Here is a 57,671-nt window from a genome sequence, read left to right as displayed (position 1 = left end):
AATTGTTGGTAGCATTGAGCAAGTATGGGCTGGCACGATCACTCCGCCTCGTGGAAACACTGTCTACAAATGGAATTACCCAGCAGAGGGTGACAAGGCCGTGATCTTGAAAAAAGGCGAAGAGATGGGCCGCTTCAAACTGGGTTCTACTGTTATTAACCTGTTTGCCAAAGACGCGATTGAGTTTGACGCAAGCATGGAAAACGGTAAGCCAACCGTTATGGGCACACCTTACGCCTTGAAAAAATAAGTAAAACACCGTTAAAGAGCCCTTTATTAAGGGCTCTTTTTATTGATAAAAAGCAAAACTCCGTTCGAAATTTAGCCTCTATTTCTCAAACTCATACCTGCCTCTAAGACCCTCATTCCACAATCAATTATCCTGCGCTTAGAATGAATATTTAGAGGGGCAGCCAATGCCAAAGATGAGTGTAAACACGTTGGCGAAATTGCTGGTGTGCTTTTTAATTCCGCTCGGTGTTTTGATGATGCCGATCGATGCTATTCCTATTGACGATCTCACTTTAATTCAGCATCGCCTGTTGGCTATTTTTCTTCTTGCTGCTCTACTTTGGGTTCTCGAGCCGGTTCCCGTTTTTGCTACGTCCATTCTTATTATCGCTCTTGAACTGATCATGATATCGGATAAAGGTTTGCATCTATTTCGCAATCCACCAGCGGGGCATGATTTAGGAGAGTTAATTGCTTACACCGATATTTTCTCGGCCTTCTCTTCACCGATCATTATTCTTTTTATGGGTGGTTTTGCTCTTGCGATTGCGGCTTCCAAATACGAGCTCGACAACAACCTCGCCCGAGTTCTATTAAAACCATTCGGCACCCAACCTAAGTTCATCATGCTGGGCTTGATGTTAATTACCGCCGTTTTTTCAATGTTTATGTCCAATACTGCCACGACCGTGATGATGCTAGCCCTGCTTGGCCCCATCGTCGCTTCAGCACCTAAAGGGGATTTAGGCATTAAAGCACTGGTGTTGTGTATTCCAATTGCAGCGAATACAGGCGGCATTGCGACTCCGATAGGCACGCCACCTAATGCGATAGCGCTTCAATATCTCACTGGAGAAAACGCGATAGACTTCCTATCGTGGATGACAATGGGTCTACCCTTTGTGTTGGTACAACTCACTGTAGCTTGGTTCTTGTTGCAAAAGCTGTTTCCGTCTAGCGAACCAGAAATGAAACTAAAGCTAGATGGTACATTCAAAAAGAGCTGGCGTGCGATCGTCGTCTACATCACTTTTGCACTAACCATTTTGCTTTGGATGACAACGAAAGTGCATGGCATGAATACATATGTTGTCGCGATTATCCCACTAGCAGTGTTCACGTTAACGGGCATTATGGGAAAAGAAGAGCTCAAGCTGATTAACTGGGATGTTTTATGGCTGGTTGCCGGTGGTATAGCAATTGGTATTGCCTTAGACAAAACAGGCTTAGCCGAAGCATTAGCGCACGCCATTGATTACAGCCTGCTATCACCATTTGCCGTTGTTTTAGCCCTATCAGTAGTGTGTTGGTTAATGGCGAACTTTATGTCTAATACCGCAACGGCAAACTTATTGATGCCTATTGCTGCCGCTATTGGTACATCCATGCCAAGCCTTATTGCGGTTGGTGGCCTACAAGGTTTACTGGTTGTCGTCGCCTTCTCCGCATCACTTGGCATGATCTTACCGGTTTCCACACCACCAAACTCTTTGGCTTATTCAACAGGCCTCATCGAGAGCAAAGACATGGCGAAAGTAGGCCTGATTCTCGGTTTGATTGGTCTACTTATCGTGTATGGCGCAGTTTTGGTACTGTTTTAATCGAAGAGCTCCATGAAAAAGCGTATTGTCATGGAGTGCTCTCTAGCTACTGCCCTTACAGAGCGGCTTTTACATCCCATAAATTTCGTGCATATTAAGACTCCTCTACTCTACAAGGACGTCGACACATCATGGGTTACGAATGGCTTGCTTTATGCGCCGCTTTTCTGTGGGCAGTTTCTAGCCTAATTTCGGTCATTCCTGCACAACACCTAGGCGCATTTTCTTACAGCCGCTGGCGTATGGGCTGCACAGCCGTGATCTTATCAACAATGGCCTGGATAACTGGCGGCTGGTTAACGGTTTCTTGGGAACATGTAACGCCAATGATGGCCTCAGGACTGATTGGTATTTTTATTGGCGATACCGCTCTATTCGCGTGTTTGAATCGTATGGGGCCAAGACAAGCCGGGTTACTCTTCTCTTGCCACGCCGTGTTCTCTGCCATCTTGGGCTACTTCTTATTTAGCGAAGTCATGACCACAATAGAACTACTGGGCGCATCATTGGTATTTAGCGGCGTGGTGATGGCGATATTCTTTGGCCGAAGAGGTCAAGTGAATAACGTCTTGGAAGACATTAAAGGTAACATCTGGGTGGGTATTGGACTTGGCTTAACCGCAGCAATGTGCCAAGCATTGGGCGGCATCATCGCCAAGCCAGTAATGCAAACCAGTATTGACCCAGTTGCGGCTTCTGCTATTCGAATGATCAGTGCCTTTTTCGCCCACAGCATGTTGTTAATTCTAGGAGTCAAAGTCGCTCGCTCGACGCAACACATTACTTGGCGCATATTTGGTATTACTGCGCTTAATGGTTTCTTGGCGATGGCCGTCGGCATGACGCTAATCTTATACGCACTGCAAGAAGGAAATGTAGGTATGGTTGCACTTCTATCTTCAACCACGCCAATTATGTTGCTACCACTGCTCTGGATTTACACTAAACGCCAACCAAACCGATTTGCATGGTTGGGCGCTGTCCTAGCTGTGATTGGTGCGGGCATTTTGGTTCAGTAACCTTACAGACCAGCCCTTACTGCCAGATACAAAAAAGCCCGAGTTTAAACTCGGGCTTTTGTCATTCGGAGCTGTTAGTTAATTATTTAACTAATACTTCACCCGTCATTTCTGCTGGGATTTCTAGACCAGCTAGAGAAAGCATGGTTGGTGCAAGGTCAGACAGTTTACCGCCTTCTTTGAATTCAACCGCTTTGTCACCTACATAGATTAGAGGTACGGGTAGGTTAGTATGAGCAGTGTGGATGCCGCCAGTTTCAGGGTCGATCATCATTTCTGCGTTACCGTGGTCCGCAGTGATCAATAGTTGACCGCCAACTTCTTTGATTGCTTCAACCACTTTACCCACACTTTCATCTAGAGCTTCGATTGCTTTCTCAGCCGCTTCATAAACGCCAGTGTGACCAACCATATCTGCGTTCGGGTAGTTACAGATGATGGTATCGAACTTACCAGACTTGATAGCCGCAACCATCTTCTCTGTTAGTTCTGGAGAGCTCATTTCAGGCTGCATGTCGTACGTTGCAACTTTTGGTGAAGCAACCAATTGACGCTCTTCGCCTTCGAATTCGTTCTCAACACCACCGTTGAAGAAGAAAGTCACGTGTGCGTATTTCTCTGTTTCAGAGATACGTAGCTGAGTTTGACCTTGTTTAGATAGCCACTCACCGTAAGTGTTTTCTAGAGACGCAGGTGGGAATGCGATAGCTAGAGGGATATCAGCCGCGTATTGAGTCAGCATCACAAAGTTAATTGCTGGGAATGCTGCACGCTCAAAACCGTCAAATGCAGGAACGAATGCACGAGTGATTTGACGTGCACGGTCAGCACGGTAGTTCATGAAGATAACCGCATCGCCATCTTGCATGATTGCGTCTTCTTGACCTTCTGCTTTGATAGCTGTTGCTTTAACGAATTCGTCGTTTTCTTCACGAGCGTAAGCCGCTTCTAGACCTGCAACTGCCGTTTCTGCTGTGAACTCAGCTTTAGCTTGAGTTAGAAGATCGTAAGCAACTTGGACGCGATCCCAGTTGTTGTCACGGTCCATTGCGTAGTAACGACCTACTAGAGAAGCAACGCGGCCTTTACCTAGTTTCGCAAATAGGTCTTGGAAACGTTGTAGTGAGTTTTCAGCACTACGTGGTGGTGTGTCACGGCCGTCTAGGAAGCAGTGTAGGTAGATTTTCTCTGCGCCACGCGCCGCTGCCATTTCAACTGCTGCGTAAATGTGGTCTTCGTGAGAGTGAACACCGCCTGGAGACATCAGGCCCATGATGTGTACTGCTTTTTCAGCTTTCACAGCAGAGTCGATTGCTTCAACTAGCGCAGGCGTTTCTTCGAACTCACCATCAGCAATTGATTTAGTGATACGAGTCAGGTCTTGGTATACAACGCGGCCTGCACCAATGTTAGTGTGACCAACTTCAGAGTTACCCATTTGACCATCAGGAAGGCCAACATCCATGCCTGAAGCAGAGATTAATGTGTGTGGGTTATTCGCAATCAGAGCATCCATTACTGGTGTTTTCGCATTCGCAATTGCGTTACTTGCTGTGTCTTCACGGTAACCGTAACCGTCAAGGATAACTAGAGCCAATGGCTTCTTAGCTGACATAGTGATGACCTCATCAAATTTAAGTAACTTTTGGCGTAGGGCCTCGCTGCCCTATCTAACCTTGAAACAAAACTAGCGTAATTTTACTACACTTTTTAACCAAAACTGTAGGTTAAGATCAAATAATGTTTGCGATTTATTGTTGCTATCTTACAAGTTAAGCGAACAACGAGTCAGTGCCGACAAACGTGTTCCACAAGCATAGTCATTTCTAATACGCTTTGTACACCCCAGTCTAAGTTCGGTTTTCTTACGCTTCTCATTCTTATTTTTGCACTTGAAACAGTGCTAATTTAAAGCAACATCAAACAAGATGGGTTAATACCTATTGTTCTCTTTTCTCAGTAAAACAGAAGTCACTTAAACCGATAAGTCCAATAGGCCAAAGCAATCAAGCTACCAGAGCGAAATGTACGGATAGTAAGGGCATAACGGGTTTATAGAGATCTCAATTATTCGTTAGAAAATTTTAACCCTCTCGCCTAAGAGCCGTAACCTCGCTATACTCCTGCTTTATTTTTCCGCCAACAGCGTAAGAGCTCAAGACATGCAAGAGTACATTGAATTTTTCCAACAGAACATGATTCTATCTTTGGTTTGGGTAGGTCTTCTTGTCGCCTTTATCATGAACATCGTGAAATCAGCGACAGCCGCATACAAAGAAATCAACGTAAACCAACTGACTCATCTTATGAACCGTGAAAACGGCGTTGTAGTGGATATCCGTACCAAAGACGAGTTCAAAAAAGGTCATATCACCGACTCACTTCACATTTTACCGTCAGACATCAAAGCGTGTAACTTGGGTAGCCTTGAAAACCACAAATCAGACCCAATCATTGTGGTATGTAAGACAGGACAGACCGCTCAAGAAAGCGCAAACCTACTAGTAAAAGCTGGCTTCGAAAACGTGAGCCTACTAAAAAATGGTTTGATTGCGTGGAACGAAGCGAACCTGCCGTTAGTTCGCGGTAAGAAGTAGGAACGTGGCAAGAACGAAAGTTCGCGTTTAAACGCGCTTTTACCAAGCCTCGCGGACAAAAAACTGAGCAAATTGAAAGCAGTTGGAGCACTAAGTTGTGACGCTTTGCACGTAATACACGCTTCATCTAGTCAAGGTAGATTGGCTCAGTTAGTCTCAGGACATACCAGTTTTCTGAGCTTAGACGTTTCTAGGCTCAACAAATATTGATTTAAGGATTAAAAAATGGCTGAAGCAGCACCTCAAGACGCACAACAAAACTTCGCAATTCAACGCATCTTCCTAAAAGACGTTTCTTTTGAAGCGCCGAACTCTCCAGTAATTTTCCAGAAAGAGTGGAACCCAGACGTTAAACTAGACCTAGACACTCAAAGCCGTGAGCTTGGTGAAGGCGTTTACGAAGTTGTTCTACGCCTAACCGTTACTGTGAAGAACGAAGAAGAGACTGCGTTCCTATGTGAAGTTCAACAAGGTGGTATCTTCACTGCTGAACAAATGGAAGCTGGTCAACTTGCACATTGCCTAGGCGCATTCTGCCCGAACATCCTATTCCCATACGCTCGTGAAACTATCTCAAGCCTAGTCGTTAAAGGTACGTTCCCTCAACTGAACCTAGCGCCAGTAAACTTTGACGCGCTATTCATGAACTACCTACAACAGCAAGCTCAACAAGGCGAAGCTGAAGCGTAATTCACGTTTTATAAGTGACGAATAGCCACAGTGCTGACGTCACCGACTCAAATAAAATGCACAGAGCGTCTACCATTCGATGCAATGTGCATTTTTTATTTCTGACAAAAGTTCCTAGTTCCTAATCGCCAGAAGGCGTAAAATTTGACGATTAGGAACTAGATTCTACTAGTAGCAAGACAATTAGGCGGTAGCATGACACAAGCAAATACAAACAATGCTTACGGTAAAGACATCGCAATGACTGTGATTGGCGCAGGCTCATACGGCACCTCTTTGGCAATCTCACTCGCTCGTAACGGCGCGAACGTTGTCCTTTGGGGACACGAGCCAGAGCACATGGCTCGCCTAGAAGCAGACCGAGCTAACCATGCCTTCTTACCAGGTGTTGATTTCCCTGAAAGCTTGATCATTGAATCGGATTTAGAAAAAGCCGTTCAAGCAAGCCGAGATTTGTTGGTTGTGGTTCCAAGCCATGTCTTTGGCATCGTGCTAAACAGCTGTAAACCATTCTTGCGCGAAGACTCTCGCATCTGTTGGGCAACCAAAGGGCTTGAACCTGAAACGGGGCGCCTACTGAAAGACGTTGCTTATGACATTATCGGTGAAAACTACTCACTAGCAGTATTGTCTGGCCCAACGTTTGCGAAAGAGCTCGCAATGGGTATGCCGACTGCAATTTCAGTTGCGTCTCCAGATTCTGAATTTGTTGCGGATCTACAAGAAAAAATCCACTGTAGCAAAACCTTCCGCGTATATGCCAATAGTGACTTTATTGGTATGCAATTGGGCGGCGCTGTGAAAAACGTTATTGCGATTGGTGCGGGTATGTCTGATGGTATTGGTTTTGGCGCCAACGCCCGTACTGCATTAATTACTCGTGGCTTGGCTGAAATGAGTCGCCTTGGTGCTGCGCTGGGTGCACAGCCAGAAACCTTTATGGGCATGGCAGGTTTAGGCGATCTTGTCCTGACATGTACCGATAACCAATCACGTAACCGACGCTTTGGCTTGGCATTAGGCCAAGGTAAAGACGTTGATACGGCTCAAGAAGAAATTGGCCAAGTGGTTGAGGGTTACCGCAATACAAAAGAAGTATGGCTACTCTCTCAACGTATGGGTGTTGAGATGCCGATAGTTGATCAAATTTATCAAGTATTGTATCAAGGAAAAGATGCGCGCTTAGCAGCGCAAGATTTACTTGCTCGTGACAAAAAAGCCGAAGGAAAGTAGCACTCTACCGCCCTTTGCAGCTCATCTGAGAAAAATTGAAGTTGTCGGGTCACGGAAGAACCACTCTGGATATTGAGAATGAAACACTGCGAAAAACAAAAAGTCTGGAACAAAATTGTCTCAGAAGCCCGTGAAATGTCAGAACAAGAGCCTATGCTGGCGAGCTTCTATCATGCCACCATTATCAAGCATGAAAGTTTGTGTGCCGCTCTGAGTTATATTCTGGCTAACAAATTGAACACCGCTTCCATGCCAGCGATGGCTGTGCGTGAAGTGGTTGAAGAAGCCTTTGCGGCTGATCCAACCATCACTGACGGCGCGGCTTGTGATATTTGTGCCACGGTCAATCGCGACCCTGCTGTTTCAATGTACTCAATGCCATTGCTGTACCTAAAAGGCTATCACGCACTGCAAGGCTACCGAGTAGCAAACTGGCTGTGGAAGCAAGGTCGTCACGCTCTTGCGACTTACCTACAAAATCAGATTTCGGTAGCATGTCAGGTCGATATTCACCCTGCAGCACGCATTGGTAGTGGTATCATGCTCGACCATGCAACAGGCATCGTGATTGGTGAAACTGCCGTGGTCGAAAACGACGTGTCTATACTGCAAGATGTCACCCTTGGTGGTACTGGTAAAGAGTGCGGCGATCGTCACCCGAAAATCCGTGAAGGCGTGATGATTGGTGCAGGTGCCAAAATTCTTGGTAATATCGAAGTGGGCGAAGGGGCGAAAATCGGCTCTTGCTCCGTAGTATTGCAAGCGGTGCCACCGCACACGACCGTGGCAGGCGTACCCGCGAAAATCGTTGGTCGACCAAAAACAGACAAACCCTCTCTCGATATGGATCAAGGCTTTAACGGCAAGTCGCAAAGCTTTATCCATGGAGATGGTATTTAATCGTCAACAAACCTTTTTGACAACAACGTGGTAGGTAACTCTCAAGTGCGAAAACAAAATCACCCTGTTCTACGCTCGGCTATTTTATTAACTTGTGCTTTATCTGCCACTTATCCCATTACCTCCTCTGCTGTGAGTCAGCAAGAGCTCAAAGGCGTATCCAGTGAGATAAGCCGTCAGCGCAAATCGCTCTCTTCCCAAGAAAAGCAGCTCAATGAGTTACAGAAATCACTAAAAGATCAAGAGCTTGGTATTTCTAAGCTTGAGCGTGAAATACGACAAACCAAGTCTAACCTCGCACAAGCAGACAAAAACATAGAAAACCTGGAAGAGAAAATTGCCTTGCAAGAAGCACAGCGTCAAGAGCAAGAAGAAGAACTCAAACAGCTGCTGCAAACGTATTACGTAACCGAGCGAGCGAAGGCCAATGGTCACTTGTTAAATCAAGGTGTGGAAGAAGACCGCATGAGCCAATACTTCCAGCATTTAGCTAAAGCACGTGCTGAAGTGATTGATGCGATCACCAAAATAACCCAAGAATTAGCGCACAACAAAAACCAGCTCGAGCTAGAAAAAGAGCAAATCGAGACTCTGCTCAAGCAGCAATCCGAAAAACGTACAGCGCTAGCGAGTACACAATCCAAGCGTAAGCAAACCCTGAATAAAATTCAGAGCAGTATCAAGAATGACAAACGCTACTTAGCCGAGCTGCAACGCAACGAAACCCGTTTAAAAGCAGAGATCGCCAAAGCAGCGAAGCGTAATGCGGTGCCAATGGACGGACTCGGCAAACAGCGCGGTAAGTTGCCTTGGCCACTCAAAGGCAGTGTGTTACACAACTTTGGTACGCGACAAACCGGGCAGGTAAACTGGAAGGGCATGGTGTTGTCTGCCAACTATGGTCAACAAGTGAAAGCCGTTTATCCTGGTACTGTCGTATTTGCTGAGTATCTGCGCGGATACGGTTTAGTGGTACTGCTCGACCACGGAAAAGGTGACATGACCCTCTATGGTTACAACCAAGCGTTAACTAAAAAAGAAGGCGACCGAGTCACCGCCGGCGAAGTGATTGCTCTCGCGGGTGATACAGGTGGTCAAGACAGACCATCGCTGTACTTTGAAATTCGTCGTAATAGTGAAGCGCAGAATCCGAAATCTTGGTTAAAACGCTGATTATCTGACTCATAGACTTATAATAAAAAAGGAGCCACTCGGCTCCTTTTTTGTATTCATATTTTGGAAAATGCTATGCGTAGTAGGTTTCTACCGCATCAATAAAAGCATTCACATCATCTTTGCTTAACGCGTTGATTCCTGCCGCCGCCTCTCGCCCCCCACCTGTCGGGAACTGACCACACACGGCAACGGCACCTTGTTTATTGTTTAATGGGGCGCGGAGTGAAACCGTATAAGTACCATCTGCATTTTCAGTAAGTACCGCATGCGCAGAGTCAGGGGTTTGGTTTGCTAGCCAGTTGCCATAAACACCACTGATTCGGCGTGATGCCGCCGTGTTTGGTAACTCAAACAACTTCAGCTTACCACTCTCATGCATGGCAGGCACTGCGAGAGCCGCCTCCATGTCTTGTTGGTAAGCCGATTGCAATTGGTAGTATGGCGAGGCCGTATCTTCAATAGCTTCAAATGGTGACGTGTACTTCAGCAAAGCTCGGTACAGCTCCGCAGGGTGAAAGTGTAAATCTTCGACCTTCGATCCGTAGCCGTTGTAGTTAATTAAAGTACCCAGCTCTTTTAGCTGCTCTTTCTGTTGCTGCAACAAGCCCGCGTTATTCGCTAACTCATCGGCTTTAGCAATCATGTTATCGCCATAAGCCGCCGTAATCGCCCAGTTATGAAAACGCCCATCAAGCAACTTATCGACAATCAACGCCGTGCACATGTTGGCATCGAGGTCGATGTGCGCATCCAAATTACCATGCTGAGGAATGTCGCCCGCTTTGTGATGATCGGCGTAAAAGACGTGCGCGCCTTGAGCCAAAGCTTGCTCTAGACCTGCCATGTTCTTTTCCATCGAAATGTCTAACACAGTCAGCTCATCACCCGCTTGCACGTCTACTTTTTCCACCAGCTTGATGTCGCGCTTTACACCGGTTATTAACTGGGCATCGACAGGATCAGCCAAACGCAATTGTAGAAGAGCAATGATGCCATCAGCATCACCATTAAAAATGTCGTAATTCATGGGGCGATAGTTCCTTTATCGAGAATCTTATCCCTGCAAGGGTTTTTAGCGTATGGGACTATTGTGCGTGGCATATTTGACAAGTCAACTCGAGCCACGACTCGAAAATGAGAGTGACTCTCGAAATATTAAGCAGTTTGACGTTTAACTGTGTAGATTGCTAACCGCATCGTCTAATAACAGTAGCTGCTCTAAGCCCTGCTCTGTTGCTAATGGCTTAACGACATTAAGCATCTGCAACATCCCTTGCTTCACCATTTGCTCAGTAATGTTGGTTTTTGAAGCCATCGCGGATTGATATGCCAACCAACTACACGCAATCAAGTGCAATGTACATACCAATGACTTCAACTGTTGTTGATCGACATTCAACAGCTTCATCGTTACGAACTCTTGCATAATAGCAATGAGGTTCGCTTGCAGCTTCTCTTGCACATCGATGTACTGTTCGTGTAGCTGTTCATCTCGTGACAAGATTTCTGGTAAGTTTGCGTAGAAAAAGCGGTATTTCCACATCAAGGTAAAAATAGAGTCTAGGTAGCTCTTCAGCATAGTCAGGCTCTCTTGCGAACCTTGAATAGGGGTAAATCTTTCTAAAAGTTCTGCTGAATAAAGCGCAAAGATCTCACGAACGATTTCTTGCTTATTGCGGAAGTGGTAATACAGATTACCAGGGCTAATTTCGATGTGATCGGCAATGTGATTGGTGGTGATGTTTCGCTCACCATGTTGGTTGAACAACTCCAGTGCCGCGTAGACGATTTTGTCGCGCGTTTTCATTGTTATCGTGTTCCCTCTTCATTAACGAATCGAGTATAGCGACTTCACCAACCTAGGTCGATAGAGGCTCCAAATACGGTAACATAACAGACCAGTTAAGATGCCAGTTGAGTTGGCGACAAGGTCTAACCAAGAAGTTTGTCGCCCTACATACCCTTGCAACCACTCAATAACGGCGCTGAATAGCAAAATACCAATCGCCACCGCCCAACGTTGACGCCAACGCCACACGCAAAAGCAACCTAAAAACGCAAAGCCGCTATACGCCATAGCGTGCTGCATTTTGTCGAGATACGCAATATTGCCCCAGTCTTGCAGTTCACCTGAACTCAGAGATAAAAAAGCGATCAATATGGCGTAGCTAAAGATGACGAAACGTGCAGCCGTCAGGTTCATTGGACGTCCTTATGCAATTGGAAATGGAAAGGCCGTCACTTGATCAATGTGGTCACAGCCTAGCGCCAGCATGATCAAACGATCGATACCCAACGCGACCCCTGCACAATCTGGCAACCCTGCTTCCAGTGCAGAGATCAGATGATAATCGATCGGCTGTGGTTTTAAACCCATTTCGATACGCTTTGCGTTATCTTGTTCAAAGCGCGCTAATTGCTCTTTCGGGTTATCCAGTTCATGAAATCCGTTCGCCAGCTCTATCCCCTTAAAGTACACTTCAAAACGATCCGCGACGCGATGATCTTGAGGATTGATTTTCGCAAGCGCCGCCTGTGATGCAGGGAAGTCGTACACAAAAGCCGGCACGTCCTGACCAATTTTGTTTTCTACTCCCACGCTAAATAGTAGTTGCAGCAGCGTATCGCGATCTTCTTCTGGCTCAGCAATGTCACTCAAACCCAGCTTGCTTGCCGCCGCTTTCAGCTCAGTCATCGAGCCTTCCAGTGGACACACACCCAACACATCAATGAAGGCTTGCTTATACGTCATGCGCTGCGCTGCGCCACACTTCAATACCAGCTGCAACAGGTCATCCATTTCATCCATCAATTTATGATGGTCAAAGCCAACGCGATACCACTCCAACATCGTGAATTCAGGGTTGTGGTAGCGACCATTCTCTTCATTACGAAATGCTTTGTTGATTTGATAAATACAACCGCTACCCGCAGCCAAAAGGCGCTTCATATGGAATTCTGGGCTGGTCATAAAAAACAGCTTACTGCCATCGGCATAGCCTGGGCCAACAAACTCGGTTTGGAAAGTATGCAAATGGATGTCAGTCACGGTTGCGTGACTCATGGCTGGCGTATCGACTTCCATCACCTGTCGGTCAGCGAAGAATTGTCGAATCGACGCGACTAACGTCGCACGTTGACGAAGTTGGTCAATGGAAGCAGTAGGTTGCCAGTTGGTTTGCATAACAAATCTCTCAAACTTTAATTCAGCGAGGAAAGTCTCATTCTACATGCTTTTTACTCTTCAAGAAGAGAGGAATATCCCTTCTTCTTTTTACTAATGAGCTCGCCAATTTGAGGCAAGCATTACTCGTGCCGCAGAACAAAAAACACTCAGTTAAAATCCTATTATCCATGCGGTTAATGTCACGCAACACAGGCTTAACATCCCTAATGTTAATGCTTGAGGGCCAAAACCTCGATGCCGTGATAGCAGTCACATAACCTATAAATTCTATGCCCTTAAGTGCATTACCGAAGCAAAAACCCAATTACATCAATTTTTCTGCCATGTGGCTCATCTACACTAACCCTACTACTTTTGGGGAGTTCTTTTTAAAGAGCGCCTCGTAATGACAATAACAAGCGGATTTCCGCAATCACACACTGGAGGATAACTGTGCAAATTATCACCACAGATATCGCAGTCATCGGCGCAGGCGGCGCTGGTCTTCGTACTGCTATTGCAGCGGCTGAAGCAAACCCAGACTTAGAAGTCGCTCTGATTTCTAAAGTTTATCCAATGCGCTCCCACACGGTCGCTGCAGAGGGTGGCTCAGCAGCAGTTATCAAGGATGAAGATAGCTTAGACAACCACTTCAACGACACTGTTGGCGGTGGTGACTGGCTATGTGAACAGGATGTTGTTGAATACTTTGTAGAGAACGCGACTCGCGAAATGATCCAAATGGAGCAATGGGGTTGCCCATGGAGTCGTAAAGAGAACGGTGAAGTCAACGTACGCCGCTTTGGTGGTATGAAGGTTGAACGTACTTGGTTCGCTGCAGACAAAACTGGCTTCCACATGCTTCATACGCTATTCCAGACATCAATGAAGTACAGCAACATCAAACGTTTTGATGAGTACTTTGTGGTGGATCTGCTTGTTGATGAAGGCGAAGTTCAAGGTCTGATTGCTATTCACATGTCTGAAGGCGAGCTTGTTACTATCAAAGCAAAATCTGTTGTTCTAGCAACAGGTGGCGCGGGCCGTGTTTACCACTGTAACACCAACGGCGGTATCGTAACGGGCGATGGTATGGCAATGGCTTACCGTCACGGCGTTCCTCTACGTGATATGGAATTCGTTCAATACCACCCAACCGGTCTTCCAGGCACAGGTATCCTGATGACGGAAGGTTGTCGTGGTGAAGGCGGTATCATCGTTAACAAGAATGGCTACCGTTACCTACAAGATTACGGCATGGGCCCTGAAACTCCAGTTGGCCAACCGAAGAACAAATACATGGAACTGGGTCCTCGTGACAAAGTTTCTCAAGCTTTCTGGCACGAACAACAGAAAGGCAACACCATCAAACACCCACTGGGTGACGTGGTGCACCTAGACCTTCGCCACCTTGGTGAAGAGTACCTACAAGAACGTCTACCGTTCATCTGTGAGCTAGCAAAAGCTTATGTAAACGTGGACCCTGCAAAAGAGCCAATTCCAATTCGTCCAACCGTTCACTACACCATGGGTGGTATTGAAACGGACGGCGGTTGTGAAACTCGCATTAAAGGCCTATTCGCGGTGGGTGAATGTGCGTCTGTTGGTCTTCACGGTGCAAACCGTCTAGGGTCTAACTCACTGGCTGAGTTCGTGGTATTTGGCCGCGTAGCGGGTGAAAATGCAGTGAAACGCGCAGCAGAATTCAAAGGTTGGAACGACGCGGCAATTGACACGCAAGTCAAAGCCGTTGAAGAGCGCATCGCGAAACTGATGAACCAAGAAGGCGACGAAAACTGGGCAGAAATACGCACAGAAATGGGCCACACCATGGAAGCGGGCTGTGGTATCTACCGCCAAGAAGATTTGATGCAAGCGACTATCGACAAAATCACTGAGTTGAAAGAACGCTACAAACGCATCAGCATCAAAGACAAAGGTAAAGTGTTCAACACAGACCTTCTGTACGCAATCGAAGTGGGTTACGGCCTAGAAGTCGCAGAAGCGATGGTTCACTCTGCGATTCTACGTAAAGAATCGCGCGGCGCGCACCAGCGTCTAGACGACGGTTGTACAGAACGTGATGACGTAAACTTCCTAAAACACTCACTTGCTTTCTACAAGCCAGAGTCAGCACCAAGTATCGATTACAGCAATGTGACCATCACTAAGTCACAGCCAAAAGCTCGTCTATACGGTGAAGCAGCAGAAAAAGCAGCGGCTGAAGAGAAGAACGCAGAGGAGCAAGCATAATGTCAGCAAATCGCATTCAAAAAGTAGACATCCTGCGTTACGACCCAGAAAAAGATGCAGAACCATACAAGCAAACATTCGAAGTCCCATTCGATGAAACCATGTCTGTACTTGACGCACTTGGTTACATCAAAGATCACCTAGACAAAGATCTGTCTTACCGTTGGTCTTGCCGTATGGCGATCTGTGGTTCTTGCGGCATCATGGTGAACAACGTACCGAAACTTGCTTGTAAGAGCTTCCTACGTGACTACCCAGACGGCGTGACTATCGAGCCTCTAGCGAACTTCCCAATCGAGAAAGACTTGATTGTTGATATGACGCCATTCATCGAGCGCCTAGAAGCAATCAAACCATACATCATTGGTAACGATCGTAAACCAGAAGACGGTACGAACTTGCAAACGCCAGAACAGATGGCGAAATACAAGCAGTTCGCTGGCTGTATCAACTGTGGTCTGTGCTATGCCGCATGTCCTCAGTTTGGTCTTAACCCAGAGTTCATCGGTCCTGCTGCACTAACGCTAGCCCACCGCTACAACCTAGACAGCCGTGACAACGGTAAAGATGAGCGCATGAAGCTTATCAACGGTGAAAACGGTGCTTGGGGTTGTACGTTTGTTGGTTACTGTTCTGAAGTTTGTCCGAAGAACGTTGACCCAGCAGCGGCTGTAAACCAAGGCAAAGTGGAGTCTTCTATGGACTTCGTGATTGCTATGTTGAAACCTGATGGTTCACCAAAGAAAGTGGAGGCATAAGGATGAGCAATCGTAAACCTTACGTTCGTGAAGTAAAACGCACTTGGTGGAAGAACCATCCTTTCTACCGCTTCTACATGCTACGTGAAGCGACGGTGCTTCCGTTAATCCTATTCACTCTGTTCCTAACTTTCGGTTTAGGTTGCTTGGTGAAAGGTCCTGAAGCATGGCAAGGTTGGTTAGCGTTCATGGCGAACCCAATCGTAGTCGCAATCAACATCGTTGCACTACTCGGTAGCCTATTCCACGCTCAAACTTTCTTCAGCATGATGCCACAAGTAATGCCAATTCGTTTGAAAGGCAAACCAGTGGACAAGAAGATCATCGTATTGACTCAGTGGGCCGCGGTTGCGTTCATCTCACTGATCGTTCTCATCGTGGTGTAAGGAGCTGAGCAATGAAACCGAATTATAGTGTAAACACATCACCAAAACGTTCTGATGAGCCAATCTGGTGGGGTCTGTTTGGCGCAGGTGGTACTTGGTTCGCGATGATCACGCCAATCACCGTTCTTGTGCTAGGTATCTTGGTCCCACTAGGCGTGATTGACGCAGAAGCGATGAGCTACGAGCGTATCTCTGCCTTCGCAACCAGCATCATCGGTGCGCTATTCATCATTGGCACGCTAGCATTGCCAATGTGGCATGCAATGCACCGTGTACACCACGGCATGCACGACCTTAAATTCCACACTGGTGTGATTGGTAAAATTGCATGCTATGCATTTGCAGGCCTCATCACTGCACTAGCAGTTATCTTTATCTTCATGATTTAAGAGACTGACCAAAAAAGAAAAAGCTGGCTAAATGCCAGCTTTTTTATTGCTTTGGGTTACCCATGATCTTTTTGCTTTTTAAGCTTTTGACCACCCATGATCTTATTGCTGTGCGACCTTCTTTGTCTGGTCCATAAGACCCAGAGCACCAAAGCCAGTAATCACATCTAGGTTTGTTTTCAAGCCCGTTTCGTCACTTCCACCAATGTAATTTTGTGGCATCTGAACTTGGAAGTTTTGCAAATTGTTGTACAGCGAGTTCGCTACGTCTCGATTCAATTCTGCCAAGTAAACTTCACGGTTTGCTCCTAACGCCGCATACTTACCTTTTAGGACTTCAGATTCTGCGCGACCTTTCGCTAATATCGCTTTCGCTTCAAACTCAGCAGAAAGTGCGTTCGCTTTTTGAATCGCTAAGTTAGCCTCTGCGATAGCTAGCTCTTTCTCCTTCTCGACTTCAGCAAGTCGTTTGGTTTTTTCCACTTCAACGATTTCACGCTCTGCAATCTGACGTGCAACTTCCACTTCTTTTTGCTGAGCAATAATTGCGAGTTCTTTACCACGCTGAGCGTCTTGCACCTCACGTGTTCGTTGAATCTCTTTGCGTAACTGCTCGGTCTCTGCCTGTGCTTTCGACGTTTCTTGTTCCTGAATCGCGCGAATACGATCCGCCACTAAACGCTTTTTATCTGCCAATAGCTGATCTAATTGCTTTTCTGGCTGCGGGTCACCAATGGTCACCTGCGTCACTTGAATACCGTATTGTTGTAACGGATTGTCTTGACGAATCGGTTGCCCGGTTTTGTCTACGACAGGTACGGTTTTCCAAACCAGTTGATTGGTGCGCTGTAATTGGTTCGGATTAGCTTGATTCGCCCCAACAGGCGCAAGATCCAACTCTTCCACTTCAACCTGACGTCGCTCTGTTAGATAAATCCCCTCTCGTAACTGATCGCCAAGTTTCGATTTAAACTGGTTCAAACCACCTTGGAAAAACTCTTCACCCGTGTATTGGGTTGCGGTAATCACCGTTACGTTACGTGCGTTCTTTACAAGCAGCGCATCGATCAAGTTACTGTTGTTGCGGAACTCTTTATGCATCTTCTTCACCGCTTCAGGGTCATTACTGAGCTTAAAGCGGAATGTTACGGGGATCTGACCAATATAGGTGTCGGCAAATCGAACCTGAATCGCATCAAGACGTTGATAAAAATCTTCGCCCTTGCTGTTACCGAATGACACGGTGATCACTTGGTCATACTTGGTGATTTTGGACAGAAATGGCATACGAAAATGAATGCCAGGTTCAGTAAACACATCCAACTCACCAGTAATATTATTCTGATGCACGTAGCTGTAACCCGCATCGGTCATCAGCACCGAGCTATTAATCGTTAAGCCTATTGCCAACAGCGGTACGCCAAATACGGCTGCTTTTAATCCTTTATGTAGTAACTGACGTCTTTCTTCCACCTTTAAACCCCTTCCTAAACCTCTGCTTTCCATTTTGTTCTCCTTTTTTGGATTGTTACTGAGTTAAATCGATAAAAATCAGATTGCTATGCAACTCAGCAACAAGTACTAATGTATCAAAATGTTACATTAAGGAATAATCGACAGATTCATGGAATAAATAAGATTTTTACGAATAATACAAAATCATCAAAAATTTGCGGAGGATATCGATGTTTTACGCAGAGGGATTAAAAGAGAAGAATCACAGGCAATAAAAAAGGCCGCCGAAGCGACCTTTCTAACAATCATATAAAGTGCTTACTTCACACGACCTACGTATTCAGCAGTACGAGTATCTACGCGAATCACTTCACCAATTGAGATGAACAGAGGAACACGAACAACAGCGCCAGTTGATAGCGTCGCTGGTTTACCGCCAGTACCTTGAGTATCACCTTTCAGGCCTGGGTCTGTGTCTACAACTTCTAGCTCAACGAAGTTTGGTGGAGTAACAGTAATTGGGTTACCGTTCCAAAGAGTGATCATACAAGTGTTGTTTTCTACCAACCACTTAGCGTTTTCACCTACCGCTTTTGCATCCGCTGCGATCTGTTCAAACGTTTCACTGTTCATAAAGTGGTAGAATTCGCCGTCTGAATATAGATAATCTAGGTCGATATCCATTACGTCTGCCACTTCACAAGTGTCACCAGACTTGAATGTTTTCTCTAGCACTTTACCAGAAAGAAGTTTACGAATTTTAACACGGTTGAACGCTTGGCCTTTACCTGGTTTAACGTATTCGTTTTCCAGAATTACACAAGGCTCGTTATCAAGCATTAACTTAAGACCGCCTTTAAATTCATTGGTGCTAACTGTAGCCATTTTTTCCTCTTACATTCTTAGAGCTAAATTCAATGCCGCACATAATAACCCGAAAAGTCGAATCTGTTGAGCAAAACTGGCTCAAACAGTTGGCGAATGGGATCTCTGATCCTGCAAAATTGCTCGAAATACTGGAAATTGATCCTTCACCGTGGCAAGACGGGTTTGCCGCGCGCAAGCTGTTTGCACAGCGTGTACCGCAAAGTTTTGTCGATAGGATGGAGAAAGGCAACCCTAAAGACCCTCTTTTACGTCAGGTTTTACCACTGAGCGACGAATTTGAGGTGCATCCGGGTTACTCCAATGATCCATTGGAAGAGCAGGACAATGAAGTCCCTGGCCTGCTACACAAGTATCGCAACCGCGCCCTGATGATTGTCAAAGGTGGCTGCGCGGTAAATTGCCGTTACTGTTTTCGTCGTCACTTCCCTTATCAAGAGAACAAAAGCGGGAAACAAGCCTGGACCAAGTGCTTAGAGTACATGGCACAACAACCAGAGTTGAACGAAGTCATCTTCTCAGGTGGTGATCCATTAATGGCAAAAGACGATGAGATTCATTGGCTTTTAGAGCACATTGCTCATATTCCTCACATCAAACGTCTGCGTATTCATAGCCGTTTACCTGTGGTGATTCCTGCTCGAGTCACTGATGAACTATGCCAACTGCTGCAAGCATCAAGGTTACAAATCATCCTCGTCACTCACATCAACCATGCTAACGAAATCAATGACGAATTTGCTGAACAGATGTTCAAGCTCAAAAGAGTGGGCGTTACGCTTCTAAACCAAGGCGTTCTGCTGAAAGGCGTGAATGATTCGGTAGAAGCTCAAGTGGCATTAAGTGAGGCCTTATTTGACGCGGGTATCTTGCCTTATTACCTCCACGTTCTTGATAAGGTGCAAGGCGCAGCGCACTACTTTATTTCGGACGAAGAAGCGAAAGCTATTATGCGCGGACTCATCACGCGTGTATCGGGTTATCTGGTGCCAAAACTCACACGAGAAATTGGTGGCAGGCCAAGTAAAACGCCGTTGGATTTGCATTTAGAATAAGCTCCAACGCTCAATTAAATTTGTCGTCTAGATTGATTATTTTTGTTCGCTTTGCACGGTAAGTCTATGCATACTCCGCACTTTTGGAGGTCAAGATGCATACAGCATTCGAACAAATTTTCGATCTTGGCCCATTCAGTTGGCCTGCCCTACTATGCTGCGCCATTAATGGGCTCATGATCGGTATAGAGCGCCAAACTCGTGGTAAACCGGTTGGCATTCGCACAGCAATACTAATTATTTCAGGCACCTACCTGTTTATGTCGATGGCCGTGTCGTTATCGCCAAATACACTTGATCAAGCACGAGTGCTTGGTCAGATTATTACTGGCGTCGGCTTCTTAGGCGCTGGCGTTATGATGACACTTGATGGAAAAATCCATGGCGTAACATCCGCGGCTGTAATATGGGTGCTAGCAGGTTTAGGTTTGATGATAGGTTTAGGTTATTTAACGCAGTCGGTGGTTATTACTCTCCTGACATTAACCGTGTTGTTAGGTGTGGATAAAGCAGAAAACCACATCAAAGCATTACGCCGCGGTGTTCATCAAAGAATTCAACAACGCAAAACTTCATCACGATTAATTAAATAGTTAACGCTCCGAGAAACTCGCTTCATCCCATCTGTAATTAAAAGCCCTCGACGAACATCGAGGGCTTTCTGTATATAAAGATTCTGACTTTCTCAGGGATTACTTAGCAAAGTTGATGAGTGGGAAACACTTGAAGAAACCGTTATCCGCACAGTTCAAAAGACCAATTTGCACGCCATCGATTTGATCGGTCATGTTGAAGAAACCAAACTGGAAATTAGACTTCTTAGAGATACTCGCTAAGCCCACATCCGCCATGGTGTAGCCTTCAGAATAGTTCACCGCGCTCCAGTTCAAGCCTTTTACGTTGTTCGTAATGTTAACAGCACCCAAGTTAACACCCGTCGTCTGACCTTGGTTCCAGTTCACTAAGCCTAAAGACGCGCCTTTCATTTCTTGATTTACTTTTGCTGCGCCAAAAAACAGACCGAAGTTCACACCTGTCGTACGATCCGTTTCTGACATACCAAGCAGTGAAAAGTCGACACCTTTAACCTCATTTACCTGCCCATGCAGCACAGCTAAACGAACGCCACCAACTGAAGAATTAGAAGGTGCGTTTGTGTTATCGATAGTAGAGAACATCACAGGTGTACTGTCGGCAAAAGCAACAGGTGATGCGATAGCGGCTGCAACCGCCAATGACGTCATAAGCTTTTTCATTTTCATCTCCATGATGGGAAGCAACAATTTACAACATAGTGTAATGTTCAGATTTTGCTCTGTCCCCGTTCAAAAAGTGTTAGCAATAGGTCAGATTTAACCATCTGACTCAAAAGAAAAAATATTTCTCTTCGATTTTTTGCTTCTGAAATGGCGCTTTTTACGCTCAAAAATTTCATGATAAGCCACACCAGAACGTCATGTTTCTCAGGTGATACGCATAAAAAAGTCGAGGCATCTGCCTCGACTTTTAAAGGTTTGGTCGGTTATCTTTCCGCTATAAGGTTTCCCTAGAGCGATGAGATAAGCTGGCTTACATCATGCCGCCCATACCGCCCATGCCACCCATGCCGCCCATGTCAGGCATCGCTGGCGCGTCTTTTTGCGGTAGGTCAGTAACCATCGCTTCAGTTGTGATCATCAAACCTGCAACCGATGCTGCGAATTGTAGTGCAGAACGAGTAACTTTAGTTGGATCTAGGATACCCATTTCTAGCATGTCGCCGTATTCGCCTGTTGCCGCGTTGTAGCCGTAGCTACCTTCACCCGCTTTCACGTTGTTCGCAACCACTGAGTCTTCCTCACCTGCGTTCTTCGTGATTTGACGGATTGGCGCTTCCATTGCACGTAGTGCAACGCGGATACCAACGTTTTGTTCTTCGTTGTCACCCGTTAGGTGAGCAATCTTAGATGCCGCACGGATCAGTGCAACACCACCACCAGCAACAACACCTTCTTCAACCGCTGCACGAGTTGCGGCTAGCGCATCTTCTACACGGTCTTTCTTCTCTTTCATTTCAACTTCAGTCGCTGCACCGACTTTGATTACTGCAACACCGCCAGCCAGTTTAGCAACACGCTCTTGTAGTTTCTCTTTGTCGTAGTCTGAAGTTGCGTCTTCGATTTGTTGACGAATCTGAGCAACACGGCCAGAGATCATCTCTTCTTCACCGATACCATCGATGATAGTCGTGTTTTCTTTCGTGATAGAAACACGCTTCGCTTGACCTAGATCTTCTAGTGCAACTTTTTCTAGCTCTAGACCGATCTCTTCAGAAATCACAGTACCGCCAGTTAGGATAGCGATGTCTTGTAGCATTGCTTTACGACGGTCACCGAAGCCAGGTGCTTTCACAGCTGCAACTTTTACGATGCCACGCATGTTGTTCACAACCAATGTTGCTAGCGCTTCGCCTTCTACATCTTCTGCAATGATAAGCAGTGGACGAGATGCTTTCGCGACAGCTTCTAGCGTTGGAAGAAGCTCACGAATGTTTGAGATCTTCTTGTCTACTAGAAGGATGAATGGGTTTTCTAGATCAACACTGCCTGATTCTTGGTTGTTGATGAAGTAAGGAGACAGGTAACCGCGGTCGAACTGCATACCTTCTACTACGTCTAACTCGTCTTGTAGCGCCTGACCTTCTTCAACCGTGATAACGCCATCACGACCCACACGCTCCATTGCTTCTGCAATGATATTACCTACGCTTGCGTCTGAGTTTGCAGAGATAGTACCAACCTGCGCGATCGCTTTTGTGTCGTTACATTCAACAGAAAGCTCTTTTAGTTGCTCAACTGCCGCGGCAACAGCTTTGTCGATACCACGCTTAAGATCCATTGGGTTCATGCCCGCTGCGACTGCTTTTAGACCTTCGTTAACGATAGATTGTGCTAGTACCGTTGCTGTTGTTGTACCGTCACCCGCTGCGTCGTTTGCTTTAGACGCAACTTCTTTAACCATTTGTGCGCCCATGTTCTGGAATTTATCTTCCAGCTCGATTTCACGCGCTACTGATACACCATCTTTAGTGATAGTCGGTGCACCAAAAGATTTGTCTAGAACGACATTGCGTCCTTTAGGACCCAGTGTTACTTTTACTGCGTCAGCCAGAACGTTTACACCTTCCAGCATTTTAACTCGTGCGTCATTACCAAATTTAACGTCTTTAGCAGCCATCTTTGATTTCCTTTCTAAAATTCTTTGTGTGTAATTTCGTAATTGAATCTGAGCAAAAAATTACTCAATGATTGCTATTATTCAACGATCGCCATGATGTCGTTTTCAGACATGACAAGCACTTCTTTACCGTCGATTTTTTCAGTTTTTGTACCGTAACCTTCAGCGAAGATAACGGTATCACCGACTTTAACGTCTAGTGGCAGTACGGTGCCGTTTTCTAGGATGCGGCCTTTACCCACAGCTAGAACAACACCGCGAGTCGATTTTTCTGCAGCAGAACCAGTCAGAACGATGCCACCAGCAGACTTAGATTCAACTTCTTTACGTTCAACGATAACTCGGTCATGTAATGGACGAATGTTCATCGGTCGTCTCTCCTGAAAATTTCCATGTTTATTTGATAATTGTCCTTAGGGACTGTAGCCCCAGACACGTGATCCCTATATAAGGGGTCGAAGCAGCGATCCCAAGGGGGTGGCACAAAATTTTTGTGACTTAGTTAAAATAACGAACAACTAGGCAACGGTTTGCGTTAGAAATGCTCACTCGCTCGGCATCTCGCTTTCTTGTATCCTTGCATTTTGCTCACCAGATAGTTGTCACACATGCAGGAAAATAACAAGCTGGAACCCCAAGCGACCGATAAGCATGGTTTGTTGACCGCACCCATTCCTGAAACGCTGCGGAAAATGACCGTACCCATGACCATGGGCATGATCGCAATTTTGATGTTTAACTTGGTGGACACGTTTTTTATCTCGTTGCTTGGCACTCAAGCGCTAGCAGCTATCAGCTATACCTTCCCTGTCACCTTTGCGGTTAACTGCATTACGATGGGGATTGGGATGGGACTATCGACCAATATTGGTCGCTTGCTTGGGCAAGGTCATGCACCACAAGCTGCACGGTTCACCACCCACGGTTTGTTATTAGCCGTGTTACTTGTGGCTATCGCGTCTTCTATTGGCTTTACCACCATTGCGCCATTGTTTCGTTTTCTTGGTGCGTCTGATGATCTCATCCCTCTTATTGAGCAGTATATGCAGGTCTGGTATCTCACCATTCCTCTGCTAGTGATCCCAATGGCGGGCAACAGTGCTATCCGAGCTACTGGCGACACAAAGACACCAGCAAAAGTCATGATGTTGGCTGGTTTGATTAATGGCATGCTCGATCCATTGTTGATTTTCGGTTATGGCCCTTTTCCGGAACTTGGCATTCAAGGCGCAGCCATAGCAAGTGCCTTTAGCTGGTTAGGTGCTTTGTGTGGCTCATTCTATGTGCTAATTAAACGGGAAAAATTGCTTGCTCAACCCCAATGGGCTTTGCTGAAACAAGACTGGCAACAGACACTAAAAATTGGTACCCCTGCAGCGCTATCAAACGCGATGAATCCGTTGTCCGGTGCCATTCTGATGATGCTGTTATCCAACCACGGTACAGCGGCGGTTGCTGCTTACGGCGCAGCGCAGCGTATTGAGTCCATATTGATTTTAGTATTGATGTCGCTGACCTCTGCCCTCACACCGTTTATGGCACAAAATTTAGGAGCCAAACAACCGCAACGAGCCTTTTCCGGTTTATTTATTAGCATGCGTTTTGCAGTGGTATTCCAAGGGTTTATCTTCTTGATGATGGTACCGCTGAGCATTCCTCTGGCTGCGCTGTTTTCTCAGGAAGATGCGGTGAAAAACCTGCTTTGGCATTATTTACTGGTGGTGCCATTTAGTTATGGCTTCCAAGGCATCGTAATGATGTTAGTCAGTGGTTTGAATGCGATGCACAAGCCATTGCGTGCATTCCAGTGGAGCTTTATGCGGCTGTTCATTTTTACCTTGCCATCGGCGTGGGTCGGGAGCCAAATCTACAGCATTGAAGGCTTGTTTATCGGTATCGCGGTTGGGAATACGTTGGGTGGGCTACTGGGCTACTTGTTTGCGCTGCGCGAGCGCAAATTAACGCTCATAGAGCAGAGCAGCGTGTCTTAGCACTCGTCTATCGCTAGTTTCTTTTTTGTTGATTCTCAAATACAAAAAAACCGCGGAAAGCCGCGGTTTTGTTTATCTATTTCAAGCTTGCTTAGAATAACTCTTCAGCAACTTTGTATAGATCGTTGCGTACTGGACGCTTCATGTTTTCGATTGCGTCGATGATATCGTGGTGAACAAGTTGCTCTTTCACGATACCTACACAACGACCACCATGACCTTCGATCAATAGGTGAACAGCGTAGTTACCCATACGAGATGCTAGTACGCGGTCAAATGCAGTTGGACGACCACCACGTTGGATGTGACCAAGTACTGTTGCACGAGTTTCACGACCTGTCGCGGCTTCGATGTCACGTGCTAGTTCATTAGCATCCATCATTAGCTCAGTAAGCGCGATGATCGCGTGTTTCTTACCTTTAGCGATACCATCTTGGATGTTGCTGATCAGCTTGTCTTTGTCTAGACCAGTTTCCGGAGTGATGATGTATTCACAACCGCCCGCAATTGCAGACATCAGAGTCAAATCACCACAGTGACGGCCCATGATTTCTACAATTGAAATGCGTTGGTGAGATGAAGAAGTATCACGTAAACGGTCGATTGCATCGATAACGGTGTTTAGTGCACTTAGGTAGCCCACAGTGTAATCCGTACCTGCGATATCGTTGTCGATTGTGCCCGGAAGACCGATACATGGGTAACCCATTTCAGTCAGTTTCTTCGCACCCATGTACGAACCATCACCACCGATTACCACTAGTGCATCGATACCATGTTTTTTCAGGTTCTCAATCGCTTTTTCACGAACTTCCACTTGTTTAAATTCAGGGAAACGTGCAGAACCTAGGAACGTACCACCTTTGTTGATCACATCTGAAACGCTAGAACGATCTAGCTTCTCGATGCGGCCTTCGTATAGGCCTAGGTAGCCGTCGTACACACCGAATACTTCCAATCCTTCGGATAGTGCTGTACGTACTACGCCGCGTATCGCAGCGTTCATACCAGGTGCGTCACCGCCACTTGTTAAAACACCGATCTTCTTAATCATGCTCACCCTCGATCTTTGGCAATCAATTATTTAATTTTCTTTTAGGCCCCTTGTTACCAAGCAACCTGCATAATCCAGAACTGTGCGTTATGTTACATTTCCTCTACAGGATTACCAATGAAAACGCACTTTTTTATGTAACTTTTCTACTTATGTAAGAGTATTACAGTTTCTCTATGAAACTTTGTTGATTCATATCAGGATCACGAATCTTAATAAGTATTGATGGAAAGATAGTCAATAAGTACCTGTTTGTCGTCGGGCACTGATGGATTTTTCAAGCCTACCAATCTTGTGCTTTCTGCTCTTTCTCTGGTCCGAAAACGACAGACAATGGATCTTGATGGATCAATACATCCGCATCAGGAAACAGAGCCAATAAATTATCTTCCACTTTATCAGCAATGTAATGCGCCTCAATTAATCGTAAGTTATCGTCTAGCTCTAAATGCAACTGTATAAAGCGCGTCGGTCCTGACATTCGCGTGCGTAACTGATGCACGCCCAATACCCCTTTTACGCTCAAACAAGCTTGGTTAATTTGCTCAAGCTCTTCATCGGGCAACTTTCTATCAAGTAAGGTTTGAATCGCTTCGCTGACCATTTTGAAAGCGCTATAAAGAATGAAGACACCAATACCAATCGCAAACACAGCATCCGCTTGAGTCACTCCAAAATAACTGAGCCCCAGAGCAACCATGATCGCAGCATTCATATACAAATCAGTCTGATAATGCAGAGAATCCGCCGCTATTGCTTGGCTCCCCGTCACGCGAACCACATGTTTTTGGAACATCACCAAGCCAAGTGTGACCACAATCGCAAACAGCGATACATACACACCAAACTCCGGTGCGTGTAAAGCATGTGGGCGGAAAAATCGGTCAATCCCGTTAAGAATCAAAAATACTGCCGAGCCCGAAATAAACATTGCTTGGGCTAGGGCCGCTAAGGACTCAGCTTTACCATGTCCAAACGTATGTTCGCGGTCTGCCGGTTGTAAGGCGTAACGAACCACCACAAGATTCACAACCGAAGCCGCGATATCTAACATGGAGTCAATCAATGACGCCAATAAGCTCACTGAGCCGGTTACCCACCACGTGATGACTTTTACTATCAGAAGAAGCGTCGCCACAATGGTTGCAGTCCAAGCGGCGGTCGTAACTAAACGTGCGTATTGCTGTTTCATAATCAAAGAGTTAACTAAAACCATACGTTGAGTATATTGAATGACCATGAAATAACCAGATCAAAAAGAGGCAACCAATGGCTGCCTCTTTATATAACATCAATTCATGACTTAATTATTGCGCGACTTTTCCATACGCTTGTGCATTCTGTCGCCACACTCTTGCATACGTTCATTTTGTAGCTCAACAAATTTCGCTTTCTGCTCAGGTGTTAATACGCTAAGCATTTGGTGCTTTCTTTCTAGCATTTGCACGCGACGTTCCGTTTGGCGCTCAACCATCTCTTTTGCTAATTCGCTAGCTTGAGCTTCATCAAAGTTATCCGCCAGCAAAAGCGATTGTACTTTTGCGTGATGCGCTTGACGCTCAGCCATACGTGCTTCTTTGCCATCAGCGAATTTTGCTTTCATTTCTGCTTTGTTTGCTTCACGCATTTCTTTTAGCTGATCTTTTTGTGCATCAGTCAGGTCTAGTTGACGCATGACACCTCGGTCCATACCCATGCCGCATTCGTCACGAGGGCCTTTATGATGGTTTTTACCACCGTAAGCGAATGCGCTTGCGGCGCCAAGAGTAAGAGGTAGAACAACAGCAGCTAACACAAGTTTTTTTGCAGACTTCATAATACGATTCCTTACACAGGTGAGTGGTTCTTCTGAGCTGTTCCCACAGCGCTTGAGTATAGAATACGACCCGCTAGGTAAAGCGACGTATAGGGAGCGTAAAGAATCGTAAAGAGTGATTTTTCTCCTCTTCGTTGCGCATCATTCCAATGTAATATTAGGCTATCGGTAACTTACTATAGGTGCCCCCATGGCAAACATTCTTTTAATCGATGACGATATCGAGCTAACTAGCTTATTAAAAGAAGTACTCAGTTTCGAAGGGTTTGACGTCAGCGACGCAAATGACGGTGAAGCCGGCTTAGCCGCGATCAATGATAAGATTGATTTGATTTTGTTGGATGTCATGATGCCAAAACTCAATGGCATGGAAACGCTGAAACGCTTACGTGAAAATTGGGAAACTCCCGTCTTGATGCTGACCGCTAAAGGGGAAGAAATTGATCGCGTGATCGGCTTGGAACTGGGCGCGGATGATTATTTACCAAAACCTTTTAGTGACCGAGAGCTGTTAGCGCGAATCCGCGCGATTTTACGCCGCACTAGCAGCACACAAAAAAATACCAAAAACAGCGATTGCATTGAGTATCAAGAAATCCGCCTCTATCCCGGTAAGCAAGAAGCGTATTGTGAGCAACAGCTACTCGATCTCACGGCAACCGAGTTTGCGCTACTCACCCACTTCGTACAAAACCCAGGACAAGTGCTGACCAAAGAGACACTGAGCTTAGATGTGCTTGGTAAACGACTCGCTGCTTTTGATCGCGCTATCGATATGCATGTCTCGAACTTACGTAAAAAATTACCAGATCAAAGCAATGGCAAGCCGCGAATCAAAACCCTGCGTGGTCGTGGCTACATGCTGCTTGAGGAGGATTAATGCGCCTATCACGCATCAAACTGCCAAACATCAATAGCCTGTATGGACGCATCTTTGCCATTTTTTGGTTCACCATGTTATTAGTATTGATAGCCGTGCTATCACTGCCACATTTGGACCCACGCAAAGCTCGCGATATTCCAGAAGAACACTACAAACGTATGGTAGAAACGCGTGACTCAATCCAACAAAAATACAGCCAGCAAACTGATTTAGGCCGCATACTTTTTCGTATCGAGGGCAACCGCCACGGCAAGCACGACCCTCGCCCGAGGGTGTTTTTTTCTGACTACAGCGGTAATGTTCTTACGACAGAAAAACGCAGCAATTTTCAATTGCGTGCAATGCAAAACTTTGTCACCAGTATCGAAGATTACAATAATCCAAAGCAGAAGCTGTATGGTCGATACATGATTGCGGGCCCAATTCCTATCACTTTGGCAGGTTCCGATATCTTGATGTACGTGGGCTTCAAATGGAATGAGCCACCACCTCTACTCCTGCGTCTGTTTGATCACCCATTCCAGCTCTTGCTTGCGGTCATGCTAGTTAGTACACCATTGCTGTTATGGCTTGCTTGGGCTTTGAGTCAGCCTGCACGTCGTCTTGAAGCCGCTGCTCAACGTGTGGCGAAAGGTGAATTTGTCACAGACCCAAATTTAGAAAAAGGCACGGCGGAGTTTCGTCAAGCAGGTAGCAGCTTCAACCAGATGGTCGAAGCGGTTAATCAAATGATTTCAGGACAACAACGTTTGCTATCCGATATCTCTCACGAGCTGCGCTCACCTTTAACTCGTCTGCGCATGGCAAGCGCATTAGCGACGCGTAAACAAGGCGAAAGCCCAGAACTGACTCGTATCGATACCGAAGCGCAGCGCTTGGAACAGATGATCAGCGAACTATTAGAGCTTTCTCGCATGCAGGCGAACAGTCATATGACTCGCGAAACACAGCCACTAGAAAGTTTATGGGAAGAAATCATTAAAGATGCGCAGTTTGAAGCAGAGCAAATGGGCAAACAGCTACACTATTCAGAATTACCTAAGCGCAATATTTCCGGTAACCCTAAACTGCTGATGAGTGCGGTGGAAAATATCGTTCGTAACGCCATTTACTACGGAAAAGATGAGGTACAAATCGACATCAAAGCCGATGACGATACGCTTCGTATCACGGTTGACGATAATGGAGAAGGTGTACCAGAAGAGGAACTGGCCGCGATTTTTCGCCCGTTCTATCGCGTTTCCACGGCACGCGATCGCCACTCTGGCGGCACAGGTCTCGGCCTAACCATTACCGAAAGTGCCATTCGCCAGCACAGTGGCACGATCGCAGCCAGCCGAAGTCCTTTAGGCGGATTGCGTATGAGTATCACCTTACCGATCAATTGTTAGTCTCAATTTGATGAACTAACAATAATTCGCACCATATTTCTAGAGTGAGTGATTCACAGCCCCACCCTCACTTTAGAAATTGGCGAGGCTTCTTAGAATACCCTTACAAAGATCAAAGTTGATAATAATTATCGTTAGCATTAAAGTAAATTTTCCAATTAAGGAGGATTTACTATGTCACATACATTTCCCGCTCTGCCTTACCCGTACGATTCACTAGAGCCGTACATCGACGCGAAAACCATGGAAGTGCATTACAGCAAACACCACAAGACGTACTTTGATAAGTTTGTAAATGCCGTTGAAGGGAGCGAGCTCGAAACTCAGTCATTAGACGAGATCTTTGACAATATCTCTAAGCTCAGTCCAGCAGTACGTAATAATGGTGGCGGCTATTACAACCACATCATTTATTGGAATTGCATGTCACCAAACGGTGGCGGAGAGCCTCAAGGCGCGCTTGCTCAAGCAATTAACGATAAATTTGGTAGCTTTGCGCAATTTAAAGAGGCGTTTGCCCAAGCAGCCATCAATACCTTTGGGTCTGGCTTTGCATGGCTGATCGTAAAAGATGGTGAGATTCACATTACGTCCACCAGTAATCAAGACAACCCTCTGATGGACGTAGTGGATGTGCGCGGTGAACCAATCCTCGCATTAGACGTGTGGGAGCACGCGTATTACATCAGCTACCAAAACCGTCGCCCAGAATATATTGATGCGTGGTGGAACGTCGTCAACTGGCGAGCAGTTGAAGAAAACTATGCTCACGCTCTCTTATAAAGAGCATCGCTACTTACGGTATTAACATCCGCGCTAATGCCTGCTTTCATACCCAGGTCAATCTTGCTGAATCTCGCATATTTCGGTGACTTGGGTATATACTGCCCCTCTCTTTGACCAACTCTATTTCAATACCATGTTTGATATCGCTTTATACGAACCAGAAATCGCGCCGAACACCGGCAACATCATTCGACTATGCGCCAACTGCGGTGCAAACCTTCACTTAATTGAACCTCTAGGTTTCGATCTTGAAGAGAAAAAAGTCCGCCGCGCTGGTTTGGATTACCATGATTTAGCTCGCGTAACGCGTCATAAAAACTATCAAGCGTTCTTAGAATATTTAGAGAAAGAGAAGCAAGGTAACTACCGATTGTTTGCCTGCACCACCAAAACCACAGGTCACCACGTTGATGCACAATACCAAACAGGTGATGTTTTGATGTTTGGTCCAGAAACTCGTGGTTTGCCTGCTGAAATCATCGATAGCTTGCCAATGGAGCAGCGTATTCGCATTCCAATGATGCCAGATGCGCGCAGCCTAAACCTTTCGAATGCCGTTGCGATCATTGCTTTTGAAGCATGGCGTCAAATGGGCTTTGAAGGCGCATTGTAAGCAGCACGAATTCCAAATACAGAAAAGGGCGCTTGGTGCGCCCTTTTGTTTTCTTTACTGTCTAACTCAATCAGTTGAGCTTGTTGCGATCATCATCGTCTTTACGCTCGTATTCCCCTTCGAAGGTATTGCCATTATCTGACTGGGAATCAAATGGGTCACGACGGAACGGGTCTTGCTCATATGGCCCCTGGTTAGAGAAACCACCTTGGAAGCCACCGCCATGCATGGTTTTCACCACCATTTTGCTCATCAAGTATTTAGCTATCGCGGCGCGTGGCGCAGGAAGCAACACCAACATACCAAGGGCATCGGTCATAAAGCCCGGGGTTAACAGTAGCACGCCAGCCACCGCGAGCATTACGCCTTCAAAAATTTGCTGGGCTGGAATTTCACCTTGTTCAAGACGCCCCTGTACTGACATCAGTGTTTGTATACCTTGGCTACGAACCAACGATGCACCAACAAATGCCGTGATTAAGACTAGTGCAATGGTCGGCCATAAACCTAAAAAGCCGCCCACCTGAATAAATAAGCCGATTTCAATGATCGGAACAAAAATAAACGCTAATAATAAGATAGGAAACACACGCCCTCCTTTGTTTAATTCAGTGTAATGGTAAAAGCAGACTAAGCTCAAACGAATCGTTGTAAAAAAGCGTGTTCATACTGGTCTCCTTCTCTTTTAGACAAAGTAGCGGGAGCGCGTTTCATTCAATTGCGTACCGATTTTTTCGTGCTTTTAAAGTGCTAATTTCGAACTCTAAAAACTCATGTTTGTCGAGGAAAATCGAGTACCCATAAAGGGTTATTAATAACCCGTTCATACTTTGCAAATTATTGACTCATTAAAAACGAAAAAGGTGATCTAGTTACTATTTTTATGCGCTAGGTGCAGTATCATGTGCCACATAAGTCAGGACGGATTTTCCAGCCAAAAATTCTGATGAATGGATTCTAGATTGCAGAAATGGCTAATAAATAACTTTATTATCAGAATTATCATCTAAGGATCCTGCTATGGCTACCCTATCTGATGCTCCAAAAACAGCAAACCCAGCCACTCGTATTGAAGAAGATCTATTAGGTCAACGTCATGTCCCTGCAGATGCGTACTACGGTATTCATACGCTACGTGCGATCGAGAACTTCAACATCTCTAATATGACCATCTCTGACGTACCAGAATTTGTACGCGGCATGGTAATGACCAAAAAAGCAGCAGCGTTAGCAAACAAAGAACTTGGCGCTATTCCAAAAGACGTTGCAAACTACATCATCGAAGCGTGTGATTTGATCCTAGAAACTGGCAAGTGTATGGATCAGTTCCCATCAGACGTATTCCAAGGCGGTGCAGGCACTTCAGTTAACATGAACACGAACGAAGTGATCGCAAACGTTGCGCTTGAGTTGATGGGTAAAGAGAAAGGCCAATACGAATTTGTTAACCCAAATGACCATGTAAACAAGAGCCAATCAACCAACTGTGCGTACCCAACAGGTTTCCGTATTGCGGTATACAACAGCGTACACAAGCTAATGGAAGCAATTGAGTACCTAAAAGGCGCATTCGAACTTAAAGCCGTTGAGTTTAAAGATGTACTGAAAATGGGCCGTACTCAGCTTCAAGACGCAGTACCAATGACAGTAGGTCAAGAGTTCCATGCGTGGGCGGTAACACTAAACGAAGAGATTCGTGCTCTAGATTACACATCTAAACTCCTCCTAGAAATCAACCTAGGCGCAACCGCAATCGGTACTGGTCTAAATACACCAACTGGCTACCAAGCGCTTGCAGTAAAACACCTAGCGGAAGTAACAGGCCTTGACGTTGTTGCAGCAGAAGACCTTATCGAAGCAACGTCTGACTGTGGTGCATACGTAATGACTCACGGCGCGCTAAAACGCCTAGCAGTGAAACTATCGAAGATCTGTAACGACCTTCGTCTACTTTCTTCTGGTCCTCGTGCGGGTCTAAATGAATTGAACCTACCTGAAATGCAAGCAGGCTCTTCAATCATGCCAGCTAAAGTAAACCCAGTTATCCCAGAAGTAGTAAACCAAGTTTGCTTCAAAGTTCTCGGTAACGACAACACGGTTTCTTTCGCAGCAGAAGGCGGTCAGCTACAGCTAAACGTAATGGAACCTGTGATCGCACAAAGTGTGTTTGAGTCTATCTCTCTACTACACAACGCGTGTGTGAACCTACGCGATAAATGTATCGACGGCATCACTGTGAACAAAGAAGTTTGCGAAAACTACGTTTACAACTCTATCGGTATCGTCACTTACCTAAACCCATACATCGGCCACCACGAAGGTGACATCGTAGGTAAGATTTGTGCAGAAACTGGTAAGAGCGTTCGTGAAGTCGTGCTAGAGCGCGGTCTGCTTACAGCAGAGGAGCTTGATGAAATCTTGTCAGTAGAAAACTTCATGCATCCTACTTACAAAGCAAAACGTTACGAGTAATAACGAATCCGAAGGGGGCCACTCAGGCCCCTTTTTTAGGCTCTCATACGGTTAACCACATTTTTTATATGCTTTTATTGCCGCTAAGCCACTAGGTTCTCATTCTCTGAGCATTTACTCCTGTTCCTGAGTGTTCAAAAAATCAGAATCAAATAAAAAACTAAAGAGGTATCAATATGGTCATGGTCGAACTCTTCGTGGTTCTGCTCTTCATCTATTTGGGGGCAAGAATCGGTGGTATCGGCATTGGTTTTGCCGGTGGTGCTGGGGTCATTGCGTTGTCTTTGATCTTGGGCGTACCAACAAGCCAAGCTTACATTCCCGTTGACGTAATTTTGATCATCATGTCTGTAATCACCGCTATCGCAGCAATGCAAGTAGCTGGTGGTTTAGACTGGATGGTGCAAGTTGCTGAAAACTTTTTGCGCAAGCATCCTGAGCGCATCACCTTTTATGCGCCTATCGTAACTTACCTAATGACATTAATGGCGGGTACTGGCCACACGGCATTCTCTACTTTGCCAGTGATTGCAGAAGTAGCGAAAGGCCAAGGCGTGCGCCCTTCTCGTCCACTGTCTATCGCGGTCGTAGCATCGCAAATCGCTATCACCGCATCACCAATCTCAGCGGCTGTTGTAGCGTTCGCGGCAATGCTGCACCCATTTGGCGTTGACTACCTAACACTACTAGCAATCTGTATCCCAACGACGTTCATCGCGTGCATGATCGGTGCGTTCGTGGCGAACTTCATGGGCTGTGAGCTAAAAGACGATGCTGAATACCAAGAGCGTCTAGAAAAAGGCTTAATCAAGCTAAATACAGAAGCAAAACGCGAAATCCTACCAACAGCGAAGAAAGCAACCTTCATCTTCCTAGGCGCAATCGCATTTGTCGTGTGTTACGCAGCAGCAATTTCTGGCTCTGTGGGTCTTATCGAGAACCCTGCTCTAGGCCGTAACGAAGCTATCATGACGGTAATGCTAGCAGCTGCGGCAGCTATCGTAATGAGCTGTAAAATCGATGCTGGCAAAATCCCAGCCGCAGCAACATTCCGCTCTGGTATGACAGCGTGTGTGTGTGTTCTTGGTGTGGCATGGCTAGGTTCTACGTTCGTTAACGCGCACGTTGACGGCATCAAAGAAGTTGCGGGTGCGCTACTAGCAGACTACCCATGGATGCTAGCACTCGTTCTATTCTTCGCTTCAATGCTGCTTTACTCACAAGGTGCAACCACTGTTGCGCTGATGCCAGCAGCACTAGCAATCGGTGTCGCACCACTTACCGCAGTTGCATCTTTCGCAGCAGTAAGTGCGCTATTCGTGCTGCCAACTTACCCAACGCTTCTAGCAGCGGTTGAGATGGACGACACGGGTTCAACTCGTATCGGTAAGTACGTATTCAACCACCCATTCTTTGTACCTGGTGTGGTAACCATCGCTTCTGCGGTAGCACTTGGCTTCGCATTCGGTGGTCTACTGATCTAGTAGAAACAGAGTCTTACTCGGGGAGCTTCGGCTCCCTTTTTTATTGCCTGTTGTCTTGATTTATGCTCAATAAATCTTCATTTTCATGAAACTTATTGACTCGCCTCCGGGTCTGATTGAGTTACACTAACGGCAATTATCTAAGATGAATTGACTCTTTTATGCGCGCATTACTTTCCGTTTTACTCTTAGGGCTCATTACCTTTTCCACTCCGTCTTTAGCTTTATTTGGCAAAGACCAGTTTAACAATAGCCAGAACAACAGTTTTGGTAGCAGCAGCGACAGCTTTGTTCCGGTTGATCAGGCGTTTCCATTTAACTTCTACCAGCAAGATGACAAATTGATGCTCGATTGGCAGGTACGTGACGGGTACTACCTATATCAAGAGCGCTTGTCTGTAGCTGGTGAGAAAGTATCGCTAGGCGAACTGCAAATGGAAGACGGCACACCGCATAAAGATGAATTCTTTGGTGACGTGCATATCTATACTCAACCTCTCTTCGTTAATGTACCAATGCATGATTGGCAAGACGGTGCTCGCGTAGTCGTGCAATACCAAGGTTGTGCGAAAGCAGGCTTCTGTTACCCGCCAGAAACTCGCGTGATTCCTATCAGCGCGTTTACTTCGTCGAACTCAGATTCAACAACGGCGACAACTGCATCAAAAGCAGAACAGGCACCAACAGCAACGCCACCAGCGGTGCAATCATCTACGTCTGGTGACATATCATCAGCGCCAGTAACACAGCAAGATAGCCTTGCTGCCAACCTTGATGATAACTGGTGGACATCACTTCTGTTCTTGGCGCTTGGTGTGGGCTTGGCGTTTACACCTTGTGTGCTGCCGATGTACCCAATTCTGACCAGCATAGTGCTTGGCAGTGGCAAGCTAAGCCAACGCCGCGCGCTAGGCTTGTCATTCGTCTACGTGCAAGGCATGGCGCTGACTTACACCCTACTCGGCCTTGTGGTGGCATCTGCAGGTATGCAGTTCCAAGCGGCAATGCAGCACCCTTATGTGCTGATTGGCTTGAGCGTACTGTTCATCACACTCGCTTTGTCTATGTTTGGTCTGTACTCATTACAGCTACCAAGCAGCGTTCAAACGTGGTTAAACAACCTCAGCAACAAGCAGCAAGGTGGTAGCAGTGCTGGCGTGTTTGCAATGGGGGCAATATCTGGCTTGGTGTGCTCACCATGTACCACGGCACCTCTATCTGGTGCGCTGCTTTACGTTGCACAAAGCGGCGATTTGCTTACCGGTGGTATCGCGTTATACGCGCTGGCGATGGGCATGGGTATTCCGCTGATTCTTGTTGCGGTCTTCGGCAACAAACTGCTACCAAAAGCAGGTGGTTGGATGGACCGAGTGAAAACACTCTTCGGCTTTATTCTGCTTGCCGCACCTATCTTCTTACTAGAACGCATCATGCCAGAAATGTGGTCAACGATTCTGTGGTCAGCACTGGGTATTGCTGCTTTTGGTTGGCTATACCACATCAAAAACAGTCTAGAGTTTGGTGGCTGGAAACAAAGTGCCGTGGGCATAATCGCCGTCTTAGGTTTGCTAGCCTCAGCACAACCTATCTTAAATTACTGGTTTGGACACAGCACAACACAAACTCAGCAAGCCACTGTTAGCTTTACTCGCATTGCTAACGTGGCGGAGCTTGAAGAACAACTGGCACTTGCGAAAGCGGCAGGTAAACCCGTCATGCTCGATTTCTACGCCGATTGGTGTGTAGCATGTAAAGAGTTTGAAAAGTACACCTTCCATGACCCAAGCGTCGAAGCCAAACTGCAAGACTTCGTTCTTCTGCAAGCGGACGTGACCAAAAACCAAGTGCAAGACATCGAACTACTGAAGCACATGAGTGTGCTTGGTTTACCAACAATTGAGTTTTGGGATGCCAGTGGTGAACACGTTTCAAACGCTCGTTTGACGGGCTTTATGCAAGCCGAGCCTTTCTTAGAGCATATCAAGCAGTTCTGATAACCAGATATTCAAACGCCAGTGATGTCCACTGGCGTTTTTTATTGCTCAGATTTGAATAAGAACATTGCGTTTATATGCAATTTTCCTAATAAAAGTCGATTTGGTTCAGACTTTTAGCGAATAAATATTGTCCACTCTCTCAAAGCTGGACAATAATAAATTTAACGAAATAGTCAAAAGTGTTTAACGTCATGGATTCGACCTACACCATCATTATTGCAGATGATCACCCACTCTTCCGGAATGCCTTGTTTCAATCTATCCACATGGCTATTAGTGGTGCAAATTTGCTGGAAGCGGACTCACTCGACGCACTTCTGGCTTTGTTGGAGCGAGAGGAAGAGCCAGATTTAGTGCTATTGGATCTCAAAATGCCAGGAGCAAATGGTATGTCTGGCTTGATTCATTTGCGAGCAGAGCATCCAGATTTACCTATCGTCGTCGTTTCAGCGAGTGAAGAGCCGGCGATCGTGACGCAGGTGAAAAGCCATGGTGCATTTGGTTTTATTCCCAAGTCCAGCGACATGCGCGAATTAGTGAACGCACTCAATCAAGTGCTGAATGGCGACCCATATTTCCCTGAAGGGTTGATCACCAATAACGCGGCATGTAATGACTTAGCGGAAAAGATTGCTGCGCTAACACCACAGCAATATAAAGTGTTGGGAATGTTGTCCGATGGCTTGCTGAACAAGCAAATCGCTTACGAATTGAATGTTTCAGAAGCCACCATAAAAGCGCACATGACAGCGATTTTCCGTAAGCTCGGTGTAAAGAACCGCACGCAAGCCGTGATTATGCTGACGGAAATGAGCGACTAGATTGACGTCTTATCGTCAGACTTACTTTTTTCGTTTGGCAATCGGATACCGACTTTAATGACCTGCTGATCAACAACATCAGCGACGATCCAATGCAAACCTTGCCACTCGAAATGGTCTCCCAATACTGGCGTGCTACCTAATTGCTCTTCGACAAGGTTTCTCAAACTTTTATCCAGCGGTTCATCCCCCAGATTCAAACCATACATCACGGCAATATCGGCAAGCTTCACTTCAATATCGAGGAAGAAGTCACCGAAGAATCGCGCTAGCGACGCTTTCTCTGGGGCTTCACTAAACAGTAAGCTCAGTGCATCTAAATCCTTTTCTTGTGCTAATACACACAAGGTATCATCTTCCTCAAGGCGCGTACTGCCGGATGGGTGCAATAGCTCTTTACTGCGAAATACAGCGGCGATACGCGTTCCTTCCGGCATCGAAAGACTACGTAATGGCTCACCAATGCACCATTTATCTGCTTTAAGTCTATAGATAAACAGCTCCCACTCACTGGTCGGGTAAATCTCCACCCCCGTACGCGAAATTGGCTCAGGCTTAGAAGGTAGCTCGACCTTTGCAAGAGACATCGCTTTGGTCAACGTCCCCCCTTGCACTATCAAAGACACCATTACTACAAAGAATGCCAAATTGAAGTACAGTTGAGCATCTGGCAACCCTGCCATCATTGGAAATACCGCGAGGATGATAGGTACAGCGCCACGCAATCCTACCCAAGAGACAAACCACTTTTCACGTGGCGTGAAACTCTTGAATGGCAGTAAACCAATCCAAACTGAGATTGGTCGGGCAAACAAAATCATCCCGAAGGCAAGCGCAAGACCTGGCAACGCAATAGAGAGTAAATTAGATGGTGTAACCAACAAGCCAAGCACCAAGAACATACCAATTTGAGCTAGCCACGTCATACCATCTAAAACATGAAGAATAGAGTGGCGGCTGCGTGTTGGACGGTTACCTAATAAAAGACCAACAAGGTAAATCGACAAAATACCACTGCCACCCAAAGTGTTAGATAAAGCGAAAATAAGCAAGCCACCACTGACCGTTAAAATAGAATACAGCCCATCTGGTAATTGATTGCGATTGATAACTTTCCATAAGATCCAGCCACCAGCGAAGCCAAGTAACGCGCCGATACCAAACTGCTTAAGAAAACTGAACGCCAAAAAGCCCGCACTTAAATCTGCGCCAGGGTTCGCTAAAATAGCAATCAGAGTTACGGTCAGAAACACCGCCATAGGGTCATTGGTGCCGGATTCAATTTCCAGCGTTGAACCAACACGTTCGTTCAGGCTACGACCTTTGAGTAGAGAGAAGACCGCGGCAGCATCGGTGGAGCCAACAATCGCACCAACCAATATGCCTTGCAATAAATCTAAGTCGAATAACCACGTTGCCATCAGCCCGGTCAAAATGGTGGTGATCGCAACGCCAAATGTCGCCAAAGAGACCGAGGGCCATAACGCAACCCTAAAGCTGGCGACCCGCGTTCTCATCCCACCATCAAGCAAAATGATGGCTAATGCGAGGTTACTAACCAAATAAGCGATCGAAAAGTTATCGAATAAAATGCCGCCTAAGCCGTCTTCCCCCGCTAGCATTCCAACGGCTAAAAATACCAAAAGAATTGGGATTCCCAACTTAGAAGACACTGGGCTTAAAAGAACGCTAAGTGCGATTAACAACGCACCTATTAGAAAAAAACTGTTAATGGTGTCTGCGTCCATTCTCACCCTCCCTTAATGAAAAACGATAATAATTGTGATGAGCAAGGCTACTTCGTTAATGAGGTAATGCCCTAATCTGCCTCCCCTTTACACCGTCTCAAAATGCGAGGTTGTACGAGAATGACTCAGTTATATTACTTTATTGTGCGTTAAAACGGTGATTTGATGCGAAAACTTTATGTAAATAAATTACTTGTGAGCTTTCTTATCTACGCCTTCTCTCTTTAAGAGCCACAAGATCACCACCAATACTTACACAGCATCTCCAAGTTCAATGAAGAAAAGATTAATGGCCAGTCTTAATCATGCTTGTTTATCCAATCAACCTTTAGACCTTTGGCTAACTTAACAGTTTATTAACATAACATTTTACCCCTTTATTCGCTGCCAAAGCCCATTGTATGGAGGTTCCTCATTTTTAACACCCCGACTAAAGTTGAAAAGAGTTATTGCCAACACCTTGCTAATGTACATATTGAAACATTTCATTAACAACAATACCAATCGTAAGGAGACGGCAATGGCATTTGAAAGCGAAGAAAGAGCCAAAGCCTATTGGGACAAAAACGTGAAGCTCATGATCGGCCTAATGGTCATCTGGTTCGTCGTGTCTTTCGGCTGCGGCATTTTATTTGTCGACGTACTAAATCAATTTCAACTAGGCGGCTACAAACTCGGTTTCTGGTTTGCTCAACAAGGCTCCATCTATGCCTTCCTAGGAATTATTTTCTATTACGCATGGAAGATGCGCCAAATTGACCGTGAATTCGGCGTGGACGAATAAGGAGTCACTCAGATGGATTTGAAAACTATTACCTACCTGGTCGTTGGCGCCACGTTCATCCTGTACATCGGGATTGCTATTTGGGCTCGCGCCGGCTCAACCAAAGAGTTTTATGTTGCTGGTGGCGGTGTAAACCCGATTGCAAATGGTATGGCAACCGCAGCCGATTGGATGTCCGCAGCGTCGTTTATCTCAATGGCAGGCTTAATTGCCTTCATGGGCTATGGCGGCTCAGTATTTCTCATGGGTTGGACTGGTGGTTACGTTCTGCTTGCGCTGTTGCTAGCACCTTACCTACGCAAATTTGGGAAGTTTACGGTGCCAGAGTTTGTTGGTGAACGCTTTTACTCCAATACCGCACGTATCGTAGCGGTTGTTTGTCTTATCATCGCATCAGTGACTTATGTTATCGGTCAGATGAAAGGCGTAGGTGTTGCGTTTGGTCGCTTCTTAGAAGTGGACTACTCCACTGGCCTATTAATTGGTATGTGTATCGTTTTCATGTACGCGGTTCTTGGCGGCATGAAAGGCATCACTTACACGCAGATTGCTCAATATTGCGTACTCATTCTTGCTTACACTATCCCTGCAATCTTTATCTCTCTGCAACTCACTGGTAACCCAATCCCACAAATTGGTCTAGGGAGTACCATGGCTGGTACCGATGTCTATCTACTCGATCGGCTTGACCAAGTGGTGACCGAACTCGGATTCAGTGAATACACGACCCAAGTACGTGGCGACACACTTAATATGTTTGTCTACACCATGTCACTGATGATTGGTACTGCCGGTCTACCACACGTAATTATCCGTTTCTTTACCGTGCCGAAGGTTCGCGACGCACGTACATCAGCAGGTTGGGCTCTGATCTTCATCGCCATCCTTTACACTACTGCACCAGCGGTATCAGCGATGGCTCGCCTCAACCTAATGAATACGGTAAATCCAGCTCCGGGTCAGCACCTAGCGTATGACGAGCGTCCTGCGTGGTTCAAAAACTGGGAAACAACTGGACTACTCGGTTTTGACGATAAAAATGGCGATGGCAATATCCAATACACTTCAGATGCGTCCACCAACGAACTGCGCGTTGATAACGACATCATGGTATTGGCTAACCCAGAGATCGCTAAACTACCAAACTGGGTGATTGCACTTGTGGCAGCAGGTGGTCTTGCAGCTGCACTATCTACCGCAGCAGGTTTACTACTCGCCATTTCTTCAGCTATTTCCCATGACTTAATCAAAGGGGTTATCAATCCGAACATATCCGAGAAAAAAGAGCTACTTGCTAGTCGAATATCAATGGCAGTAGCGATAGCAGCCGCAGGCTATCTCGGTTTAAATCCGCCTGGATTTGCCGCAGGTACGGTAGCACTCGCCTTTGGTCTTGCCGCTTCATCCATCTTCCCTGCATTGATGATGGGCATCTTCAGCAAGAGCATCAACAAAGAAGGCGCAATCGCCGGTATGATTGCGGGTATCAGTATTACGCTGTTCTACGTATTCCAACACAAAGGCATCCTTTTCGTTGCTGATTGGAAATATCTAGAAAGCTGGGGAACAAACTGGTTCCTGGGTATTGAGCCAAACGCGTTTGGTGCTATTGGCGCACTATTTAACTTCATCGTCGCATTCGCTGTATCCAAAGTAACAGCAGAAACGCCACAAGAAGTAAAAGACCTAGTCGAACACGTTCGCGTGCCAGTAGGTGCTGGTAGTGCAGTGGATCACTAAAAACTAATCAAAACCACAAAAGCCCCGTTTGGAACCAGCCGTCCGGGGCTTTTTTATTCTCACTTTTCAGTTACCATATTCGCAGTATGTCGTTGCAAGGAAGCCAAGATGTTCAAAAACAAGCACTTTATTCTCGCTCTACTGATTGCGCCAGTTCTCTCTTTGATCGCTTACTTCGGTACCGATATGGCCCTCAGCGAGAAGCCCCACGCGGCGCAAGAAGGGGAAACTTACAAACTCGCGAGTAAGTCTAATTGTCGTTACACCAGCGGTCTGTGTGATATGGAAAATGGCGATTTTAAAGTGAAATTTCGCTCGGAAAAACTCACTAAAAATAACTTAGAATTGTCACTCAACGCCGCTTACCCACTCGAAGGGGTTAAAGTTTCTATTGTGAGTGACAAAGAGAAAAACGCTCAACCGATTGATATGAAGCCCGCCGATCAAGCAGGCCAAAGCTGGTACATCACCTTACCAAAGCCTGCATCTGCAGAAAGCTGGTTAAGAGTCGTCATTCAATCAGGCGGCACACTGTATTATGGTGAAACGCAAACCGCATTTGTGAAGTACGAAACCTTATTTACTGAATAACGCTGACAAGCTAATTCACCGGTCTTCAAACGACAGTGACTTAGTTTCACTCAGCATAAATGAATTCCTACTCAGCCGACGCCTTTGCGTCGGCTTTTGTTTCCGTAAGTCTTTCTTCAACAACCTCTTACTCTAAAAAGGGTTGCCAACCCACAAGTTAATTGATAATAATTATCATTACATTCAATGAGAGGTGGTTATGGACAACAAACGGGACATCTTTAACGCATTTTTTAAAGCCCAAGATAGATTCCTTCTCGCCGCACCACATGGCTTTGAGCCAGACGTGATTCATGACTATATTCATTGGGGAATGGTGTTGTCTTCCTGTTATGAACACGATGCCGATGAAGAAAATCTATTGTTGTGTGAGCTGTTTTTACGTCAGGTTTATTTCCATTTACTAGACGCAATTCAAGACTCAACTCGCAGTCGTATCTTCCGTCGTGTCTGTCTCGATTCTATCCATACGCCATTATTCTGCCTCAAACGCTATTACTACCAGTTTGAACAAGGCGACGTGAAATTTCTCGCACTACAACAACAATTACGCCTGATTCAAATCTCACTCGATTAACCAAAAGGATCCCTACCATGAGCACCGAATTCCGCATAGAAACTGACAGTATGGGCGAAGTAACGGTCCCTGCAGATGCTCTCTACCAAGCCCAGACTCAACGCGCCGTCGATAACTTCTCATTCAGTCAACATAAAATGCCATCTGGTTTTATCAAAGCGTTAGCACACATCAAGCAGACTGCGGCACTCACCAACGCACAGCTAGGGCTGCTTGAAGGAGATATTGCCAACGCGATTGCTGACGCAGCTCAAGCAATTATCGAAGGCAATCATATTGAGCAATTCCCAATTGACGTGTTCCAAACGGGATCAGGCACTAGCTCAAATATGAATGCGAATGAAGTGATTGCAACACTGGCCTCCCAGCATCTAGGCGGCACTGTCAGCCCTAATGATCACGTCAACATGGGGCAAAGCAGCAACGATGTGGTACCGACGGCCATTCAAGTTAGCGCAGCATTAGCCATTGAAAAACAGCTCTTCCCGGCACTGTCACACCTCAGCCAAACACTAGAGTCTAAACAGCAAGCATTGAAAGATGTTGTAAAAACCGGTCGCACCCACTTAATGGACGCGATGCCAATTACCTTTGCTCAAGAACTTGGCGGTTGGCAGTTCCAAATCGAGCACGCAAAACAAGCGATTGAACAAGCACTTCCTGCTGTAAAAGCCTTAGCCCAAGGTGGTACGGCGGTTGGAACGGGGATCAATGCCGATCCACGCTTTGCAGACTTATTCGCTAGCAACCTAACCCAGTCAACTCGTATTCAGTTCACGGCCAGTGATAATTTCTTTTTCAATTTAAGCAGTCAAGATGCGATCGTCGCTCTGTCGGGACAGCTCAAAACAGCAGCAGTTGCGATCATGAAGATCGCAAACGATCTTCGTTGGATGAATTCAGGCCCATTGGCTGGTTTAGGTGAGATTGAATTACAAGGCTTGCAACCGGGTTCTTCCATCATGCCTGGCAAAGTAAATCCTGTGATCCCAGAAGCCGCAGCGATGGCATCAGCGCAAGTCATTGGTAATGACACCACCATTACCGTCGCAGGCCAAGCGGGCAACTTCCAGCTTAACGTCATGCTGCCAGTTATTGCTCATAACGTATTGGAGAGCATCGAGTTACTCTCTAACAGCGCAACCGCTTTAGCTGACAAAGCCATTGCGACGTTTGAAGTTCGCCAAGATAACTTGGATGTAGCACTCGCCAAAAACCCAATTTTGGTCACGGCTCTCAACCCGGTCATTGGTTACCTAAAAGCGGCAGAAGTCGCGAAAAAAGCCTACAAACAGGGGCGCGCGATTATTGATGTCGCGGAAGAAGAAACTGATTTGGATAGAGCCACACTAGAGCGATTGCTTAATCCAGCCAAACTGACCCAAGGCGGCGTAGCAGAATAAACGGCAAACTCAGCCTATAAACTAAGATTACAAATATCGAGACCTCCATTCGGAGGTCTCTTTTATAGCGATTTTTCAAACACTCCAATCCTAAGCGACTCGATTGAGCACCGAACGCAGCTTAAGCGGCTTAACTGGCTTAGCAATAAAGCTGAACCCATTTGCTTTGATGCCATCAAGCATATCTTCGGTACGATCTGCACTGATGATGACGCCTTCAAAGCTGTGGCCTAATCTCAGGCGGCATTGCTGTAGCACTTCTAAACCAGTACGACCATCATCAAGTCGGTAATCGGAGAAAATTACATCCGGAACCCAACCATCCTCAAGCGCTTGTAGACTTTCAACTAAATCAATCGCAACTCGTGTATCGCAGCCCCATCGGGAAAGTAAGTTTTCCATGCCGACTAGAATGTCAGGCTCATTATCGACACATAGGATTCTCAGATGACCAAGTTCAGATTGCTTACTCATTGCCACGTGAACTGGATGAGGCTGAACATGATCAGCTTTATCTAGGGTGATGGAAAAAACACTGCCTTTTCCAACCCAAGAGCGCATCGAAATTTCATGCCCAAGTACCTGAGCAATTCCTTTCGAAATCGCCAAACCAAGTCCGAGGCCTTGGTCGGAACGAACTTGAGTTCCGCGATTAAACTCTTCAAAAATCTCTTGCTGCTTCTCTTCTTCAATCCCCACTCCATTATCCCATACATCAATACGCACTCGCCCTTTCACGCGGCGAACACCGAGTGCGACTTTGCCATTCGGGTTATAACGAAACGCATTGGTCAGGAAGTTTTGCACCACACGGCGCAGCAGTTTGGGATCCGACTTAACCATGAGTGAGGACGGAATCATGGTGAACTCTATACCTTGCTGTTTGGCTAACGCACTAAACTCAGCATTCAAATTCGATAACACATCATTTAACGCAAAGCCATGCACGTTGACTTCCAACTTGCCCGATTCCAAACGCGAGATATCCAGCAAATCTCCAATTAAGTCTTCGGCAGCCTCTAAAGCACTTTCAATGTGTGCTGACAGCTTTTTGGCTTCGCTGTCTTTGGCGACTTCCGATAGTGAAGATGCAAATAGACGCGCCGCGTTGAGCGGTTGCATCAAGTCATGGCTTACTGCCGCCAAGAACCGTGATTTGGACTTCGATTCCAAATCCGAGCGCTGCGTCGCTTCCACCAGCTGCTTGTTAAGTTGTTCTAATTCTCGAGTCCGTAGACGTACCCTTTCTTCCAATGTCTCGTTGGCGTCTTTCAGTGCTTGCTCTGCATCACGGAATACGGTGATGTCGGTAAAGCTCATCACAAAGCCACCACCTGGCATTGGGTTACCTTGCACCTCTATCACGCGACCATCGGGACGAACCCGAGAAGAGGTGTGCCGAGTTCCTTGCTCAAGGTGATAAACACGGCGACGAACGTGGTCATCAGGGTCACCAGGGCCACACAACCCCTGCTCTGCATTGTGCCGAATCACATCCGCAATCGGTCGACCTACTTGAATCAGGCCTGGCGGAAATTCAAAGAGTTCTAAATAGCGTTGGTTCCACGCTACCAAGCGTAGTTGCTTATCGACGACCGCAATACCTTGTCCAATATGCTCAATCGCGCCTTGGAGTAAACCCCGACTAAAATCGTACAGTTCAGAGGCTTCATCGACGATAGTCGCCACCTCTTCAAGCTGCATGTTTCTTCCTTGCAGAGCGGAAGTAAGTACTAACTTAGCAGAAGATGCTCCAAATACCCCTGCTAGCACACGCTCCGTATGCCGAATCAGAGAAGATGGCGCTTGTTGATTCGGCATTAACTCTTCTCGTTGCTGGCTCCAGTAGGCTTGAAACGCCGCTTTAACTCGCGTTCGTCCTACAAATCTGGACGCTAGCATTTCCAGTTCTGCAACCGTAACGCGGCTCTGGTACAGACTCATATTTTCGCTTTCAGGCAACGGTGTACCAACGAATGATGCCGATTGTAAGCGCTCACTTAGGCTTGGTCGGGTAGCCATAGAAACCACAACAAAACACACTGCATTAGCGACCACGCTGAGGATCATCCCCCAATCTGAAATCGCGATATCAAAACTAGCCAATACCTCTGGTGGTGTAATCAACCAGATCAGGAAGTTATTACTGGCGTCTCCGGCAAGCATGTCTGTTTGGCTCATTAACGTAATCAACCAGGTAGCAAAACCCACCGCGAGGCCAACATACACACCTTTCTTATTCCCTTGACGCCAATACATACCGCCAACCAGCGCAGGAGCGAATTGCGTGATAGCCGCGAACGAGAGAAAGCCGATAGCAGAAAGTGAATGAATGGTGTCCAACGCTTGATAGAAACACCACGCGCCAATCAACAAAACTAAAATCAAACCACGGCGGATCCGCAGTAATAATTCAGAAAAATGGTGGTGGTTACGCTGCGTCAGTCGCATGCGACGCAATAGCAATGGCATAACCAAGTCATTCGAGACCATGATCGCTAAGGCAATCGTCGATACGATAACCATGCCGCTTGCCGCTGAAGTACCGCCTAGAAACGCAAGCAAGGCGATTTCACTCGCCCCGACCGACATCGGCACACTGATGACATAAGTATCAGGCGAAGCGCCACTCAAGAGGCCTTGCCCTACCCACGCAATAGGTAAAACAAAAATCCCCATTAAGATCAGATAAATGGGGAACAACCAACGAGCCACGTGCAAATCTTGAGCACGTTCATTTTCCACCACCATCGTATGGAATTGTCGCGGAAGGCAAACGATCGCCAGCATGGTCAGTACAGTATGAATCAATATAGTCGGGATATTTGGTGACTGATACGTCTGCGCGGCAACATCAAGTAAGCTCAAACTCTCGGTGTTCATCGCCAACCAAACAATGAAGACACCGACCACTAAAAAAGCCAGCAGTTTGATAATGGATTCGAAGGCAATTGCCATCATCATCCCACGATGGTGTTCCGTGTTATCAATGTGGCGGGTACCGAATAGCATCGTAAAAATCGCCAATGCGACCACAACAAACCACGACACGCTATCGTTTTGATAACCAAAATCAGTAGCCAGCTCTGGTGCAATAATTTCAAGCCCCATAGTGATACCACGCAGCTGTAAAGCGATGTACGGCAAAATTCCCGCAACCGCTATGAGCGTAACAACCACGGCCAAACCTTGGGATTTACCGTAGCGTGCTCCGATAAAGTCAGCAATCGACGTGATGTGTTCCCGTTTAGCAATCAAAATAAGCCGAGCTAAAACGCGCCATCCGATGGTAAACACTAAAATGGGAGCAATATAGATGGGCAAGAAAGACCAAGGATTACTGCTGGCCTGCCCGACCGTGCCGTAGAAGGTCCATGATGTACAGTACACCGCAATGGAAAGGCTATAAATCCAAGGCCGCCAGCGCGCTAGCCACCTTTTCTGAATGTCGCCGTACCACGCGATGATAAATAAAGCTCCCAAATACGCTAAAGAAACGGGAACCACCAGCCATCCTTGCATCCGATATCCTTTCTTGCCTTTCTTGCTACTTTTAAAGCAAGAGAATAAAAAAACCTCTCCATGAGGGAGAGGTTTCATTTAACACTGCTTTGATAAAGGAGACAAAGCTTAGTTTTTAACCTTTGTTACATAAGTCTAATTCTGTGTTTCAAGTGGCTTGTCTGATACATCAACCACCTGATGTGGGTCTTGCGAATCAAGCTTGATGAACAGAGCCAATAACCCCATCGCGGCCATGCCCCAGAACACAAGCGGTCCCCAGTGCTCATAACCCCAGCCACTCAATACGGTCATTAACGCGATAAATGCGCCCAACGGAATCGCGTTATACAACGCTTGCAACGCTACGATCTTATTTTCTTCGGAGTTTTGGATATATTGGATCGCGGCAATGTGTGCGGTAGCGAAAGTCACACCATGCAATAGTTGAACAATCACCAAAGCAATAATTGATGTTGTCGACGCCGTAATACCCCAACGCATCATTACACCAACGGCAGCAGCAATAAACAGCGCGCGTATTGACCAACCTACGAATAAACGCTTACTCAGTGCAAACACTGCCACTTCTGCGGCCACCCCCAAGCTCCATAAGTAGCCAATGACATCTTCCGAGTGACCAGCAGCCTTCCAGTGAATCGCACTAAAGCCGTAGTAAGCCGCATGACTGCCCTGAATTAGTGACACCAACACTAAGAATTTTAGTATCGGCTTGTCGGTCAAAAGAGCGGTCAGCTTTGGACGTTCTGCGCTTTGCCCACCGTGCGTTACAGGCATTGGGTTAGTCGGTCGCATAGCAAACAGCAACGAGATAAACACGCCGAACATCGCAGTGTACAAGATCATATCGGAGCCAAATTCAGCCACCAGGTAGCCCACTGCCGTCGAGCCTGCGATAAAGGCGATCGAACCCCATAGCCGCGTGCGGCCATAATCGAGCATTTTCAGGCGAGCGTAGTAATTTGCCATCGCGTCCGACAACGGAATAATCGGTCCACAACAAAGATTGAACAACACTGTCGCTAGTGCCATTAACCAAAAGCTACCACCCGTAAAAAAGTGAAATCCAACAAAAAGGAGGGCAGCGAAACTCAACCAACGTAAAGCAGGCATAAGATGTTCGACTTTGTGTACTCGTGGGGTGATCACGATATTGGCAACACAACGTGTCGCAAGGCCTAACCCGACCAGCAAACCGATATCTGTCGAAGATACGCCCTGATCCTTAAACCAAAGTGACCAAAATGGCAGATACACGCCATACGCAAAGAAGAATCCGAGAAAGTACTGGGAAATCCAGCCATACGGAGAAGGTTTCAACATTACTAATATCCTAAAACGGGAACACCAACGTTCGAGCCGGGAATTATGGATCGCCATGCGTATTATAAAAAGGGAAGAATAAGAAACTTATCGTTTCCTCGATGGAATACTAACTTTGCGACATTTGGCATCTTCAAGCGAAAACATCGTAATTTAGACCAAAGTCGTCTGGCTTCCGGTAAGAAATTTGTCAGACTTAGAGAGTGTTCCTTCCATCATTATTGGGTGTTCTCATGCCTGACAAATTTAACATGCAATCTCCACCGTTCGATCGCTTAACTGAAGCACAACAAACGCGACTGCGATCGTCTCTGGACGTCGCCTACTATCGAGCTCGAGATGTTATTTTATCCTGCGGACAGAAGAACCCCCACTTACATATTCTGATCAAAGGCGCGGTAGAAGAGCGCTCCAACGATCAACAGGAAGTGTTCGCACATTATGCCAACGACGATATGTTCGATGTACGCTCGTTACTTGAAGACAAGGTACGTCATCACTACATCGCGCTTGAGGACACGCTCTCTTACCTACTGCCGAAAGAAATTTTCCTTGCCCTTTACAACGAAAATGGCCAGTTTGCAGCCTATTTCGATAACAATTTATCGAAACGGCAAGAGCTCATCGAAGCGGCCCATCAACAGCAAAACTTAGCGGAGTTTATTCTCACTAAAGTTGACCGCAGCATTTATCACCCACCGATGATCCTCGAACCAAATACACCAATTAACGAGGTAACACGTTCCTTAAAAGAAAATGGGATTGACGCTGCATTGGTTCAACTCCATGGCGATGATCCACGATTGGAAAAATGGCCATCAGCCCACCCGTACGCAATAGTAACTCGTACTAATATGCTGCATTCTGTGATGATAGATGGTTGCGCGCTCGACACACCAGTGGGTGAGATCGCGAGCTTTCCTGTTTATCACGTTGATGATGGTGACTTTCTATTCAACGCCATGATCACAATGACCAGAAATAGAATGAAACGCCTCATGGTATGTGAAGGCAACCGAGCCGTCGGCATGCTGGATATGACCCAAATTCTCAGCGCGTTTTCAACCCACTCTCACGTGTTAACGCTCAGTATTGCTCGAGCAAGCAGCGTGGAAGAGCTCGCTTTGGCCTCAAACCGCCAACGTCAATTGGTCGAGAGCTTATTGAAAAACGGCATCCGCACTCGCTTCATCATGGAGCTTATCTCAGCCGTAAACGAGCAAATTATCGAGAAAGCGTTCGAGTTAGTGATACCACCAGCCTTGCACGACCATTGTTGCTTGATCGTACTCGGCTCTGAAGGCCGAGGAGAGCAAATTCTCAAAACCGATCAAGACAATGCCCTGATTATTCAAGATGGTCTGGAATGGCCTCATTGCGAACAAGTGATGCAATCCTTCACACACACCCTACAACAGCTCGGTTATCCACTTTGCCCTGGCAAAGTGATGGTTAACAACCCAAAGTGGGTCAAAACACAGCAAGAATGGATAAGCACCCTAAACCACTGGATAGCTAAAGCCGAACCAGAACAAATCATGGACTTAGCCATTTTCAGTGACGCCCATGCTGTTGCTGGGAATTGCGATCTGCTGGCTCCAATTGCGGCGCATCTTCGTGACACAATGAAAGATCGCATGTTGATACTGTCTGACTTTACTCGCCCTGCCTTGCAGTTTTCGGTGCCCCTAACTCTATTTGGCAACGTAAAAAGTGCTAAAGACGGATTGGATATTAAACGCGGCGGTATTTTCCCAATTGTACACGGCATTCGCACCTTGTCTTTGGAATATGCCATTGAAGAGAAGAACACGTTTGAACGCATTGAAGCTCTGAGAAATAAGCGCATCTTAGAACCCGAAACAGCAGATAATCTCAACGAAGCACTGAAATTGTTCTTTAAACTTCGCCTTAATCAGCAACTCAAAAAGCAAGAAGCGTTGAATAACATTGATATTAAACAACTGGATAGAACTGAGCGTGATTTGCTTCGCCACAGCTTACATGTGGTGAAGAAATTTAAGCAATTTTTAGGCTTCCATTATCAAATTCGTGATTAACCCTGATTTTCATAAATCACAGAGGCGTAAGCAATGAACTGGTTACAACGCAAATACTGGTACTACAAATTGAAAGGCTCGCCTTATCAGTCGCTGTTTTGCACGCCAGATAAAACAGAATACGTCTCTCTTGACTGCGAAACCACCAGCCTTGACCCAAATCGTGCCGAGCTGGTGACTATTGCAGCCACCAAGATCATCGACAACCGCATCATCACCAGTCAACCATTTGAAGTCCGCTTACGCGCGCCACAATCGCTCGACTCTGGCTCGGTCAAGATCCATCGAATTCGCCACCAAGACTTAGTCGATGGCATCAGTGAAAAAGAGGCGCTGCTCGAGCTGCTCGACTTTATCGGCAACCGACCACTTGTGGGCTATCACATTCGTTACGATAAAAAGATCTTAGACCTTGCTTGTCTGCGGCAACTTGGCTTCCCACTTCCTAACCCACTCATCGAGGTCAGTCAGATTTATCACGATAAGTTGGAACGACATTTGCCGAATGCCTACTTCGACTTAAGTCTGGATGCCATTTGTAAACACCTCGAACTTCCTATCCAAGACAAACACGACGCCTTGCAAGACGCGATTTCTGCCGCTTTGGTCTTTGTCCGCTTAACGAAAGGCGATTTACCCAACCTAACCGCGCCGTATACATAAAAATCAGTTGACCTAGCTCCCAGAAATACTTTTGTTTCAGCGATTTCCCGGCGCTTCCATCACTCTCATCCTAAAGTCTAATTGTGGAAATACGCGCGGTGACTGACAGTTATAAGCACAACGTCGTCATTACCACGACCAAGTTATTTAGAACCAAAAAACAGCCCTACAAAAATATATTCAAAATCTTATCTAGATTGGTGTAAGGCCGAGAAATAAGGCACAAGGAGAGAAGCCATGAGCGAAGCCCACGTTTATCCGGTAAAAGAAAATATTAAAACTCATACACACGCGGATAATGATACTTACTTAGCCATGTATCAGCAGTCGGTAACCGATCCAGAGGGCTTCTGGAACGAACACGGCAAAATCGTTGATTGGATCAAACCTTTCACCAAAGTAAAAAGCACTTCTTTCGACACTGGCCATGTTGATATTCGCTGGTTTGAAGATGGCACACTGAACGTCTCGGCTAACTGTATTGACCGTCATCTTGCAGAACACGGGGACGACGTCGCCATCATTTGGGAAGGCGATGATCCAGCCGACGACAAAACACTCACTTTCAACGAACTGCACAAAGAAGTGTGTAAATTCTCCAACGCATTGAAAGAGCAAGGCGTACGCAAGGGAGACGTGGTGTGTCTATACATGCCAATGGTGCCAGAAGCCGCTGTGGCTATGCTCGCTTGTACCCGTATTGGTGCGGTTCACACCGTAGTATTTGGCGGTTTCTCACCAGAAGCACTATCCGGCCGTATCATCGACTCTGACGCTAAAGTCGTGATCACCGCAGACGAAGGCGTACGTGGCGGACGCGCTGTTCCACTGAAAAAGAACGTGGATGAAGCACTAACCAACCCAGACGTAAAAACCATCAATAAAGTCGTCGTGCTTAAACGTACAGGTGGTGATGTTGAATGGCATGAACACCGTGATGTTTGGTGGCACGAAGCAACAGCCAACGTTTCTGACGTTTGCCCACCAGAAGAGATGAAAGCCGAAGACCCGCTGTTCATCCTCTACACATCTGGCTCGACAGGTAAACCTAAAGGCGTACTACATACTACAGGCGGTTACCTCGTCTACGCGGCAATGACCTTTAAATATGTCTTCGATTATCAACCAGGTGAAACCTTCTGGTGTACCGCGGATGTGGGCTGGATTACAGGCCATACTTACCTAATTTATGGTCCACTAGCGAACGGGGCCAAAACCATTCTGTTTGAAGGTGTTCCAAACTACCCAAGCACGGCTCGGATGAGTGAAGTGGTTGATAAGCACCAAGTGAACATTCTCTACACTGCGCCAACCGCTATTCGTGCACTAATGGCAAAAGGTAACGAAGCGGTAGCAGGGACATCTCGTTCAAGCTTACGTGTGATGGGTTCAGTAGGTGAGCCTATCAACCCTGAAGCGTGGGAGTGGTACTACAAAACGATTGGTAACGAGAGCTCGCCTATCGTTGATACTTGGTGGCAAACAGAGACCGGCGGTATCTTAATTGCACCACTACCAGGTGCAACAGATTTAAAACCAGGCTCAGCAACTCGACCATTCTTCGGAGTCCAACCTGCACTGGTTGATAACATGGGCAACATCATTGAAGAAACCGCAGCAGAAGGTAACTTGGTGATCCTTGATTCATGGCCAGGTCAGATGCGCACTGTTTATGGCGACCACGAGCGCTTTGAACAGACCTACTTCTCAACCTTCAAGGGAATGTACTTTACTAGTGATGGAGCTCGTCGTGACGAAGACGGTTACTACTGGATCACGGGCCGTGTTGATGACGTACTAAACGTGTCGGGTCACCGCATGGGTACCGCTGAAATAGAATCGGCTCTTGTCGCACATCATAAAATTGCTGAGGCCGCTATTGTGGGCATTCCGCATGATATCAAAGGCCAAGCTATCTACGCTTACATTACCTTGAACGATGGTGAATTCCCGTCAGCAGAGCTACACAAAGAAGTAAAAGATTGGGTGCGTAAAGAGATTGGTCCAATTGCAACACCAGATGTACTGCACTGGACGGATTCCTTACCGAAGACTCGTTCTGGTAAGATCATGCGTCGAATCCTGCGTAAAATTGCAACGGGTGATACCAGCAACCTCGGAGACACATCAACGCTTGCCGATCCGAGCGTTGTAGATAAACTTATCGCAGAGAAAGCAGAATTGGCATAAATTCAACCAACTGTTTTAAAAGCACTTTAAAAACCGCCATCACTCATGGCGGTTTTTTGCTTTAGTGCACAAATTGGCCACACAAAAAATATGGCAATTATGTTGTTTTTGTTAACTTGGTTACAGAAACGAGAGTGGCTATTAGGAGATTAGACCAGTAAATTGCTGCTAATTGCTATGAATTAGCTATAATCTTGGTCGATTTTTTAAAATTTGCTCGGTTTTAACAAAAAAATCGTGCTGAACTATCGTATATTTGGGAATATAAACGTTCCACTCACGATAAGGGAAGATAGCAACACAATGTCTGCAAAGTCACGGATTCTTGTTCTAAACGGACCAAATCTTAATCTATTGGGTCTGCGCGAACCGACACACTATGGTCACAGTACCTTAGCTCAAGTTGTGGATACTCTTACAGAGCAAGCCCATAACGCTGGGGTAGAACTGGAACACCTACAATCAAATCGTGAGTACGAACTGATTGAAGCCATTCACGCTGCCTATGGCAAGATTGACTTCATCATCATCAATCCAGCGGCTTTCACTCATACTAGTGTGGCGCTGCGAGATGCATTACTTGGCGTCGCCATCCCATTTATTGAGGTGCACTTATCAAATGTGCACGCACGTGAACCATTCCGTCATCACTCTTATCTGTCAGATAAAGCAGAGGGTGTGATTTGCGGTTTAGGCGCACAAGGTTATGAATTTGCTCTGTCTGCAGCGATCAATAAGCTACAGGCAAAGTAACCCTAACACTCTGCAACCCTACGAGGGTTGTCTTAATCACAAGATAAAAGAGAAAGAAAAGATGGATATTCGTAAAATCAAGAAGCTAATTGAGTTAGTTGAAGAGTCTGGCATTGCTGAGCTAGAGATCTCTGAAGGTGAAGAGTCAGTGCGCATCAGCCGTCATGGCACTGCAGCCCCTCAAGCACCAATTCACTACGCAGCAGCTCCAGCGGCGGCACCTGCTCCAGTAGCAGCGGCACCAGTAGCGGAAGCGCCAGCAGCAGAAGCTCCAGCAGCAACACCTGCAGGTCACCAAGTTCTTTCTCCAATGGTTGGTACTTTCTACCGCTCTCCAAGCCCAGACTCTAAAGCATTCGTAGAAGTGGGTCAGAAAGTAAATGCTGGCGATACTCTATGTATTGTTGAAGCAATGAAAATGATGAACCAAATCGAAGCGGACAAATCTGGCGTTGTTACAGCAATCCTAGCTGAAGACGGCCAACCAGTTGAATTCGACCAACCTCTTGTTGTAATCGAATAAGCGGGGCTTGCCTTATGCTAGACAAAGTAGTCATCGCGAACCGAGGTGAAATTGCACTTCGTATTCTTCGCGCTTGTAAAGAATTAGGTATTAAGACCGTCGCTGTTCACTCAACAGCGGACCGCGATCTTAAGCACGTACTACTCGCAGACGAAACCGTATGTATCGGCCCTGCTCGTGGTATCGACAGCTACCTAAACATTCCACGCATCATTTCTGCAGCAGAAGTGACTGGTGCTGTGGCTATCCACCCAGGTTACGGCTTCCTGTCTGAGAACGCAGACTTCGCAGAGCAAGTTGAGCGCAGTGGTTTCATCTTCGTTGGTCCAAAGGCAGACACTATCCGCCTAATGGGCGATAAAGTATCTGCTATCAATGCAATGAAGAAAGCAGGCGTTCCTTGTGTACCGGGTTCTGACGGCCCTCTAGACAATGACGAAGAGAAAAACAAAGCATTTGCTAAGCGCATTGGTTACCCAGTAATCATCAAAGCATCTGGCGGCGGCGGCGGTCGTGGTATGCGTGTTGTTCGCGCAGAGAAAGACCTTATCCAAGCCATTGCAATGACACGTGCTGAAGCAAAAGCGGCGTTCAACAATGACATGGTTTACATGGAGAAATTCCTAGAAAACCCTCGTCACGTTGAAGTTCAGGTTATTGCTGACGGTCAAGGCGGCGCAATCCACCTTGGTGAGCGTGACTGTTCAATGCAACGTCGTCACCAAAAAGTAGTGGAAGAAGCTCCAGCACCTGGTATCACCGAAGAAATGCGTAAGTACATCGGTGAACGCTGTACTCGTGCATGTATCGAGATCGGTTACCGCGGCGCAGGTACGTTTGAATTCCTATACGAGAACGGTGAGTTCTACTTCATCGAAATGAACACTCGTATTCAGGTAGAGCACCCAGTAACAGAGATGGTTACTGGCATCGACCTAATCAAAGAACAGCTTCGTGTTGCAGCGGGTCAGCCTCTGTCATTCACTCAAGATGATATTAAGATCCGTGGCCATGCGATTGAGTGTCGTATCAACGCAGAAGACCCTGAGCGCTTCCTACCATCTCCGGGTAAGATCGAGCGTTTCCACGCTCCTGGCGGTATGGGTGTACGTTGGGAATCTCATATCTACACAGGCTACACAGTTCCACCTCATTACGATTCAATGATTGGTAAACTGATCACTTACGGTGAGAACCGTGATGTAGCGATTGCACGTATGAAAAACGCACTGGGTGAGATGATCATCGAAGGCATCAAAACTAACGTGCCACTGCAGTTCTCCATTATGAATGACGAAAACTTCCAACACGGTGGTGCAAACATCCACTACCTAGAGAAGAAGCTTGGCTTACAATAAGCCTAAGCAAACGTCTTAAAAAATGCCCACTCCCGTGGGCATTTTTGTTTTCAGCCCTAAACCACCTACTTCAGTAGGTGGTTATCATCCGTTTCGGCTTTGCCTGTAAAACTACTCA

At 46.3% G+C, this 57,671-nt stretch carries 51 protein-coding genes (1 of these 51 running past the window's edge); 34 read left to right on the top strand and 17 right to left on the bottom strand.

The window, feature by feature from the left end; translation table 11 throughout:
• The 3 genes from asd to R7R78_RS20235 form a co-directional block, all read left to right on the top strand.
• Positions 1–250 carry the 3' end of an archaetidylserine decarboxylase gene (asd, locus tag R7R78_RS20245; RefSeq protein ID WP_054575296.1) on the top strand. Its footprint begins 608 nt before the window's first position, so only the last 250 of its 858 coding nucleotides appear in the window; the start codon falls outside the window, past its left edge; its stop codon occupies positions 248–250.
• Positions 251–416: 166 nt separating this feature from the next.
• Positions 417–1,832, top strand: coding sequence for an SLC13 family permease (locus R7R78_RS20240; RefSeq protein ID WP_005386418.1), 1,416 nt, complete (start codon positions 417–419; stop codon positions 1,830–1,832).
• A 131-nt stretch (positions 1,833–1,963) separates the two neighbouring features.
• The gene (locus R7R78_RS20235; RefSeq protein WP_225474177.1) at positions 1,964–2,851 is read left to right on the top strand and encodes a DMT family transporter; all 888 of its coding nucleotides are present in this window, start codon (positions 1,964–1,966) and stop codon (positions 2,849–2,851) included.
• A gap of 82 nt (positions 2,852–2,933) precedes the next feature.
• Here R7R78_RS20235 and gpmM read toward each other — a convergent pair whose 3' ends face one another.
• On the bottom strand, positions 2,934–4,466 hold the full coding sequence (gene gpmM, locus R7R78_RS20230; RefSeq protein ID WP_137282419.1) for a 2,3-bisphosphoglycerate-independent phosphoglycerate mutase: 1,533 nt from the start codon (positions 4,464–4,466) through the stop codon (positions 2,934–2,936).
• Between the two features lie 547 nt (positions 4,467–5,013).
• Here gpmM and R7R78_RS20225 point away from each other — a divergent pair.
• From R7R78_RS20225 to R7R78_RS20205, 5 genes are all read left to right on the top strand, one after another.
• Complete coding sequence (locus tag R7R78_RS20225) at positions 5,014–5,448, top strand: rhodanese-like domain-containing protein (protein ID WP_225474176.1); 435 nt, start codon at positions 5,014–5,016, stop codon at positions 5,446–5,448.
• 225 nt (positions 5,449–5,673) lie between these two features.
• Entirely contained in the window at positions 5,674–6,138 is a 465-nt protein-coding gene (gene secB / locus R7R78_RS20220) for a protein-export chaperone SecB (RefSeq protein ID WP_005386410.1), read from the top strand.
• A gap of 195 nt (positions 6,139–6,333) precedes the next feature.
• Positions 6,334–7,371, top strand: coding sequence for an NAD(P)H-dependent glycerol-3-phosphate dehydrogenase (gpsA, locus tag R7R78_RS20215; RefSeq protein ID WP_005381474.1), 1,038 nt, complete (start codon positions 6,334–6,336; stop codon positions 7,369–7,371).
• 78 nt (positions 7,372–7,449) lie between these two features.
• Complete coding sequence (cysE, locus tag R7R78_RS20210; RefSeq protein WP_005381475.1) at positions 7,450–8,271, top strand: serine O-acetyltransferase; 822 nt, start codon at positions 7,450–7,452, stop codon at positions 8,269–8,271.
• 27 nt (positions 8,272–8,298) lie between these two features.
• A complete protein-coding gene (locus R7R78_RS20205; RefSeq protein WP_005381476.1) occupies positions 8,299–9,444 on the top strand; it encodes a murein hydrolase activator EnvC family protein in 1,146 nt (381 codons plus the stop codon).
• 73 nt (positions 9,445–9,517) lie between these two features.
• On the opposite strand, the gene R7R78_RS20200 is transcribed toward R7R78_RS20205, so the two are convergent.
• The 4 genes from R7R78_RS20200 to epmA all read right to left on the bottom strand — a co-directional run bounded on the left by R7R78_RS20200 (position 9,518) and on the right by epmA (position 12,631).
• Positions 9,518–10,474, bottom strand: coding sequence for a DHH family phosphoesterase (locus R7R78_RS20200; protein ID WP_225474175.1), 957 nt, complete (start codon positions 10,472–10,474; stop codon positions 9,518–9,520).
• Between the two features lie 144 nt (positions 10,475–10,618).
• Entirely contained in the window at positions 10,619–11,254 is a 636-nt protein-coding gene (locus tag R7R78_RS20195; protein WP_225474174.1) for a TetR/AcrR family transcriptional regulator, read from the bottom strand.
• 21 nt (positions 11,255–11,275) lie between these two features.
• Positions 11,276–11,650, bottom strand: coding sequence for a VanZ family protein (locus R7R78_RS20190; RefSeq protein WP_005381482.1), 375 nt, complete (start codon positions 11,648–11,650; stop codon positions 11,276–11,278).
• 9 nt (positions 11,651–11,659) lie between these two features.
• Positions 11,660–12,631 carry an elongation factor P--(R)-beta-lysine ligase gene (gene epmA / locus R7R78_RS20185; RefSeq protein WP_149192320.1) on the bottom strand — a complete coding sequence of 324 codons (972 nt, stop codon included), beginning with the start codon at positions 12,629–12,631 and terminating at the stop codon, positions 11,660–11,662.
• A 435-nt stretch (positions 12,632–13,066) separates the two neighbouring features.
• Between epmA and frdA the strand changes: the two genes are divergently transcribed.
• Genes frdA through frdD form a run of 4 tightly spaced genes read left to right on the top strand, consistent with a single transcriptional unit; the run spans position 13,067 to position 16,399 of the window.
• Entirely contained in the window at positions 13,067–14,866 is a 1,800-nt protein-coding gene (gene frdA, locus R7R78_RS20180) for a fumarate reductase (quinol) flavoprotein subunit (protein ID WP_054575300.1), read from the top strand.
• Positions 14,866–15,624: a succinate dehydrogenase/fumarate reductase iron-sulfur subunit gene (locus R7R78_RS20175; RefSeq protein WP_005381489.1), complete on the top strand. Its 759-nt coding sequence runs from the start codon at positions 14,866–14,868 to the stop codon at positions 15,622–15,624. Before frdA ends, R7R78_RS20175 begins: the two co-directional genes overlap by 1 nt.
• A 2-nt stretch (positions 15,625–15,626) precedes the next feature.
• Entirely contained in the window at positions 15,627–16,010 is a 384-nt protein-coding gene (gene frdC, locus R7R78_RS20170) for a fumarate reductase subunit FrdC (RefSeq protein ID WP_005381491.1), read from the top strand.
• Between the two features lie 11 nt (positions 16,011–16,021).
• Positions 16,022–16,399, top strand: a complete 378-nt coding sequence (frdD, locus tag R7R78_RS20165) for a fumarate reductase subunit FrdD (RefSeq protein WP_225474173.1) — start codon at positions 16,022–16,024, stop codon at positions 16,397–16,399.
• A 102-nt stretch (positions 16,400–16,501) separates the two neighbouring features.
• Here the strand turns inward: frdD and R7R78_RS20160 are convergent, their stop codons facing one another.
• Together R7R78_RS20160 and efp are read right to left on the bottom strand one after the other, a co-directional pair.
• Positions 16,502–17,905: an SPFH domain-containing protein gene (locus tag R7R78_RS20160; protein ID WP_005386397.1), complete on the bottom strand. Its 1,404-nt coding sequence runs from the start codon at positions 17,903–17,905 to the stop codon at positions 16,502–16,504.
• Positions 17,906–18,172: 267 nt separating this feature from the next.
• Positions 18,173–18,739 (bottom strand): elongation factor P, encoded by a 567-nt coding sequence (gene efp, locus R7R78_RS20155; RefSeq protein WP_005381500.1) that lies wholly within the window; start codon positions 18,737–18,739, stop codon positions 18,173–18,175.
• A gap of 32 nt (positions 18,740–18,771) precedes the next feature.
• Here efp and epmB point away from each other — a divergent pair, with 32 nt between their 5' ends.
• Complete coding sequence (epmB, locus tag R7R78_RS20150; RefSeq protein ID WP_225474172.1) at positions 18,772–19,794, top strand: EF-P beta-lysylation protein EpmB; 1,023 nt, start codon at positions 18,772–18,774, stop codon at positions 19,792–19,794.
• Positions 19,795–19,889: 95 nt separating this feature from the next.
• The gene (locus R7R78_RS20145) at positions 19,890–20,387 is read left to right on the top strand and encodes an MgtC/SapB family protein (protein ID WP_005381504.1); all 498 of its coding nucleotides are present in this window, start codon (positions 19,890–19,892) and stop codon (positions 20,385–20,387) included.
• Positions 20,388–20,486: 99 nt separating this feature from the next.
• On the opposite strand, the gene R7R78_RS20140 is transcribed toward R7R78_RS20145, so the two are convergent.
• The 3 genes from R7R78_RS20140 to R7R78_RS20130 all read right to left on the bottom strand — a co-directional run bounded on the left by R7R78_RS20140 (position 20,487) and on the right by R7R78_RS20130 (position 23,378).
• Positions 20,487–21,050 (bottom strand): VC2662 family protein, encoded by a 564-nt coding sequence (locus R7R78_RS20140; protein ID WP_005381507.1) that lies wholly within the window; start codon positions 21,048–21,050, stop codon positions 20,487–20,489.
• A gap of 313 nt (positions 21,051–21,363) precedes the next feature.
• Positions 21,364–23,010, bottom strand: coding sequence for a chaperonin GroEL (gene groL, locus R7R78_RS20135; protein ID WP_005381509.1), 1,647 nt, complete (start codon positions 23,008–23,010; stop codon positions 21,364–21,366).
• Between the two features lie 77 nt (positions 23,011–23,087).
• Positions 23,088–23,378 carry a co-chaperone GroES gene (locus tag R7R78_RS20130; RefSeq protein ID WP_005381516.1) on the bottom strand — a complete coding sequence of 97 codons (291 nt, stop codon included), beginning with the start codon at positions 23,376–23,378 and terminating at the stop codon, positions 23,088–23,090.
• A 240-nt stretch (positions 23,379–23,618) separates the two neighbouring features.
• Here R7R78_RS20130 and R7R78_RS20125 point away from each other — a divergent pair, with 240 nt between their 5' ends.
• Positions 23,619–25,001 (top strand): MATE family efflux transporter, encoded by a 1,383-nt coding sequence (locus tag R7R78_RS20125; protein WP_017635565.1) that lies wholly within the window; start codon positions 23,619–23,621, stop codon positions 24,999–25,001.
• Positions 25,002–25,092: 91 nt separating this feature from the next.
• Here R7R78_RS20125 and pfkA read toward each other — a convergent pair whose 3' ends face one another.
• The 3 genes from pfkA to R7R78_RS20110 all read right to left on the bottom strand — a co-directional run bounded on the left by pfkA (position 25,093) and on the right by R7R78_RS20110 (position 27,871).
• On the bottom strand, positions 25,093–26,055 hold the full coding sequence (gene pfkA, locus R7R78_RS20120; RefSeq protein WP_005381521.1) for a 6-phosphofructokinase: 963 nt from the start codon (positions 26,053–26,055) through the stop codon (positions 25,093–25,095).
• 283 nt (positions 26,056–26,338) lie between these two features.
• Positions 26,339–27,247 (bottom strand): CDF family cation-efflux transporter FieF, encoded by a 909-nt coding sequence (fieF, locus tag R7R78_RS20115; protein WP_213973490.1) that lies wholly within the window; start codon positions 27,245–27,247, stop codon positions 26,339–26,341.
• Positions 27,248–27,358: 111 nt separating this feature from the next.
• On the bottom strand, positions 27,359–27,871 hold the full coding sequence (locus tag R7R78_RS20110) for a CpxP family protein (RefSeq protein ID WP_005386388.1): 513 nt from the start codon (positions 27,869–27,871) through the stop codon (positions 27,359–27,361).
• A 190-nt stretch (positions 27,872–28,061) separates the two neighbouring features.
• On the opposite strand from R7R78_RS20110, the gene R7R78_RS20105 reads away from it, so the two are divergent.
• The 4 genes from R7R78_RS20105 (at position 28,062) to trmL (ending at position 31,544) form a co-directional block, all read left to right on the top strand.
• Positions 28,062–28,751, top strand: a complete 690-nt coding sequence (locus R7R78_RS20105; RefSeq protein ID WP_213973483.1) for a response regulator — start codon at positions 28,062–28,064, stop codon at positions 28,749–28,751.
• Positions 28,751–30,145, top strand: coding sequence for an envelope stress sensor histidine kinase CpxA (cpxA, locus tag R7R78_RS20100; RefSeq protein WP_005382383.1), 1,395 nt, complete (start codon positions 28,751–28,753; stop codon positions 30,143–30,145). The genes R7R78_RS20105 and cpxA overlap by 1 nt, the downstream gene beginning before the upstream one ends.
• 174 nt (positions 30,146–30,319) lie before the next feature.
• A complete protein-coding gene (locus tag R7R78_RS20095) occupies positions 30,320–30,928 on the top strand; it encodes a superoxide dismutase (RefSeq protein ID WP_005382382.1) in 609 nt (202 codons plus the stop codon).
• 136 nt (positions 30,929–31,064) lie between these two features.
• Positions 31,065–31,544: a tRNA (uridine(34)/cytosine(34)/5-carboxymethylaminomethyluridine(34)-2'-O)-methyltransferase TrmL gene (trmL, locus tag R7R78_RS20090; protein ID WP_025768811.1), complete on the top strand. Its 480-nt coding sequence runs from the start codon at positions 31,065–31,067 to the stop codon at positions 31,542–31,544.
• Positions 31,545–31,614: 70 nt separating this feature from the next.
• Here trmL and R7R78_RS20085 read toward each other — a convergent pair whose 3' ends face one another.
• Positions 31,615–32,133: an FxsA family protein gene (locus tag R7R78_RS20085; protein ID WP_130545484.1), complete on the bottom strand. Its 519-nt coding sequence runs from the start codon at positions 32,131–32,133 to the stop codon at positions 31,615–31,617.
• 431 nt (positions 32,134–32,564) lie between these two features.
• On the opposite strand from R7R78_RS20085, the gene aspA reads away from it, so the two are divergent.
• From aspA to R7R78_RS20065, 4 genes are all read left to right on the top strand, one after another.
• Entirely contained in the window at positions 32,565–34,016 is a 1,452-nt protein-coding gene (aspA, locus tag R7R78_RS20080) for an aspartate ammonia-lyase (protein WP_005382379.1), read from the top strand.
• 176 nt (positions 34,017–34,192) lie between these two features.
• A complete protein-coding gene (locus tag R7R78_RS20075) occupies positions 34,193–35,500 on the top strand; it encodes an anaerobic C4-dicarboxylate transporter (RefSeq protein WP_005382378.1) in 1,308 nt (435 codons plus the stop codon).
• 161 nt (positions 35,501–35,661) lie between these two features.
• A complete protein-coding gene (locus tag R7R78_RS20070) occupies positions 35,662–37,494 on the top strand; it encodes a protein-disulfide reductase DsbD (RefSeq protein ID WP_225474171.1) in 1,833 nt (610 codons plus the stop codon).
• A gap of 194 nt (positions 37,495–37,688) precedes the next feature.
• The gene (locus R7R78_RS20065; RefSeq protein WP_005382375.1) at positions 37,689–38,318 is read left to right on the top strand and encodes a response regulator; all 630 of its coding nucleotides are present in this window, start codon (positions 37,689–37,691) and stop codon (positions 38,316–38,318) included.
• On the opposite strand, the gene R7R78_RS20060 is transcribed toward R7R78_RS20065, so the two are convergent.
• On the bottom strand, positions 38,315–40,066 hold the full coding sequence (locus tag R7R78_RS20060; protein WP_225474170.1) for a potassium/proton antiporter: 1,752 nt from the start codon (positions 40,064–40,066) through the stop codon (positions 38,315–38,317). The two genes, R7R78_RS20065 and R7R78_RS20060, sit on opposite strands and share 4 nt — an antisense overlap.
• 520 nt (positions 40,067–40,586) lie before the next feature.
• Here R7R78_RS20060 and R7R78_RS20055 point away from each other — a divergent pair.
• From R7R78_RS20055 to R7R78_RS20035, 5 genes are all read left to right on the top strand, one after another.
• Entirely contained in the window at positions 40,587–40,850 is a 264-nt protein-coding gene (locus R7R78_RS20055; protein WP_005382373.1) for a DUF4212 domain-containing protein, read from the top strand.
• A 12-nt stretch (positions 40,851–40,862) separates the two neighbouring features.
• The gene (locus R7R78_RS20050; RefSeq protein WP_005382372.1) at positions 40,863–42,590 is read left to right on the top strand and encodes a sodium:solute symporter family protein; all 1,728 of its coding nucleotides are present in this window, start codon (positions 40,863–40,865) and stop codon (positions 42,588–42,590) included.
• A gap of 108 nt (positions 42,591–42,698) precedes the next feature.
• Positions 42,699–43,181, top strand: coding sequence for a hypothetical protein (locus tag R7R78_RS20045; protein ID WP_005382371.1), 483 nt, complete (start codon positions 42,699–42,701; stop codon positions 43,179–43,181).
• A 199-nt stretch (positions 43,182–43,380) separates the two neighbouring features.
• Positions 43,381–43,758, top strand: a complete 378-nt coding sequence (locus R7R78_RS20040; RefSeq protein WP_005382370.1) for a hypothetical protein — start codon at positions 43,381–43,383, stop codon at positions 43,756–43,758.
• Positions 43,759–43,775: 17 nt separating this feature from the next.
• Complete coding sequence (locus tag R7R78_RS20035) at positions 43,776–45,161, top strand: class II fumarate hydratase (RefSeq protein WP_017635560.1); 1,386 nt, start codon at positions 43,776–43,778, stop codon at positions 45,159–45,161.
• A gap of 90 nt (positions 45,162–45,251) precedes the next feature.
• On the opposite strand, the gene R7R78_RS20030 is transcribed toward R7R78_RS20035, so the two are convergent.
• Together R7R78_RS20030 and R7R78_RS20025 are read right to left on the bottom strand one after the other, a co-directional pair.
• Entirely contained in the window at positions 45,252–48,683 is a 3,432-nt protein-coding gene (locus tag R7R78_RS20030; protein WP_225474169.1) for a PAS-domain containing protein, read from the bottom strand.
• A gap of 135 nt (positions 48,684–48,818) precedes the next feature.
• Positions 48,819–50,006 carry a 3-phenylpropionate MFS transporter gene (locus R7R78_RS20025; RefSeq protein WP_005382367.1) on the bottom strand — a complete coding sequence of 396 codons (1,188 nt, stop codon included), beginning with the start codon at positions 50,004–50,006 and terminating at the stop codon, positions 48,819–48,821.
• A 233-nt stretch (positions 50,007–50,239) separates the two neighbouring features.
• Between R7R78_RS20025 and R7R78_RS20020 the strand changes: the two genes are divergently transcribed.
• From R7R78_RS20020 to accC, 6 genes are all read left to right on the top strand, one after another.
• Positions 50,240–52,066, top strand: a complete 1,827-nt coding sequence (locus R7R78_RS20020) for a DUF294 nucleotidyltransferase-like domain-containing protein (protein ID WP_225474168.1) — start codon at positions 50,240–50,242, stop codon at positions 52,064–52,066.
• Positions 52,067–52,099: 33 nt separating this feature from the next.
• Positions 52,100–52,729: a 3'-5' exonuclease gene (locus R7R78_RS20015; protein WP_025768818.1), complete on the top strand. Its 630-nt coding sequence runs from the start codon at positions 52,100–52,102 to the stop codon at positions 52,727–52,729.
• A gap of 237 nt (positions 52,730–52,966) precedes the next feature.
• Positions 52,967–54,919: an acetate--CoA ligase gene (acs, locus tag R7R78_RS20010; protein WP_005386359.1), complete on the top strand. Its 1,953-nt coding sequence runs from the start codon at positions 52,967–52,969 to the stop codon at positions 54,917–54,919.
• Between the two features lie 303 nt (positions 54,920–55,222).
• On the top strand, positions 55,223–55,672 hold the full coding sequence (gene aroQ / locus R7R78_RS20005; protein WP_005382360.1) for a type II 3-dehydroquinate dehydratase: 450 nt from the start codon (positions 55,223–55,225) through the stop codon (positions 55,670–55,672).
• Positions 55,673–55,733: 61 nt separating this feature from the next.
• Positions 55,734–56,195 (top strand): acetyl-CoA carboxylase biotin carboxyl carrier protein, encoded by a 462-nt coding sequence (accB, locus tag R7R78_RS20000; RefSeq protein ID WP_005386355.1) that lies wholly within the window; start codon positions 55,734–55,736, stop codon positions 56,193–56,195.
• 14 nt (positions 56,196–56,209) lie between these two features.
• Complete coding sequence (gene accC, locus R7R78_RS19995) at positions 56,210–57,553, top strand: acetyl-CoA carboxylase biotin carboxylase subunit (RefSeq protein WP_005382509.1); 1,344 nt, start codon at positions 56,210–56,212, stop codon at positions 57,551–57,553.
• The last annotated feature ends 118 nt before the right edge of the window (positions 57,554–57,671 follow it).

The organism is Vibrio sp. 2134-1 (genome assembly GCF_033339495.1).
This window is presented reverse-complemented; position numbering and strand designations above follow the sequence as displayed.

Excerpts from the sequence above, each read along its gene's own strand:
- R7R78_RS20200 (WP_225474175.1), bottom strand. The coding sequence starts at position 10,474 with ATGAATTACGACATTTTTAATGGTGATGCTGATGGCATCATTGCTCTT.
- R7R78_RS20055 (WP_005382373.1), top strand. The coding sequence starts at position 40,587 with ATGGCATTTGAAAGCGAAGAAAGAGCCAAAGCCTATTGGGACAAAAAC.
- secB (WP_005386410.1), top strand. The coding sequence starts at position 5,674 with ATGGCTGAAGCAGCACCTCAAGACGCACAACAAAACTTCGCAATTCAA.
- R7R78_RS20095 (WP_005382382.1), top strand. The coding sequence starts at position 30,320 with ATGTCACATACATTTCCCGCTCTGCCTTACCCGTACGATTCACTAGAG.
- gpsA (WP_005381474.1), top strand. The coding sequence starts at position 6,334 with ATGACACAAGCAAATACAAACAATGCTTACGGTAAAGACATCGCAATG.
- R7R78_RS20045 (WP_005382371.1), top strand. The coding sequence starts at position 42,699 with ATGTTCAAAAACAAGCACTTTATTCTCGCTCTACTGATTGCGCCAGTT.
- R7R78_RS20160 (WP_005386397.1), bottom strand. The coding sequence starts at position 17,905 with ATGGAAAGCAGAGGTTTAGGAAGGGGTTTAAAGGTGGAAGAAAGACGT.
- R7R78_RS20025 (WP_005382367.1), bottom strand. The coding sequence starts at position 50,006 with ATGTTGAAACCTTCTCCGTATGGCTGGATTTCCCAGTACTTTCTCGGA.
- R7R78_RS20075 (WP_005382378.1), top strand. The coding sequence starts at position 34,193 with ATGGTCATGGTCGAACTCTTCGTGGTTCTGCTCTTCATCTATTTGGGG.
- frdC (WP_005381491.1), top strand. The coding sequence starts at position 15,627 with ATGAGCAATCGTAAACCTTACGTTCGTGAAGTAAAACGCACTTGGTGG.
- R7R78_RS20070 (WP_225474171.1), top strand. The coding sequence starts at position 35,662 with ATGCGCGCATTACTTTCCGTTTTACTCTTAGGGCTCATTACCTTTTCC.
- aspA (WP_005382379.1), top strand. The coding sequence starts at position 32,565 with ATGGCTACCCTATCTGATGCTCCAAAAACAGCAAACCCAGCCACTCGT.
- epmB (WP_225474172.1), top strand. The coding sequence starts at position 18,772 with ATGCCGCACATAATAACCCGAAAAGTCGAATCTGTTGAGCAAAACTGG.
- R7R78_RS20130 (WP_005381516.1), bottom strand. The coding sequence starts at position 23,378 with ATGAACATTCGTCCATTACATGACCGAGTTATCGTTGAACGTAAAGAA.
- gpmM (WP_137282419.1), bottom strand. The coding sequence starts at position 4,466 with ATGTCAGCTAAGAAGCCATTGGCTCTAGTTATCCTTGACGGTTACGGT.
- R7R78_RS20140 (WP_005381507.1), bottom strand. The coding sequence starts at position 21,050 with ATGAAAAAGCTTATGACGTCATTGGCGGTTGCAGCCGCTATCGCATCA.
- R7R78_RS20050 (WP_005382372.1), top strand. The coding sequence starts at position 40,863 with ATGGATTTGAAAACTATTACCTACCTGGTCGTTGGCGCCACGTTCATC.
- R7R78_RS20105 (WP_213973483.1), top strand. The coding sequence starts at position 28,062 with ATGGCAAACATTCTTTTAATCGATGACGATATCGAGCTAACTAGCTTA.
- R7R78_RS20235 (WP_225474177.1), top strand. The coding sequence starts at position 1,964 with ATGGGTTACGAATGGCTTGCTTTATGCGCCGCTTTTCTGTGGGCAGTT.
- cysE (WP_005381475.1), top strand. The coding sequence starts at position 7,450 with ATGAAACACTGCGAAAAACAAAAAGTCTGGAACAAAATTGTCTCAGAA.
- R7R78_RS20040 (WP_005382370.1), top strand. The coding sequence starts at position 43,381 with ATGGACAACAAACGGGACATCTTTAACGCATTTTTTAAAGCCCAAGAT.
- R7R78_RS20195 (WP_225474174.1), bottom strand. The coding sequence starts at position 11,254 with ATGAAAACGCGCGACAAAATCGTCTACGCGGCACTGGAGTTGTTCAAC.
- R7R78_RS20020 (WP_225474168.1), top strand. The coding sequence starts at position 50,240 with ATGCCTGACAAATTTAACATGCAATCTCCACCGTTCGATCGCTTAACT.
- R7R78_RS20175 (WP_005381489.1), top strand. The coding sequence starts at position 14,866 with ATGTCAGCAAATCGCATTCAAAAAGTAGACATCCTGCGTTACGACCCA.
- R7R78_RS20015 (WP_025768818.1), top strand. The coding sequence starts at position 52,100 with ATGAACTGGTTACAACGCAAATACTGGTACTACAAATTGAAAGGCTCG.
- R7R78_RS20035 (WP_017635560.1), top strand. The coding sequence starts at position 43,776 with ATGAGCACCGAATTCCGCATAGAAACTGACAGTATGGGCGAAGTAACG.
- R7R78_RS20145 (WP_005381504.1), top strand. The coding sequence starts at position 19,890 with ATGCATACAGCATTCGAACAAATTTTCGATCTTGGCCCATTCAGTTGG.
- efp (WP_005381500.1), bottom strand. The coding sequence starts at position 18,739 with ATGGCTACAGTTAGCACCAATGAATTTAAAGGCGGTCTTAAGTTAATG.
- epmA (WP_149192320.1), bottom strand. The coding sequence starts at position 12,631 with ATGCAAACCAACTGGCAACCTACTGCTTCCATTGACCAACTTCGTCAA.
- R7R78_RS20060 (WP_225474170.1), bottom strand. The coding sequence starts at position 40,066 with ATGGACGCAGACACCATTAACAGTTTTTTTCTAATAGGTGCGTTGTTA.
- R7R78_RS20240 (WP_005386418.1), top strand. The coding sequence starts at position 417 with ATGCCAAAGATGAGTGTAAACACGTTGGCGAAATTGCTGGTGTGCTTT.
- acs (WP_005386359.1), top strand. The coding sequence starts at position 52,967 with ATGAGCGAAGCCCACGTTTATCCGGTAAAAGAAAATATTAAAACTCAT.
- R7R78_RS20110 (WP_005386388.1), bottom strand. The coding sequence starts at position 27,871 with ATGAAGTCTGCAAAAAAACTTGTGTTAGCTGCTGTTGTTCTACCTCTT.
- cpxA (WP_005382383.1), top strand. The coding sequence starts at position 28,751 with ATGCGCCTATCACGCATCAAACTGCCAAACATCAATAGCCTGTATGGA.
- trmL (WP_025768811.1), top strand. The coding sequence starts at position 31,065 with ATGTTTGATATCGCTTTATACGAACCAGAAATCGCGCCGAACACCGGC.
- R7R78_RS20125 (WP_017635565.1), top strand. The coding sequence starts at position 23,619 with ATGCAGGAAAATAACAAGCTGGAACCCCAAGCGACCGATAAGCATGGT.
- pfkA (WP_005381521.1), bottom strand. The coding sequence starts at position 26,055 with ATGATTAAGAAGATCGGTGTTTTAACAAGTGGCGGTGACGCACCTGGT.
- R7R78_RS20190 (WP_005381482.1), bottom strand. The coding sequence starts at position 11,650 with ATGAACCTGACGGCTGCACGTTTCGTCATCTTTAGCTACGCCATATTG.
- R7R78_RS20225 (WP_225474176.1), top strand. The coding sequence starts at position 5,014 with ATGCAAGAGTACATTGAATTTTTCCAACAGAACATGATTCTATCTTTG.
- accC (WP_005382509.1), top strand. The coding sequence starts at position 56,210 with ATGCTAGACAAAGTAGTCATCGCGAACCGAGGTGAAATTGCACTTCGT.
- frdD (WP_225474173.1), top strand. The coding sequence starts at position 16,022 with ATGAAACCGAATTATAGTGTAAACACATCACCAAAACGTTCTGATGAG.
- aroQ (WP_005382360.1), top strand. The coding sequence starts at position 55,223 with ATGTCTGCAAAGTCACGGATTCTTGTTCTAAACGGACCAAATCTTAAT.
- fieF (WP_213973490.1), bottom strand. The coding sequence starts at position 27,247 with ATGAAACAGCAATACGCACGTTTAGTTACGACCGCCGCTTGGACTGCA.
- R7R78_RS20030 (WP_225474169.1), bottom strand. The coding sequence starts at position 48,683 with ATGCAAGGATGGCTGGTGGTTCCCGTTTCTTTAGCGTATTTGGGAGCT.
- R7R78_RS20065 (WP_005382375.1), top strand. The coding sequence starts at position 37,689 with ATGGATTCGACCTACACCATCATTATTGCAGATGATCACCCACTCTTC.
- groL (WP_005381509.1), bottom strand. The coding sequence starts at position 23,010 with ATGGCTGCTAAAGACGTTAAATTTGGTAATGACGCACGAGTTAAAATG.
- accB (WP_005386355.1), top strand. The coding sequence starts at position 55,734 with ATGGATATTCGTAAAATCAAGAAGCTAATTGAGTTAGTTGAAGAGTCT.